General features: G+C 47.7%; 43 protein-coding genes and 1 riboswitch (1 of these 44 cut by a window edge). Of the genes, 16 read left to right on the top strand and 27 right to left on the bottom strand.

From position 1 onward, the window contains the following. Positions 1-7 precede the first annotated feature (7 nt). The gene (gene gldE / locus DXD65_RS08255; RefSeq protein ID WP_005826743.1) at positions 8-1,357 is read left to right on the top strand and encodes a gliding motility-associated protein GldE; all 1,350 of its coding nucleotides are present in this window, start codon (positions 8-10) and stop codon (positions 1,355-1,357) included. A gap of 29 nt (positions 1,358-1,386) precedes the next feature. Beyond that, positions 1,387-2,016 carry a 4'-phosphopantetheinyl transferase family protein gene (locus tag DXD65_RS08260; RefSeq protein WP_005826741.1) on the top strand — a complete coding sequence of 210 codons (630 nt, stop codon included), beginning with the start codon at positions 1,387-1,389 and terminating at the stop codon, positions 2,014-2,016. A gap of 5 nt (positions 2,017-2,021) precedes the next feature. Here the strand turns inward: DXD65_RS08260 and DXD65_RS08265 are convergent, their stop codons facing one another. The 3 genes from DXD65_RS08265 to DXD65_RS08275 all read right to left on the bottom strand — a co-directional run bounded on the left by DXD65_RS08265 (position 2,022) and on the right by DXD65_RS08275 (position 6,654). After that, positions 2,022-3,395 (bottom strand): tryptophanase, encoded by a 1,374-nt coding sequence (locus DXD65_RS08265; protein ID WP_005826739.1) that lies wholly within the window; start codon positions 3,393-3,395, stop codon positions 2,022-2,024. A gap of 272 nt (positions 3,396-3,667) precedes the next feature. Continuing rightward, positions 3,668-3,869, bottom strand: a riboswitch (cobalamin riboswitch). A 327-nt stretch (positions 3,870-4,196) separates the two neighbouring features. Further along, entirely contained in the window at positions 4,197-5,990 is a 1,794-nt protein-coding gene (locus DXD65_RS08270; RefSeq protein ID WP_005826731.1) for an ATP-binding protein, read from the bottom strand. Continuing rightward, the gene (locus DXD65_RS08275; RefSeq protein WP_005826729.1) at positions 5,965-6,654 is read right to left on the bottom strand and encodes a response regulator transcription factor; all 690 of its coding nucleotides are present in this window, start codon (positions 6,652-6,654) and stop codon (positions 5,965-5,967) included. The genes DXD65_RS08270 and DXD65_RS08275 overlap by 26 nt, the downstream gene beginning before the upstream one ends. A gap of 287 nt (positions 6,655-6,941) precedes the next feature. Here DXD65_RS08275 and DXD65_RS08280 point away from each other — a divergent pair, with 287 nt between their 5' ends. The 6 genes from DXD65_RS08280 to DXD65_RS08310 all read left to right on the top strand — a co-directional run bounded on the left by DXD65_RS08280 (position 6,942) and on the right by DXD65_RS08310 (position 18,009). Beyond that, positions 6,942-8,138 (top strand): hypothetical protein, encoded by a 1,197-nt coding sequence (locus DXD65_RS08280; protein ID WP_005826727.1) that lies wholly within the window; start codon positions 6,942-6,944, stop codon positions 8,136-8,138. Between the two features lie 814 nt (positions 8,139-8,952). Continuing rightward, on the top strand, positions 8,953-12,162 hold the full coding sequence (locus DXD65_RS08290; protein ID WP_117887540.1) for a SusC/RagA family TonB-linked outer membrane protein: 3,210 nt from the start codon (positions 8,953-8,955) through the stop codon (positions 12,160-12,162). Between the two features lie 21 nt (positions 12,163-12,183). After that, the gene (locus DXD65_RS08295) at positions 12,184-14,031 is read left to right on the top strand and encodes a SusD/RagB family nutrient-binding outer membrane lipoprotein (RefSeq protein ID WP_005826719.1); all 1,848 of its coding nucleotides are present in this window, start codon (positions 12,184-12,186) and stop codon (positions 14,029-14,031) included. A 331-nt stretch (positions 14,032-14,362) separates the two neighbouring features. After that, positions 14,363-15,169: a DUF3805 domain-containing protein gene (locus tag DXD65_RS08300; RefSeq protein ID WP_005835988.1), complete on the top strand. Its 807-nt coding sequence runs from the start codon at positions 14,363-14,365 to the stop codon at positions 15,167-15,169. Positions 15,170-15,232: 63 nt separating this feature from the next. Next, positions 15,233-17,122, top strand: coding sequence for an ABC-F family ATP-binding cassette domain-containing protein (locus DXD65_RS08305; RefSeq protein WP_005826716.1), 1,890 nt, complete (start codon positions 15,233-15,235; stop codon positions 17,120-17,122). Positions 17,123-17,166: 44 nt separating this feature from the next. After that, positions 17,167-18,009, top strand: coding sequence for a histidinol-phosphatase (locus DXD65_RS08310; protein WP_034525511.1), 843 nt, complete (start codon positions 17,167-17,169; stop codon positions 18,007-18,009). A 73-nt stretch (positions 18,010-18,082) separates the two neighbouring features. On the opposite strand, the gene DXD65_RS08315 is transcribed toward DXD65_RS08310, so the two are convergent. The 5 genes from DXD65_RS08315 to DXD65_RS08335 form a co-directional block, all read right to left on the bottom strand. Further along, a complete protein-coding gene (locus DXD65_RS08315) occupies positions 18,083-18,511 on the bottom strand; it encodes a thioredoxin family protein (RefSeq protein ID WP_005826712.1) in 429 nt (142 codons plus the stop codon). A 9-nt stretch (positions 18,512-18,520) separates the two neighbouring features. Beyond that, on the bottom strand, positions 18,521-18,817 hold the full coding sequence (trxA, locus tag DXD65_RS08320; RefSeq protein WP_005826711.1) for a thioredoxin: 297 nt from the start codon (positions 18,815-18,817) through the stop codon (positions 18,521-18,523). Positions 18,818-18,888: 71 nt separating this feature from the next. Continuing rightward, positions 18,889-21,048, bottom strand: coding sequence for a S46 family peptidase (locus DXD65_RS08325; protein WP_005826710.1), 2,160 nt, complete (start codon positions 21,046-21,048; stop codon positions 18,889-18,891). A gap of 139 nt (positions 21,049-21,187) precedes the next feature. After that, the gene (locus tag DXD65_RS08330) at positions 21,188-23,353 is read right to left on the bottom strand and encodes a S46 family peptidase (protein ID WP_005826709.1); all 2,166 of its coding nucleotides are present in this window, start codon (positions 23,351-23,353) and stop codon (positions 21,188-21,190) included. A gap of 52 nt (positions 23,354-23,405) precedes the next feature. After that, positions 23,406-24,641, bottom strand: coding sequence for an anaerobic sulfatase-maturation protein (locus tag DXD65_RS08335; RefSeq protein ID WP_117680494.1), 1,236 nt, complete (start codon positions 24,639-24,641; stop codon positions 23,406-23,408). Positions 24,642-24,774: 133 nt separating this feature from the next. Here DXD65_RS08335 and DXD65_RS08340 point away from each other — a divergent pair, with 133 nt between their 5' ends. Continuing rightward, complete coding sequence (locus DXD65_RS08340) at positions 24,775-25,524, top strand: DUF4369 domain-containing protein (RefSeq protein ID WP_117887541.1); 750 nt, start codon at positions 24,775-24,777, stop codon at positions 25,522-25,524. A gap of 83 nt (positions 25,525-25,607) precedes the next feature. On the opposite strand, the gene DXD65_RS08345 is transcribed toward DXD65_RS08340, so the two are convergent. The 7 genes from DXD65_RS08345 to DXD65_RS08375 form a co-directional block, all read right to left on the bottom strand. Beyond that, on the bottom strand, positions 25,608-26,366 hold the full coding sequence (locus tag DXD65_RS08345) for a lysophospholipid acyltransferase family protein (RefSeq protein WP_009036804.1): 759 nt from the start codon (positions 26,364-26,366) through the stop codon (positions 25,608-25,610). Between the two features lie 49 nt (positions 26,367-26,415). Next, positions 26,416-27,591 carry a metallophosphoesterase gene (locus DXD65_RS08350; protein WP_117887542.1) on the bottom strand — a complete coding sequence of 392 codons (1,176 nt, stop codon included), beginning with the start codon at positions 27,589-27,591 and terminating at the stop codon, positions 26,416-26,418. Continuing rightward, a complete protein-coding gene (locus DXD65_RS08355) occupies positions 27,579-28,205 on the bottom strand; it encodes a hypothetical protein (RefSeq protein WP_005826703.1) in 627 nt (208 codons plus the stop codon). Before DXD65_RS08355 ends, DXD65_RS08350 begins: the two co-directional genes overlap by 13 nt. Positions 28,206-28,209: 4 nt before the next feature. Further along, entirely contained in the window at positions 28,210-28,695 is a 486-nt protein-coding gene (locus DXD65_RS08360) for an RNA polymerase sigma factor (RefSeq protein ID WP_057088092.1), read from the bottom strand. Between the two features lie 213 nt (positions 28,696-28,908). Beyond that, a complete protein-coding gene (locus DXD65_RS08365; protein ID WP_117887543.1) occupies positions 28,909-29,835 on the bottom strand; it encodes a vitamin B12 dependent-methionine synthase activation domain-containing protein in 927 nt (308 codons plus the stop codon). 33 nt (positions 29,836-29,868) lie between these two features. Further along, complete coding sequence (locus tag DXD65_RS08370; protein WP_117887544.1) at positions 29,869-31,215, bottom strand: dihydroorotase; 1,347 nt, start codon at positions 31,213-31,215, stop codon at positions 29,869-29,871. A 44-nt stretch (positions 31,216-31,259) separates the two neighbouring features. Continuing rightward, positions 31,260-32,015 carry a polyprenol monophosphomannose synthase gene (locus DXD65_RS08375; protein WP_117600756.1) on the bottom strand — a complete coding sequence of 252 codons (756 nt, stop codon included), beginning with the start codon at positions 32,013-32,015 and terminating at the stop codon, positions 31,260-31,262. 653 nt (positions 32,016-32,668) lie between these two features. On the opposite strand from DXD65_RS08375, the gene mfd reads away from it, so the two are divergent. Next, positions 32,669-36,058 carry a transcription-repair coupling factor gene (gene mfd, locus DXD65_RS08380; protein ID WP_117887545.1) on the top strand — a complete coding sequence of 1,130 codons (3,390 nt, stop codon included), beginning with the start codon at positions 32,669-32,671 and terminating at the stop codon, positions 36,056-36,058. An 18-nt stretch (positions 36,059-36,076) separates the two neighbouring features. Here the strand turns inward: mfd and DXD65_RS08385 are convergent, their stop codons facing one another. From DXD65_RS08385 to DXD65_RS08415, 7 genes are all read right to left on the bottom strand, one after another. Further along, positions 36,077-36,718, bottom strand: a complete 642-nt coding sequence (locus tag DXD65_RS08385; RefSeq protein WP_117887546.1) for a hypothetical protein — start codon at positions 36,716-36,718, stop codon at positions 36,077-36,079. A gap of 35 nt (positions 36,719-36,753) precedes the next feature. Then, complete coding sequence (locus DXD65_RS08390; protein WP_117887547.1) at positions 36,754-38,592, bottom strand: YgiQ family radical SAM protein; 1,839 nt, start codon at positions 38,590-38,592, stop codon at positions 36,754-36,756. Beyond that, a complete protein-coding gene (locus DXD65_RS08395) occupies positions 38,589-38,807 on the bottom strand; it encodes a sulfurtransferase TusA family protein (protein WP_005826683.1) in 219 nt (72 codons plus the stop codon). The genes DXD65_RS08390 and DXD65_RS08395 overlap by 4 nt, the downstream gene beginning before the upstream one ends. Further along, positions 38,808-39,122: a hypothetical protein gene (locus DXD65_RS08400; RefSeq protein WP_009036810.1), complete on the bottom strand. Its 315-nt coding sequence runs from the start codon at positions 39,120-39,122 to the stop codon at positions 38,808-38,810. Positions 39,123-39,238: 116 nt separating this feature from the next. Further along, positions 39,239-42,169, bottom strand: coding sequence for a hypothetical protein (locus tag DXD65_RS08405; RefSeq protein ID WP_057256389.1), 2,931 nt, complete (start codon positions 42,167-42,169; stop codon positions 39,239-39,241). 148 nt (positions 42,170-42,317) lie between these two features. Continuing rightward, a complete protein-coding gene (locus tag DXD65_RS08410) occupies positions 42,318-43,196 on the bottom strand; it encodes a DUF4886 domain-containing protein (protein ID WP_057256390.1) in 879 nt (292 codons plus the stop codon). 169 nt (positions 43,197-43,365) lie between these two features. Next, entirely contained in the window at positions 43,366-45,357 is a 1,992-nt protein-coding gene (locus DXD65_RS08415; RefSeq protein ID WP_005826674.1) for a glucosamine-6-phosphate deaminase, read from the bottom strand. A 497-nt stretch (positions 45,358-45,854) separates the two neighbouring features. Here DXD65_RS08415 and DXD65_RS08420 point away from each other — a divergent pair, with 497 nt between their 5' ends. Then, positions 45,855-46,556 (top strand): SIMPL domain-containing protein, encoded by a 702-nt coding sequence (locus DXD65_RS08420; RefSeq protein WP_005826670.1) that lies wholly within the window; start codon positions 45,855-45,857, stop codon positions 46,554-46,556. Here the strand turns inward: DXD65_RS08420 and DXD65_RS08425 are convergent. The 3 genes from DXD65_RS08425 to DXD65_RS08435 are packed head-to-tail and all read right to left on the bottom strand — an operon-like array spanning position 46,528 to position 48,182. Then, positions 46,528-47,334: an amidohydrolase gene (locus tag DXD65_RS08425; protein WP_117887548.1), complete on the bottom strand. Its 807-nt coding sequence runs from the start codon at positions 47,332-47,334 to the stop codon at positions 46,528-46,530. The genes DXD65_RS08420 and DXD65_RS08425 overlap by 29 nt on opposite strands. A 22-nt stretch (positions 47,335-47,356) precedes the next feature. After that, positions 47,357-47,911 carry a 1-acyl-sn-glycerol-3-phosphate acyltransferase gene (locus tag DXD65_RS08430; RefSeq protein WP_005826663.1) on the bottom strand — a complete coding sequence of 185 codons (555 nt, stop codon included), beginning with the start codon at positions 47,909-47,911 and terminating at the stop codon, positions 47,357-47,359. 1 nt (position 47,912) lies between these two features. Then, positions 47,913-48,182 (bottom strand): hypothetical protein, encoded by a 270-nt coding sequence (locus DXD65_RS08435; protein ID WP_005826660.1) that lies wholly within the window; start codon positions 48,180-48,182, stop codon positions 47,913-47,915. 303 nt (positions 48,183-48,485) lie between these two features. Here DXD65_RS08435 and DXD65_RS08440 point away from each other — a divergent pair, with 303 nt between their 5' ends. Genes DXD65_RS08440 through DXD65_RS08450 form a run of 3 tightly spaced genes read left to right on the top strand, consistent with a single transcriptional unit; the run spans position 48,486 to position 54,272 of the window. Continuing rightward, on the top strand, positions 48,486-49,760 hold the full coding sequence (locus tag DXD65_RS08440; protein WP_005826657.1) for an efflux RND transporter periplasmic adaptor subunit: 1,275 nt from the start codon (positions 48,486-48,488) through the stop codon (positions 49,758-49,760). Between the two features lie 7 nt (positions 49,761-49,767). Further along, entirely contained in the window at positions 49,768-52,878 is a 3,111-nt protein-coding gene (locus DXD65_RS08445; protein WP_005826654.1) for an efflux RND transporter permease subunit, read from the top strand. Positions 52,879-52,895: 17 nt separating this feature from the next. Next, positions 52,896-54,272 (top strand): efflux transporter outer membrane subunit, encoded by a 1,377-nt coding sequence (locus DXD65_RS08450; protein ID WP_117887549.1) that lies wholly within the window; start codon positions 52,896-52,898, stop codon positions 54,270-54,272. 90 nt (positions 54,273-54,362) lie between these two features. On the opposite strand, the gene DXD65_RS08455 is transcribed toward DXD65_RS08450, so the two are convergent. Both DXD65_RS08455 and DXD65_RS08460 read right to left on the bottom strand, forming a co-directional pair. Beyond that, positions 54,363-54,860 (bottom strand): cold-shock protein, encoded by a 498-nt coding sequence (locus tag DXD65_RS08455; RefSeq protein ID WP_005826650.1) that lies wholly within the window; start codon positions 54,858-54,860, stop codon positions 54,363-54,365. 79 nt (positions 54,861-54,939) lie between these two features. Beyond that, on the bottom strand, positions 54,940-55,245 hold the full coding sequence (locus DXD65_RS08460) for an RNA recognition motif domain-containing protein (protein WP_005826648.1): 306 nt from the start codon (positions 55,243-55,245) through the stop codon (positions 54,940-54,942). 307 nt (positions 55,246-55,552) lie between these two features. Here DXD65_RS08460 and DXD65_RS08465 point away from each other — a divergent pair, with 307 nt between their 5' ends. After that, positions 55,553-57,199: a diphosphate--fructose-6-phosphate 1-phosphotransferase gene (locus tag DXD65_RS08465; protein ID WP_005826644.1), complete on the top strand. Its 1,647-nt coding sequence runs from the start codon at positions 55,553-55,555 to the stop codon at positions 57,197-57,199. A 69-nt stretch (positions 57,200-57,268) separates the two neighbouring features. Next, on the top strand, positions 57,269-57,671 hold the 5' end (the start) of the coding sequence (locus DXD65_RS08470) for a glycoside hydrolase family 25 protein (protein WP_005836022.1). Its footprint extends 470 nt past the window's final position; only the first 403 of its 873 coding nucleotides appear in the window; the start codon lies at positions 57,269-57,271; its stop codon lies off the right edge, out of view.

Raw genomic sequence — 57,671 nt, forward strand, 5'->3', positions numbered from 1 at the left:
AAAATCTTTGGACCCAGACGCTTATTTATGCCAGTTGGCAGATGTTTTTAACGGTATATCCGTACAGACTCCTTCTATTTCGGCCGTTGTAGCCATTGTGTTGGCAGGTTTGCTTTTGCTTGTTTCCGGTTTTGCATCAGCTTCCGAAATAGCCTTTTTCTCTCTTTCTCCGTCAGACCTGAATGCAATAGCGGAGAGAAAGCATCCTTCGGATGAGAAAATCAGTAATCTGCTGGACAACAGCGAACGTTTGTTGGCAACGATTCTGATTACGAACAACTTCGTGAATGTAACCATAATCATGCTCTGCAACTTCTTCTTTATGAATGTGTTCCAATTTCATTCTCCCATTGCAGAGTTCCTCATTCTGACAGTAGTCCTTACATTTTTGCTGTTGCTTTTCGGTGAAATCATGCCTAAGATATATTCGGCTCAGAAGACGCTGGCTTTCTGCCGTTTTGCCGCTCCCGGCATCACGTTTTGCCGTTCCGTATTCTATCCGATGGCATCTATGCTGGTACGTTCCACCTCTTTCCTGAACAAGCATATGGTCCGCAAGAACCATAACATATCGGTCGATGAACTCTCGCATGCGTTGGAGCTGACCGACAAGGCAGAGCTTTCGGAGGAGAATAATATTCTGGAAGGTATCATCCGCTTTGGCGGGGAAACGGCCAAGGAGGTCATGACCTCTCGCCTTGATGTGGTGGACCTGGATATCCGTACCCCTTTCAAAGATGTGGTGAAGTGCATCGTAGAGAATGTCTACTCCCGTATTCCCATCTATGCGGATAGCCGTGACAATATCAAGGGGGTGCTTTATATCAAGGATTTGCTTCCCCATCTGAACAAAGGGGATAATTTCCGTTGGCAGTCGCTTATCCGGCCCGCCTATTTTGTGCCCGAAACCAAGATGATTGATGATTTGCTGCGCGATTTCCAGGCAAACAAGATTCATATAGCCATTGTGGTCGATGAGTTCGGTGGTACGTCGGGCATTGTCACCATGGAGGACATTATTGAGGAGATTGTGGGCGAAATTCATGACGAATACGATGATGAAGAACGTACATATGCCGTACTGAATGACCACACTTGGGTATTTGAAGCCAAGACCCAGCTGACTGATTTCTATAAAATAACGAAGATAGACGAGGAAACGTTCGATGAGGTGGCAGGGGATGCCGATACGCTTGCCGGACTTCTGCTGGAACTGAAGGGGGAATTTCCTGCTCTCCATGAAAAGGTGACCTACGGCCGTTATGAGTTTGAGGTGTTGGAGATGGACAACCGCCGTATCCTGAAAGTGAAGTTCACAGTAAATGCCCCGGCAGAACCCAACTCTTCTTCCCTTTAATTTTTAATTATTAATTTTTAAATTGTTCCGTGCCCCTCTTCTTGCAACATACCGCTCTTCCCTGTCGATGGGGAATTTGGAAAACGGAGGAATCTCCGGAGGAATTGCTGGCCATGCTTCCTCATCAGGAAGTATACCGGGAAGGTATGCGGCGCTTCACCGCGGCACACCGCCGTTTGGAGTGGCTGGCTGTCCGCGTATTGCTTTATACTCTGTCGGGAGAAGAGAAAGAGATTGCCTATCATCCCAGTGGGAAACCTTATCTGGCGGATGACTCCGCCTCTCTCAGTATTTCGCATACGAAAGGTTATGTGGCTGTTGTCTTGGGATTGCCGGGTCGGGAAGTGGGTGTTGACATCGAGCAGTATGGTGAGCGGGTAAGGAAGGTGGCACATAAATTCATGCGCGAAGATGAACAGCCATCCGTGTTTCGCGGAACCGACACTTGGTCACTGTTGCTGCACTGGTCGGCTAAGGAGACCATGTTCAAATGCCTGAATGCTTCCGAGGTTGATTTTCGCGGGCACATGCGCATTCTGCCTTTTGCTGTAAATGAAAGCGGCGTATTCTCCGCCGAAGAATATCGTACGGTGGAGAAACGCCGGTTCACTATTCATTATTATTTGTTTCCGGATTTTGTCTTGACATTGAGTCTGTAAATCTCTTACAGCCTTTCCAGTTGTACCGTGAAGTGTCTCATCAACGGAGCTTCCCAGGTGATGCGCACTCCGCGGGTAATACTTTCCCGTTTGTCATATACATTTTTCAAAGCGGCTGCCACCACATCCATGTGGTTGTTGGTATACACGCGGCGGGGGATGGCAAGCCGAAGCAAGTCCAGGCCGTTGAAGCGGTTTTCGCGGGTCACCGGGTCGCGGTCTGCCAGCAGATACCCGATTTCGCAGCCGCGTATGCCTGCTTCCAGATAGAGCTCAGCGGTCAGTGTTTGTGCCGGGAATTCTTCTTTGGGCACATGTGTCAGCACTTTGGGGGCATCCACAAATATGGCATGGCCGCCTGCGGGACGTTGGTAGGGTATCCCGTACTCATCCAGTTTCATGGCTAGATAGCCCACCTGGTGAATGCGGGTTTCCAGATTGTCAAATTCAGTATTTTCATCCAGGCCGATGGCAAGGGCGTTCATGTCACGACCGTTCATGCCTCCGTAAGTAAGGTAGCCTTCGAACTGCACGCAGAAGCCTTTGGCACCTTCATACCAGTCTTTCCGGCGGGTGGCTATGAATCCGCCCATGTTGACAATACCGTCTTTTTTGGCACTCATCGTCATACCGTCGGCAAGGTCAAACATCTCGCGGGTAATTTCCTTTATGCTCTTGTTGCGGTAACCTTCTTCTCTCATTTTGATGAAGTAGGCATTTTCCGCAAAGCGTGCCGAGTCAAAGAGAACGGGCTTGCCGTACTTGTCGGCAATGGCGCGGACTTCGCGCAGGTTCTGCATGGAAACCGGCTGGCCGCCTGCAGTGTTGTTGGTTATGGTGACGATGACGAACGGTATCCGTTCGCTATGTTCCTGTAATGCTTTTTCCAGTTTTTTAGGGTCTACATTGCCTTTGAAGGGAATTTCCAGCTGTGTCTGTTTGGCTTCGTCTATGGTGCAGTCCAGAGCCAATGCCCGGCGTCCCTCGATATGTCCTTTGGTGGTGTCGAAATGGGAGTTTCCCGGCACAATGTCGCCCTCGTGCACCAAGTAGGAGAAGAGTACATTTTCGGCAGCGCGTCCCTGGTGGGTGGGGATAATGTATTCAAATCCGGTGAGGCGGGTGATGACTTCTTTCAGTTTGAAGAATGAGGTGGCTCCGGCATAGCTTTCGTCACCCAGCATCATGCCTGCCCATTGGCGGTCGCTCATGGCGCCGGTGCCTGAGTCGGTGATGAGGTCGATATAAACTTGTTCCGATTTGAGTTGGAATACGTTGTAGTGGGCTTCTTTCAGCCATTGTTCGCGTTCCTGGCGGGTACTTTTACGGATAGGTTCCACCATTTTGATTTTCCATGCTTCGGCAAATGGTAATTCCATAGACTCTGTATCTTTAATAATTTGACAATAGGTTAACGGATAAACCGATTATTGCAGTTTAATGTGCCGAATTTAGGCAAAATCTATGTAATAACCAATTTAAATATGACTTTTTGTAATGTAAATGTCCGGACGAAATCACTTCGGCCGGACATCATCAAATAAACTTGGCAGAGTTTATTACCTTCTTTACTTTCTCTGAATTAGGTTTGATGAATGAAATGATGGACGGTTTGTCCGGCTCATTAGACTCAACGCTTTTTCCTCGAAAGCAATGATAAAGTATGCATGGCAGGTCTTCTGACTTGTTTCTGTTGCAGGCGCCTTCCCGGAAGAATATTCCAGTGGCATAGAGTAATTGTCTGCAACGTTGCACGAAACTTACAGCAGCGGGACTGTCCAGGATTTACACCTGATTCCCTTTTAATCGCTTTCCCAGAAGAGGGGGAGCGAACCAATGCATGACAAAGATACGGATTCTTTTTGAGAAAACAATTCTATGGGTGATAAATTTTCTTCCCTGCTCTCTTTCTTTTTGCCGACAAATTGGCAAGGTTTTGCCACCCTCTTGGCAAGACTTTGTCACCGCGTTGGCAAAACTTTGCCATAGGCATGGCAAAAGTTTGCCAAAAGCATGGCAATAGGTTGGCAAAATTACTCTCTGATTGATAGTGACTTAAGGCGATTTAAGCAATCCGTCATGTCGGTAAGGTGAAAAGATACCAATACAAGCCACACTTGCCACAAGAACCTTCTCCGGAGGTATGCAAAGCATTTTGTTTGGTGTGGTAAAACGGGCTGTTATCTCTCTTTTGCCAGTGTGAATACAAACTCCAGTCCTCCGCCTTGGTTGTTTTTGGCAGAGATGGTGCCTCCGTGAATAAGGACTGCATTCTTCACTATGGCGAGCCCCAAGCCGGTGCCGCCCAACTTGCGCGAGCGTCCTTTGTCTACACGGTAGAAGCGTTCGAACAAACGGTTCAGATGTTCGGGAGAAACGCCGATGCCGGTATCGGCAAAACTGAAATAGTAGTAATTCTCGTCTTCGCGGAAACAACTGATGTTGATGTGTATGTTGGTGCCGGCATAAGCGATGGCGTTGTCCATGAGATTGCGGAAGATGGAGTAGAGTAGAGAGTAGTTGCCCCGCAACTGTATCTTCGGTTTTAGGGAATTGACAACGGTGATTTGCTTCTGTTCCAGTTCCAGGGACACTTCGTTGACGATGTTTGAAACCAGCATGCTGATGTCCACCTTTTCCATATCAATCATGTTGGCGGCTTCGTCCATGCGGGTCAGTACGGATATGTCGCGCAGCAGGCGGCTCAGGCGGTTGCTTTGCGCGTAGCAGCGTTCCAGGAAGACCTGCATCTTTTCGGGTGCAATGTTTTCGTTGTTCACGATGGTTTCCAGATAACCTTGTATGCTGCTTACGGGGGTTTTCAGCTCGTGGGCGATGTTCTGGGTCAACTGCCGTTTCAGCCGTACTTGCTCTTCTTCCTGGGTGATGTCGTTGATGGAAATTTCAAAGCTGAGGTCTTGGAAGATGATGCACTCCACGATGAAGGTGCGTCCGTTCTTGTTGATGTGTACGGACATCCTTCGTTCTTCGTTGTAGGAGGGGCGCTTCTGCGCCTTGTTGATGAAATCCGTTATCTTCTGGAATTCGCAGATGGAGAATATCTCTTCGGTAGCCTGCAGGTTGGAGTCTGAAATCAGATTGCCGTATTGGGTGAACAGATTGTTTACCAATATCTCCTTTTTGTCTCTGTTGAATACGCCCAGTCCTTCGCGGGAGGTTTGCAAATGGGTGATAAGCTTTTCGCGCTCAATGTAAAGCGCCTCTTTGGTTTCGCGCAGGCGCTTGTATATCTGTATGATATGCTGCGAAATCTCTCCAAGCTCATTGTGCGGAAAGGCGGCTTGTATGTCCATGTCTATAGGTTCGTTCTTGTCGGCTCTTTTGGCAAACTCGCGCAGGTGGTTGATGGCGCTGCCCAGTTTGGAGGTGAATTTGTAGAAGACGGATATCAGCAGCAGTGATACAATGACCGTGAACCAGATGTAGTGTGGGTCGGCAGCCAGATTGTTCATCAGGTTGACGTTGTAGGGGAGGGCTGAGCGGATGATGCAGCCTTCGTAGGCGGTGGCAGAATAGAAATAGGTCTTGCCGGTGGTTTCGGAGATGCGCCGTAGGTCGTAGCCCTTGCCGTCTTTCAGCGCTTTCTGCACTTCGGGGCGTTTGATGTGGTTGTCCAGTTCATGGCTGTCGTTCTGGGAGCTGTCGAACAATACGTTGCCATGAAGGTCTACCACAGTGACGCGCAATTCCTTGTTCACATGCTTGGAGATGTAGCTGTCCAGCATGGAAGTCCATAGGCTGTCGGGGAGATAACGAAGTTCCTGGTGTAGTCTGTCATTATAGTCTTGCAACTGCGTGTCCAGTAGCTCCACTTTATATTCCTTTTCCCGCTGATACTGGTAGGCGATGAAGCATGCGGCGAATATGAGGAACAGTGAAATGACCGAAAGGAAAAGCTTCCGGCTGAAGGACAGAAAGTGTCTGTCGTTATTCGGCTTCGAAACAATATCCATATCCCAAGCGTGTTACGATGCATTTGCCATAAACTCCGATTTTCTTGCGTAGGCGTGTGATGTTTACGTCGATGGTACGGTCCAGCACATATACTTCATCACTCCAGATGCGGTTCAGTATATCCTCGCGCGAGAATACGCGTCCTTTATTCTGCAAAAGCAGCAATAAGATTTCAAACTCTTTTTTGGTGAGCGGTGCCTCTTCACCGTCAATGCAGACTTTCTTCTTGATGACGTTCAGCACCAGTGTCTTGTAGACAATCTGTTCCGGTGCATGCTCTGTCTCTCCTTGTTGGGTGCGTCTCAGTACGGCTTTGACACGTGCCGCTACTTCGCGCAGCGAGAAGGGTTTGGATATATAGTCGTCCGCTCCCAGGTTGAAGCCAGTCACGGTGTCATTTTCCGTATCTTTGGCGGTAATGAAGATGATGGGTATCTGGGCCGTCTTCTTGTCCTTCTTCAGCATACTTGCCATTTTGAAGCCGGAAATTTCTCCCATCATCACGTCCAGCAGTAGTAGGTTGTAGCTGCCAATGTCCATTCTCAGAGCTTCTTCGGCAGAGTTCGCCGTGTCCACTTCGTAGCCTTCGTTTTCGAGGTTGAACTTCAGAATTTCACATAAGTCTTCTTCATCATCCACTACTAAAATCCGGTAATTGTTCATTGCTTTGTTGTTTATGTATGACAGGAATAAAACAATTTTCTTGTCACAAAGTTAAACTTTATTTCTTTTTATCGGCAAAAATAGTGCAAACCGAATGCAGAATTTTCATGTTTACATGAAAAGTTGTGCCGAGATGCAGGCCATTTCTGCTTTCTGGGTACAAAAGTGAGGCTAATTTGTTACGGAATGATGAAACAAGTGTTACATTTGGGTTACATTAAATTCCCGTTTATCTAAAAGCCCCGTCACATTAAAATATTATCTTTGCTTCGTAAATACTGAATTGTATGAAAGAACTTATGTATATCAGGAGTTTCTCTAAGAGACATTTGTCGGTTATTATGGGAACTCTACTTTTAGTGATAATCGGCTCTGTCTGGCTGAATACGGCTACTTTCCGCTCGGGATTTGAGATTACGGATGAACTGGGCGGTAATATATTCCCTTCCAGTATCCTTTCGGTGGCTACTACCGATGCTCAGGTCATAGTGCCGGTAGACTCCATGTATGTAGGTAATCCGAAGTCCTGCATCGCTGTCCGTGTCCGTTCGAGGAATGCTTATAGCCGGGTGCGGGTAGAGGTTGCAGAGACTCCGTTCTTTTCCCGTTCCGTGTCGGAGTTTGTGCTGGCAAAACCGCGTACGGAGTATATTATCTATCCTGATATCATATGGAATTACGAGGCTCTGAAGAATAACAACCAAGCGGAACCCATCAGTGTGGCCGTTATGGTAGAGATGAACGGCAAGGATTTGGGGCAGAGGGTGCGTACTTTTTCCGTTCGCAGCATTAATGAATGTCTGTTGGGGTATGTCACGAATGGTACAAAATTCCATGATACCGGCATCTTTTTTGCAGCATATGTAAATGAGGAGAATCCTATGATTGACAAGCTGTTGCGTGAAGCGCTGGATACGCGTATCGTCAACCGTTTTTTAGGCTATCAGGGAGGTGCCGAAGTGGTGGACAGGCAGGTTTATGCCTTGTGGAATGTACTGCAGAAGCGTAAGTTCCGTTATAGCTCGGTCTCCAATACGAGCCTTTCCAGCAATGTGGTCTTTTCACAGCGTGTGCGCACGTTCGATGACGCCTTGGAGTCCTCGCAAATCAACTGTGTGGATGGAAGTGTGCTTTTTGCTTCTCTGCTCCGTGCCATCAACATAGAACCTATATTGGTGCGCACCCCGGGGCATATGTTTGTAGGATACTACACGGATTCCAGTCATAAAGACATGAATTTCCTTGAAACGACCATGATTGGTGATGTGGATTTGGATGATTTCTTTCCGGACGAACAGTTGGATTCGACGATGGTGGGAAAGTCGCAGAACCAGATGTCGCGCATCACCTTTGACAAGTCCAAGGAGTATGCCAATAAGAAGTATGCCCAGAATAAGGAAGGTATTCATTCCGGCAAACTGAACTATATGTTTCTGGAAATATCCAAAGAGGTGAGAAGGAGAATACAGCCGATAGGGAAATGAGGCGTAGAATGCAAACAGCCGATTTTCACGAACCGGCCGTTCCAATCATCATCTATGAATGAAGACCGTTGAGAGGCTTCAATGAATTAAAACTGAACACTAGTGATTTCTATTATAAAATTTATCAGCGCTGAAAGTATATGTAGCAGGTGTATATGTCTCTTTACCCTCAGTGTCTTTTCCATTAACAATTGCCCTTTTGATTGTTGGATTTTCACGGTTTGCATTTCTCACACTCATGCTACGTGCTGTCATGAAATAATCTGTACCATTATATATGTCACCACTGATATGGAAATTCCACAACATGGAAAGAGACCAGTTTTTATAAGTGAAACTTGTATATATTAGTATTATGCTGAAAAATAAAATGTTAATGTAGATTATATGTGGAATTTATTATTGTTAATAGTCTAACACTATTTTTTGATGAACTTATGAATCATTTTAACTAATTTGCTTTTTAGAATCCTTATCCATACTAATATCCCCACGTAATCAAGTTCTTTTTATATAAAAAGATTTATGAATATGCTTTAATGCGTAAATCAAATAGTTCAAAACATTGCTATATATAAATGATAAATGTGATGTGTTTTTCGTTTTTTCGCATCATTGAGATATATTATATACAAGTACGGCATTAATATGATTAAGAGTTAATGCTTTGAATAATTACTAAATAGATATTTAAAACTTTGCAAAAATATAAATGCAAATGTTTTAATATTTATTTAGTAATTTTTAATTCGATTGATGATAGAATTTCTAAATTAATTCATATGTTTGCAAACAAATCCAAATAATAGAGCTTATGAAAAGAAATTATTGCTTATCATTAGTGTTGCTTGCATTGTTTGGGGTGTCTGCACCTTTTGCTGCTAATGCAGCTGTTGAAAGTGTGCTAAGTTCCCAAAGTACTCAGCAAGCCAAGAAAATCACAGGTAAAGTTTTAGATGCGGCAGGCGAACCCATCATCGGCGCCAGCGTGTTAGTAAAAGGTTCTGGTACCGGCGCTGTGACGGATATTGATGGAAATTTTTCTGTAGAGGCGCCGGTGGGTAGCACATTGGAGGTATCTTTCATTGGCTACAAAACAGTGACATTGAAGGTGACGAACGCCACTACTTATACTGTGAGTTTGCAAGATGACTCGCAAGCGCTGGACGAAGTGGTTGTGACGGCAATGGGTATCAAGAAAGAGCGCAAGGCTTTGGGATATTCAATGGAGGATGTGAAGTCGGATGAATTGATGAAGATGAAAACTGCCAATCCTATTTCATCCCTTTCGGGGAAAGTGGCCGGTGTGAATGTTACTCAGTCATCCGGTGCCGCTGGTGCGGGCGCTCAGATTATATTGCGTGGAGGAACGTCGGGTGCTGAAGGCAAAGACAATCAGCCGCTCTTTGTGGTGGATGGTGTTATTTTTGATAACTCTTCATCAGTGGTGGGCAATTCGGCTTTCGATGGTTCCATGCGTTCTGCCTCTACTACTTCCAATCGTTTGATGGATATAAATCCCGAAGATATAGAAAGTATGTCGGTGCTCAAAGGCCCTGCAGCTGCCGCTTTATACGGTTCACGTGCAGCCAACGGAGTTATTCTTATCACTACCAAGAAAGGTAAAGAGGGCGTGGTTGAAGTGAATATCAATTCTAAGTTTACTGCTTCATGGGTAAAGAGCCTGCCGCAAACGCAACGCCAATATGCCCGTGGATATATGGAAGACCAATATGATTCAAAGAAGAACTATACTGGTACTGTGTTTAATGACTTTGCTTATACTTCGTGGGGAGAGAAGTCGAACGCAGCTACTTATGATAACATAGGTGATTTCTTTCAAGGCGGAAACATTTTCGATGAAAGTGCCAGCGTAGCCGGGGGTACCAAGAATAGTAAATTCTATCTTTCAGGGTCTTACTATGATCAGGTAGGTGTTGTGCCCGAGACCGGATACAAGAAATATGCTTTCCGTTTCAATGGTGAGCAGAAGGTGGGGATTTTTACCTTTAACGCCAGTGCCGCATATAGCGATGCTCATACGGACCGTACTTTGACGGGTGCCGGGCTTTATAATTCGAGTGGTAATGGTGCTCTTTATGGTGTGTACAACTGGTCTCCTTTCGACCGAATGACCCACTATCAGAACGAGGATGGTACCCGTTATCGTTTGTTTGGCGATCGTCTTGATCCATGGGACGAACGCGACAACCCCTATTGGATTGTCAATCGTAACCACATGTATGACGACATCGACCGTTTCAATGGGATGCTCAGTATAAAAGCCGATATTGCCAAATGGTGGTTTGTTTCTTATAAAATAGGTATTGACCGTTATACCCAAACTGCTTCCAACCGTTTGGCTGCCAATGGCGTGCTTAAACAAGTGTGGCAAAAAGGTATGATGAGTGACAACACCCAGCAGTTCCGCTATATGAGCCATGACTTTATGTCGAACATGAGCCATAAGTTCGGTGATTTCGATTTGAATCTTTTGTTGGGTGCCACAATGGACGAAACCAAGACAGACCGTAGCTCGATGATGGCTTGGAACTTTTCCGTTCCTGATTTCTTCTCATACGCCAATGCCAGTAAAGACAATAAGCAATTCACACATGCAGCTACTAAGAAACGTTTGGTAGGAGCTTTTGGAGAATTCCGTGCATCATGGAAAAATATGCTCTATCTCACTGTGAGCGGTCGTAATGACTGGACTTCTACTCTTCCTCTTGAAAACCGTTCGTACTTCTATCCTTCGGTAAGCGGTTCATTCGTATTTACTGAAGCCTTGCAGCGACTCGGTTGGCTGGATGACAGTGTGCTCAACTTTGGTAAATTGCGTGCATCGTGGGCCAAGGTAGGTAAAGATACCGGTGTGTACGAATTGGAAACTGCCTTATGGCCTACGGGTACCTATCTTGACGGTACGGTAGGTGTGGGAAATACTTGGACACGCGGTAATGACAAACTGAAACCGGAAATGACCAAGTCTACCGAAATAGGCGTGGAATTGAGTTTCTTCAAAAACCGCCTGCACATAGACTATGCTTACTATACCAACGATTCATATAATCAGATTCTTGCTCCTCGCGGTCCGCAATCTACCGGTTACATCTTTTGGAGTATCAATGCGGGCAATGTGTATAACAAAGGTATGGAACTCTCTATTTCGGGAACTCCCATACAGACTAAGGACTGGACATGGGACATTGGCTTGAACATGGCAGGTAATCGTGGTACTTTGGACGGGCTTCCCGAAGGTATGGGCGTGATGTATGTTACCGATGTGCAATATGCCGGTATGCAGGCAGCCTCGTTCAGCGGTGGAGATTTTATGGGTATTGCCGGTACCAAATGGAAACGTAATGACGCCGGTGAGGTGATACTCGACAAAAACGGTATGCCTACTTATGACAAAACCCTTGTAGCAGTAGGTAATCGTGAGTCATCGTTTACCGGTGGATTGAACAACACCCTTACTTGGAAGAATTTTACTTTCAATATGCTATGGGAATTCCGTGTAGGTGGCGATGTGGTCAACGGTACTCAATATGCTATGGATAACAGCGGTGTGAGCCAGTTCTCTGCCAATGTACGCAATCGTTCTCTCACTGTAACGGGTGTCAATGCCAATGGTGACCCAGTGACCAATACTTGGGAGGCCGATAAAACCTATACTTTTAATGGAGTACAAATGAGTGGTTACAACATCATTAAGGATTACTATCAGAACTATTATTCTAAGGAGTCAGCCAACTATATTACCGATGTCAACTCTTTGCGTTTGCGTTCTGTTTCATTGAGCTATGAGTTTCCTAAAACGTGGCTTTCCAAGATTGGATTTGTAAAGCGTGCTTCGGTATCGGTAGCTGCTACCAATCTATTGCTCATCACCAATTACGACGGTGATCCTGAAGTGGCTGCCGCTGGTGCGGGTGTAGGTGGCTCATCATCAGTAGGATTTGACTACTGCGGTGTACCTGCCACTTCTACCATGTCATTTGGCTTGAATCTTACTTTCTAACTCTTAAAAAACAGAAGCAATATGAAATTATTCAAATCTATGATATTATGTAGTGTGGGTGCCCTTATGACTTTGTTCTCGGGGTGTAGTGACTGGCTCGATGTAAATGTCGATCCCGAAAATCCCACAGCTGGAAATGCGACCTATGATTCACGATTGGCACATATTGAATTTTATACCAACAGTGCCACTCAGTTTGCTGCTTGGCGTTCCAGTATGTCTATGGGCGATTGGACACGCTATTATGACGGCGGTACTTATTGGAGCATGTCTTATTGGAGTCCTCAGACCGGTGCCGTTACCACTCCCTACCAATGGTGGTTCTGTGGAGCTGCTGTAAATATTCCATTTTTGATTGACAAGGCTACGGCAGCCGAGGCTTGGCATTATGTGGGTGCAGCTCGCGTAATTCGTGCCTATGGTTTTATGCTTATGACAGACCTTTATGGAGAAATGCCTTACAAGTCGAGTGAGGCTGAAGCCGGTGTTACTCCTACCTATAATGACGGAAAAACAATCTATTTGGGCTGTTTGGCCGATCTTGACACCGCTATCGAGATGTTCCAAAAAGAGCAAGGGTCTGCGACAGCTTCGTTGGCTGTAGGCGATATTTGGAACGGTGGTAGTGTAGACAAGTGGCTTAAATTGGCATACTTACTTAAAGCACGTTACATTAACAAGCTTATTAAAAAGGGTGAAGGCAGTTATCTTGAAGGGAAATACGATGCCGCAGAAATCTTGGCTTGTCTTGACAAGGCTCAGCAAAGCAATGCCGACAATACCGTATTCAATCATATTGATGCCAATAATTCGCATGATGTATTGGGATGGGATGAACCGGTTGATTATTCACCGCTCTTTTCTGTATGTGGCATGAATGCCGGCTATATGCCTACCAAGATGCTTTACGATAATCTGACAAATTTTGCCGGAAGTGGAATAGAAGATCCGCGTGCCGATAAGATTTTACCTTGGGCATATTCGAAGCAATCAAGTAATTCACCCGCAGAGGTGAAGTTCAAAAACGGTTGGCGTCGTTCTATGGGTGTAGATATGATTGGCAATGATAGTCCCAGCCTTACCGGCGGACCGTTGCGCTCGAACTTCTCGGCAGCCAAAGGTTGGTGGATTGACAGTGAATCTTCTACCCGTAAGGGGGACACTATTTATGTAGAGTGTACCAGTCAGTGCAAAGCTTATCAAGGACGTCCTGATTTACTTTATCGTCGCGATGGCACTGATGCCTCTCGCGAATCGGGAACTTTCTATACTCGCGTGTCTTCTCCCACCTATATTGGAACCTATGCCGAAGCTTGTTTCATACGTGCTGAAGTACTCTTTAACCAAGGTAATAAAGGAGCGGCTTTTAATGCTTATAAGAAAGGTATTGCAGCCAGTATCGACGGTATGAACGATAAGTTGAAAGTGTGGTGCCGTGAAGATGCCAATTTGGAAGCATGCCCCTCGTTCTCTCCTATGACGCAAACCGACATTGACAACTATTTGAACAATGGTATCGGCACTGAAGAGAATATTACTTTGGGCAAGATTCTTACTCAAAAGCGTTTGGCATTGCATTTTTCCATGGAAATTTGGAACGATATGCGTCGCTACGATTTTAATCCGGAGCTTTTCTTAGGCTGGGGTATTCCTGCACGCTATGGCGTTGATGCTACTGCCCAAAAGAATATTCCGCAAGGTAAACAGTTCCGTCGTTGGCAGCAATGCAGTCATGAACTCAACTACAATACGGCCAATCTGCAAGCTATCGGTGCCACTGTTCCGGGAGCTGATACTTCAATTGCACTTTGGAATGCTGCCGAGGACGTATGGACTTTACCCGTATGGTGGGACAGTGCCCAAAACTAATTTTTCATTGCATTTTATTTTGTGATACAAATTCATTATCTTTACGCCCAAAATGTGGATTTTAAGATATAGTTAAGATATTGAAGGCTCTAATGGTCTTCATTCATAGATGATGATTGGAACAGCCGGTTCGTGAGAATCGGCTGTTTTTTTGTTTCGTTTGTTTGCATATCAACGGCGGTAATATGTTACTTTTGCCCTAAAACCGAAGATAGGCTGCACCTCAGCATAAAAAATGGACAAGTTCATTTTATTTTGCATTCGGTTTGTACTATCTTTGCGAGAAATAGCTGAGATGGTAGGAACTGTCTTTGCAAAGATTAGTCTATATATGGAACAAAGCAAGAAATTTATCTCTCCGGGGGCATGGTTCTCCATGACTTATCCGGCAGACTGGAATGAATTCGAGGACGGGGAAGGCTCTTTCCTTTTTTATAACCCCAATGAGTGGACCGGTAATTTTCGCATTTCGGCTTTCAAAGGGAATGCTACATATGGCAAGGACTCCGTGAAGCAAGAGTTACGGGAAAACTCCTCTGCCATTCCGGTTAGGATAGGCCGGATGGAATGTGCATATAGTAAGGAGATGTTCGAGGAAGAAGGTGCGTACTATACTTCCCATTTATGGATAACGGGCGCGGATGAAGTTGCCTTTGAATGTTCGTTTACGGTGAAGAAAGGAGAGCCGGTTGCAGAAGCGGAGAAGATTATCGCTTCGCTGGAAACGCGGAAGGATGGAGTGAAGTATCCAGCGGAGATAATTCCGGTGCGCCTTTCGGAAATCTACCAGATTAATGAAGCATACGAGTGGGTGGATACTACTATAAAGGAATTGTTGAAGAAGGATTTCCAGGGAGCCGAGGAAGACATTGCCAAGATGCAGCAGATGATGGAAGAAAGCAACATCGGTCCTAAGAAGAAGGATGCATGGCTGGCTTTTGGCATCGCGCTTTGTGTTATTTTCGCCAATGAAGTGGACGGTATGGAATGGCGTACCTTGGTGGACGGAAACCGGGAAGCGCCCATATTGCTGAACACGTCTACCGGTGAATGGATAGACCCCATGAAGCTGGTTTGGAGCAAAGTAAAGGCAGGAGGTAAAGTGAATCTGCCGGAGATATACAGCTCCTTGTTCTAAGGTCCGGTCATCTCGGTACTGTGATTTTCAACTTTCAATTTTCATTTTTCAACTATTAAAGCATTGGCAGCAGTAAATTCAATTCTTCAGGTGGAAAACTTGACCAAGTCGTTCGGTGACTTGGTACTATTCGAAAATATTTCTTTGGGCTTGTCCGAGGGACAGCGTGTCGGGTTGATAGCCAAGAACGGCAGTGGCAAGACGACATTGCTCAATATCCTTTCCGGCAAGGAAGGGTATGACAATGGCACCATTTCCTTCCGTCGTGATTTGCGTGTGGGTTATCTGGAACAAGACCCGCAATATCCCGAAGAGCTGACCGTGCTCGAAGCGTGCTTCCATCATGGCAACAGTACTGTCGAGTTAATCAAGGAATATGAACGTTGCATGGAAACGGAGGGGCATCCCGGCTTGGACGAAATTCTGGTGCGTATGGACCATGAAAAAGCTTGGGAGTACGAGCAGAAGGCGAAACAGATTCTGTCTCAACTTAAAATACGTGATTTCAGTCAGCACGTAAAACATCTGTCCGGCGGGCAGTTGAAGCGTGTGGCACTTGCCAATACCCTTATCACTGAACCCGATTTGCTGATACTGGACGAGCCTACCAACCACCTCGACCTCGATATGACGGAGTGGCTGGAGGAATATCTCCGCCGGAATAACCTCAGCTTGTTGATGGTGACACACGACCGTTATTTCCTCGACCGTGTATGCTCCGAAATCGTAGAGATAGACAACCGGCAGATTTATCAGTATAAAGGCAATTACAGTTATTATCTGGAGAAGCGCCAAGAGCGTATCGAGGCCAAGACTGTGGAGATAGAACGTGCCAATAACCTCTACCGCACAGAGCTGGAATGGATGCGCCGCATGCCGCAAGCCCGCGGGCACAAGGCACGCTATCGGGAGGATGCCTTTTACGAGTTGGAGAAGGTGGCAAAGCAGCGTTTCAACAACGACAATGTAAAGCTGGACGTTAAGGCTTCTTATATAGGCAGTAAGATATTCGAGGCAGACCATCTGTACAAATCCTTTGGTGACTTGAAGATTCTGGATGATTTCTCTTACATCTTCTCCCGTTACGAAAAGATGGGTATCGTAGGGAATAACGGTACGGGCAAGTCGACCTTCATCAAGATACTGATGGGGTTGGAGCAGGCAGACAGCGGTACGCTGGACATTGGCGAGACGGTCCGCTTCGGTTACTACTCGCAGGACGGCTTGCAGTTTGACGAGCAGATGAAAGTGATTGATGTAGTGCAGGACATTGCCGAAGTCATAGAACTGGGCAACGGCAAGAAGCTGACGGCATCGCAATTCCTGCAACATTTCCTGTTTACTCCCGAGACACAGCACAGCTATGTCTACAAGCTGAGTGGGGGAGAACGCCGCCGCCTCTATCTGTGTACGGTCCTGATGCGCAATCCCAACTTCCTGGTGCTGGATGAGCCGACCAATGACCTCGATATTGTGACGCTGAATGTGCTGGAAGAGTATTTGCAGAATTTCAAAGGATGCGTGATTGTGGTGAGCCACGACCGTTATTTCATGGACAAAGTGGTAGACCATCTGTTAGTGTTCAACGGACAAGGGGACATCCGCGACTTTCCCGGCAACTATACACAATATCGCGACTGGAAAGATGCGAAAGTCCATCAGGAAAAGGAGAAAGAGAAAGAAGCCGCCAAGGCTCAGGAGGACAAGACGGCGAAGGTGCGTCTGAACGAAAAGCGGCGCATGTCTTTTAAGGAAAAACGCGAGTTTGAACAATTGGAGCAGGAGATAGCTGACCTGGAAACCGAAAAGAATGCAATTGAAGAGGCTTTGTGCAGCGGTACTTTGTCTGTGGACGAACTGACGGAGAAGTCGAAACGTTTGCCGGAATTGTCGGACTTGATTGACGAAAAAACATTGCGCTGGCTGGAGCTGAGTGAGATAGAATCGAACTGAAGTTCGAAATTGAAAATTAAGAATTAAAAATTAGAACTGAGAAAGTGGGAAATCTGACGAATTATCATAGCCATAGCCTTTATTGTGACGGGCGTGCCGGCATGGAGGACTTTGTGCGTTTTGCATTGAGTGAAGGTTTTACATCTTATGGCTTTTCATCGCATGCTCCATTGCCTTTTTCTACGGCATGGACTATGGAGTGGGATATCATGGACGACTATCTATCTGAATTCCATCGTCTGAAGGAGAAGTATGCCGGACGTATCGAACTGTATATCGGTCTGGAGATTGATTATCTGAATGAAGCGAGTAATCCGTCCATCGCCCGTTTCAGGGAGTTGCCGTTGGACTACCGTATTGGTTCTGTACATCTTCTCTACAATGACAAAGGGGAAGTGGTGGATGTAGATGTACCTGCGGATACCTTTAAGACCATTGTAGACGGACATTTCTGCGGTGACTTGGAGCATGTGGTCCGTCTCTATTATGGTAGGTTGACGAGGATGCTCGAGCTGGGTGGTTTTGATATTGTGGGCCATGCCGATAAGATGCACTACAATGCAGCATGCTATCGCCCGGGATTGCTGGACGAGCCTTGGTATGATGAGCTGGTTAGGGCGTATTTCGCAGATATTGCCCGTCGCGGCTATCAGGTAGAGGTCAATACCAAAGCCTATCATGACCTGGGTACTTTTTACCCCAATGAGCGGTATTTCTCCTACCTGCATGATTTGGGTGTACGTGTGCAGGTAAACAGTGATTCACACTATCCGGAACGGATAAGCAACGGACGTCCCGAAGCTTTGTGTGCCTTGAGGAAAGCTGGATATGAATCGGTGATGGAACTACACGGAGGAGAATGGAAAGAGATGCCTATCGTGTTTTGAGTGAATAGGATACAAAAACTCCTGACTTGCCTTTTTGTAAAGGTAGTCAGGAGTTTTTTCTTTCTATTATGAACTATTCTGTTTTCAGTAAAAAGTCGTCAATCGCCTTTTTGTAGGTAGCCTTATCGGCTGCTCCGCGGAAGAGCTGAGGCTCTCCATTCATAGGGATGAATACAAAAAGAGGGATGCTTGTTGCATTGAACAACGCTGCCAGTTCCTTTTCCTTATCCACATTGACTTTGTAGACAACGATTTTATCGGCATACTCTTTGGCCAGTTCCTTCATAATGGGAGCCACCATGCGGCAAGGTCCGCACCAGTCGGCATATAAGTCTATGATGGCAGGCTTGTTTCCCTTGTATTTCCAGTCCTGGGATTTCTCATAGTCGAACACATCCTTGATGAACATGGCTTTGTTCATGACGATAACTTCTCCGTTTGTTTGAGCATAGGCCAGCATGCAGGAAAACACGAGGGCAACCATTGCTATAATCTTCTTCATTTCTTCTTGTTAAGAGTTTTGTTCTATAACGGCTTTCAAATCCTTACCGCTGATGACACCCGAGTGGCGCCATACGGCTTCGCCTTTCTTAAATACGATAAATGTCGGTACTGCTTGTATACGGTAGCGGGCAGCAAGTTCTTCGTGCTGGTCTACATCTATTTTGGCGATACGGGCAGCATCTCCTATTTCGTTTTTGAGTTCTTCCAGTACCGGATGCATCGCCTTGCACGGGCCACACCAGGTTGCAAAGAAATCAACTAAAACGGGCTTTTCTGATTGTATCAATTCTTCAAACTTTTCCATAATTTTTTCCTTTCTGTTTTTATTTATTTGTAATGATAACAAAATAGGAGGAGGATTTGTTCGCTAAATCATTATTTAATCGTCATCTCTTCAATGAGATGCGAAGCTCCCGCGTATTTGTCGATGATGAACAAGGTGTAGCGGATGTCTACACATGCTGCTCGTTGGGAGGACGGACGGAAGGCAATGTCGCCAGTCAGACCTTCGTAATTGCGGTCAAAGCCGGTACCTATCAGTTCTCCTTTGGCATTGAACACTGGGCTGCCGGAGTTTCCACCGGTATTGTCTGTGTTGACAATGAAGCAGATGGGCATTTCGCCGTTCGGCATGGCATAACGTCCGAAATCCTTTGCCTGATACAGCTGTTTCAGTTTGGTGGGGACTACAAACTCCCAATTGTCGGGATCTTCCTTTTCCATAGCTCCTTTCAGAGTGGTGTAGTAATCATATTTCACACCGTCTGCCGGAGCGTAGGGGAGTACTTGACCGTAGGTCAGGCGCAAGGTGGAGTTGGCATCCGGATAGATGGGCTGACCATTGGCAAGTTTCATGTCCATCATGCCCTTTACCCATACCTTGTGGGCGGCATTGTAGTTTTTATTGGCATCCATCATGGCAATGGAGGTCTGAAGCAGGCCGTCCGTGATGGAATATTTCAGCAAGACCATCCAGTCTGTATTAATCTTGTAGAGGCTGGGCTTGCGGATGAACTTGGCAAAGTTCTCCTTGTTGCCGAAGATGGAATGTTCAAAGCAGGCGTCGATGAAAGCGTCGCTGTTGCCCTTGAAACGCTTGTCTATGATTTGGAAAATACCGATGCGTTGTTCGGCAGGGATATACTTCATGTAGATTTTCAGCATTTCCTTGCCAACAATACGTTCCACTTCGGGGAAGGGGACAGAGGCAAAGTAGCGGTCGGCTGCCTTCTGAAGGCTGTCTTTAGCTGCTGCAATCTGTTTTTTGTCCTTGTTCTTCAAGGCAGATACCAGTCCTGCGGTGCTGGGGATACGCATGAAATCGAGTCCCGTCACCAGTGCTTCCTGAATGGCTTGCTGGTGGTAGAGGGCTGGACGGCGTTGCTTTACGATGGCGCGTATCTGGTCGAATGCTTGCTGATAGCTATTGTCGTTCAGCGAGCGTCCGCGTGCCAGGAGTGCCTCTTGCTGTGCACGTTTAGTGTCCAATACTTTCAGACGGACGAGACCTTCGTTCATACCGATGGCATTTTTCCAGTAGTTGGCAGAAGATGCATACTTGCTGGCATAGTGGATGCGTACGGCATCGTCTTGCAACATTTGTTTCATCAGAGCTTTCTGGCGGACATCGCGCACGTGGTGGCGCATGAAGTTGGTGGTTTGCATACGCTCTTCCACCTCGTCGGAAATCATGTAGCGCCAGTTGCGTCCGGGGAATCCCATGACGAAGGTAAAGTCGCCCTTGCGATAGCCGTCAAGGCTGATGGTGAGATGTTTCTTCACTTTTAGGGGAACGTTGTCTTTGCTGTAAGCGGCGGGTTTCCCGTCTTTGTCGGCATAAATGCGGAACATGGAGAAATCTCCCGTGTGGCGGGGCCACATCCAGTTGTCGGTGTCTGCACCGAACTTGCCGATGGAGGAGGGGGGAGCGCCTACCATGCGGATGTCGCTATAGGTGGTCTTTACGAACAGATAGTATCTGTTTCCACCGTAGAAGGCTTTCAGTTCCAGTTTGCGGCCGGGTGTCAGGGCGATGCCTTCGGACTTGGCGAAGCGGTCGGCTACTGTTTTCAGGTATTTGGGAGACAGATAATTGGTGCCGTTCGGGTCGTCGTCGGTTTTCAGTTGTTCGTTTACGTAGTCTGTCACGTCCAGTATCCGGTCGATGTAGGTGACGGTGAGTCCCTTGCAGGGAAGCTCCTCTTCGCGGGACATAGCCCAGAAACCGTCGGTCAGGTAGTCGTGTTCCACCGAGCTGTGTTGTTGTATGGCGCCATAGCCGCAGTGGTGGTTGGTCAGTACCAGGCCTTCGGCAGAGATGACTTCGCCGGTACAGCCACCGCCGAAATGCACCACGGCATCCTTCAGGGCAATGCCGTCGGGATTGTAGATTTGGTTGGTGGGGATGAGCAGTCCGAGTTCCGTCATGGCTACTTCGTTCTGCTTTTGCAGGTCGGTGAGCATCCACATACCTTCGTCGGCGTGTGCGGCAAGGACAGAAGATGTAATGAATAATGATAATAGGATTCTTTTCATGGTGATGTGCGTTAGAAGAGCATCTGAGAGGGGGGCTATTCAGTATACGACTGAATAGGGTTAAGTATACGACTGAATGGCATTCACTATACGACTGAATGCCATTCAGTATGGGAGGTAATCTCTCAGAGGCTTTAATTTATTCTATAATGTTCATTTCTTTTATCAGATGACTGCAATTGCCCAGTTTGTCGAGGATGAAGAGCACGTAGCGTATATCCAGTGCAATGCAACGCTGCAGGTCATTGTTGAAGTTGATGTCACCGCTCAGAGATTCCCAGTTGCCGTCGAAAGCAGTACCGATGAGCTGTCCTTCGCCATTGATGACGGGGCTGCCGGAGTTACCGCCGGTGATGTCGTTCGTCGTGAGGAAGCAAACCGGCATGGTGCCGTCTGCCATGGCGTAGCGTCCGAAGTCTTTCTTTTGAATCAGTTCTTTCAGCTTGGCGGGTACCACGAATTCACGGTCTTCGGGATTCTCTTTTTCAAGGATACCGTCGGTAGTGGTATAGTAGTCGTAGTGTACGGCATCGCGTGGGCTGTATGATTTTACATTACCATAGGTCAGACGCATGGTGAAGTTGGCATCCGGATAGGAGGGGACGGGCTGTTTCATTTCACCCAAGCCACGGATGTAGGCCTTGTGGAGCAGTTCCATTCCGCTTTCCAGTTCCATGTATTGCTTTCCGAGTTCCTGCAGCTTTTCGTTCTTGGAGCGCGAGTAAGCCGTAGCAGGGTCTTTCTCGATGGCTTTCACGGTGGGCTTTGCCAGGAATTTATCCAGGTTCTTGCGGTTGGAGAGGATGGAGTTGTCGTAAATGTTGTCTACGTATGTGTTGTAGTCGCCCTTGAACTCTCCGTTGATGGTTTGGTAGAAGGAGGGCAGCTCGTCGGCGTTCAGTGCCTTGGCAAGGGCGGGCAGGATGGCTTTGGCTACGGCGCGGTCCACTTCGTGGTCGTAGTCTTTATTGTGGATACCATCGTATGCATTTTCCAACTGCTTCTTCGAAGCTTGCAGCAATGAGTCGTTCTTCTCTTCGAGCGCTTTCTTTATGTTATCCATGATAAGGTAGGTACTGCCGAATTCGATAGCACCGCGCAATGCTTCGTTGGTATAGTAGAGCTGGCGCAGCGTGGGGGTGCTTTTCTCGATGATGGCATCAATTTTCTCTACCACACCCTCGTATTCGGGTTTTCCTTGGGCAAAGGCGGCATACTTTTTCTCGATTTCGGCTTTGGCGCCCAACACGTCATTGTCGATGATTGCCTTGTTCATACCGATGGAGTTCTTCCAGTAGTTACTGCTTCCGGCAAACTTGCTGGCATACTGGATGCGGGTCTTGTCACTGGCATCCATATACTTGCGCAGCACTTCGAGGCGTACGCCGCGCATATCAATCATTGCCTGATTCACGGCGTTCATGCGTTGTTTCACTTCGCTCTGGGTGAGGTAACGTTCTGTGCTGCCGGGGAAGCCCATAATCATGGCGTAGTCACCTTCGTTCAGACCTTTGATGGAGATGGGCAGGAACTTCGGGGTTTTCAGGGGTACGTTGCTTTCACTGTATTCAGCCGGCTCTCCGTTGGCATCGGCATAGATACGGAACATGGAGAAGTCGCCCGTGTGGCGCGGCCACATCCAGTTGTCGGTCTCACCGCCAAACTTACCTACCGAGGAGGGAGGAGCGGCAACCATACGCACGTCGCTGTATACCTTATAATAGAACATATAGAATTTGTTTCCTGCATAGAAAGGGAGTGCGCGCACTTCAATGCCCGGTTTACCCTTCAAATCGCTCTTCTCCAGTTCCTCTTTTGCCAGTTTGTTGAGGAACGGGGAAGTCAGTGCATCGATTTCCGTCACTTCGCCTGCCTTTATTTTAGCGTTGACAAGGTCGGTGATGTCTACAATGCGGTGCACGAAACGGAATTTCAATCCCGGGGTGGGCAGTTCTTCACTGCGGTTCATGGCCCAGAAACCATCTGTCAGATAATCGTGTTCCACGCTGCTGTGCTGCTGTATGGCACCGTATCCGCAATGGTGATTGGTCAGAATCAGTCCTTCCGGAGAGATGATTTCGCCGGTACAGCCACCGCCAAAGATACCTACAGCATCTTTCAGTGACACGCCGTTGGGATTGTAAAGGTCGTCAGCCTCCAGCTTCAGTCCTTGCTTTTTCATCATGTCGATGGAGTTCTGCTGCTTCATCAGTTGCAACAACCACATTCCTTCGTCTGCACGCGCAGAGCAGACTGTCAGTGCGGCAATGGCCGCAAGCAAACCTTTCTTAAATGTAATCTTCATATAATCAATTATTAAGTAATGTCTTTGAATTTCATTGTCATCGCTTGTGGGCTTATGGCTTTATGGCATTGTTTCTTATTGCTTCCATAATGTTTGCAGGCGGACGCCGGTTCATCAGTTCGTTCTTCATAAAGTCCATGTATGGGGCTGCGTGACTGAAGAACTTATGATATCCTGCACAAAGGTAATTCAGTCCCGGCTCTCCGTCGGCTGTACGTGCAAAACGGTTCTTTGGACATTCGCCGTTGCAGGCAAACAGCCATTCGCACTCCCTGCATTGGGTGGGGAGAGATTGTTGCTTCATCAGTCCGAAGGCTTGTTGCCGTTCTCCGTACATCATCTCCACCAGTGTATTCTGATGGATGTTGCCCAGTTTATATTCGGGGAAAACAAAATGGTCGCACGCATATACGTCTCCGTTGAACTCCATGACGCCTGCATGGCCGCAAGTCTTTGCCATGGAACATACACCCGGTTGTTCGCCTATCCAGTTGGCAAGGGTAGAGTCGAATAACTGTATGTAGTAAGTACCCACGTCCTGCTTTACCCATTCGTCGAACAAGGCGCATAGGAAGTCTCCCCATTGTTCCGGCGTGACGGAAAAGTCTGCCAGCTGCGTGCTCTTTTCCTTGTCTGCCAGGGAGGCAAGATGGCGTCCGTCCCCATGAGGGGCAATGCGCTCCACGATGGGGGCAAACTGGATGTAATGGCATCCTATCTCCTTGAAGAAATTATAGAAGTCCAGCGGATAGTCGGCGTTGTAGTCATTGACCACTGCCATTCCGTTCCATTCCACACCGTGCTTTTTCAGCAGGTTGATGCCCTGCATCACCTTGACAAAAGAGGGCTTGCCCTGCTTGTTCTTCCGGTATTCGTCATGGAACTCCTGAGGCCCGTCTATGGAGACACCCACCAGCCAGTTGTTCTCCTTGAAGAACCGGCACCATTCATCGGTCAGCAACGTGCCGTTGGTCTGTATGCAGTTGTCTATGGTGCGTCCGTTGGCATATTTCCTTTGCAGCTCCATGGCACGTTTGTAGAAAGAGAGCGGACGCATCAGCGTCTCTCCGCCATGCCAGGTGAACAGAACCTGGGGCATGGTCTGCGAGTTGATGTACTCCTCGATAAACTTTTCCAGAAGTTCCTCGCTCATCACATGCTTGGGGTTGTCTCTATATAGTTTGGATTTCTCCAGATAATAGCAATAATCGCATGCCAGATTGCATACCGCACCTACCGGTTTCAGCATTACATAGAGCGGTTTGGCAAAAGGTGCATAGGTTGACATGTATATTTTCTCTATTTTTATGATTTATAATTGTGCAAAAATACGTAAACCGAATGAAAAATCCTTTCTTTCTATTCGGTTTATAAGGAATATTAATACCTTTGCTGGGTGTAATTCAAAAATCGTTTCTTGCATGATTAGAATGAGTGTGAACCGCATTTTACCCTTTTTGCTCCTGCTTGTGCTCTTTACTTCTTGCAACCGCAAGTATAAGATAGAGGGCAGTTCCTCGGTAACCAGCCTTGACGGAAAGATGTTGTTCCTCAAGACGCTTCGGGACGGGCAATGGGTGAATGTTGACTCGGCAGAGGTTATCCATGGGCATTTCAAGATGAAAGGCCGGGCCGATTCCGTGATGATGGTGACTCTTTATATGGATCAAGAGGGTATTATGCCTTTGGTGCTGGAAGATGGCAAAATCGTAGTTTCCATCTCCAATACCCAGTTGATTGCCAAAGGAACCTTTTTGAATGACAAACTGTACGAGTTCATAGACAAGCGCAATTCCCTGGAAGTGAAGATAGAGGAGCTGGAACGGAAAGAGGCGCGTATGGTGCTGGACGGTGCCAATCTGGATGACGTGCATGGGCAGTTGGCAAAGGAAGGCGAAGCACTTGTGAAGGAGATGAACGACTACGTCCGGCAGTTCATTGTAGATAACTTTGAGAATGTGCTGGGCCCCAGTGTATTCATGATGATGTGCAGCACACTGCCCTATCCGGTGATGACTCCGCAGATTGAGGACATCATGAGAACTGCTCCCTTGTCTTTTAAAGAGAATACTTTGGTGAAGGATTTCCTTACAAAGGCGAAGGAGAACATGCAGCTGATTGAAGAGCAGAAACGCATGAAGCAAAATGCTTCTGTAGGAGGACAGAAATAAACAGGAATGAGTTGATAATGACAAACGGGAATGCCTGAATATCCTATCAAGATATTCAGGCATTCCCGTTTGTCATTATGTCTTTATCTGTCCTGGTCTTCGTTCTTCACCATCCCTTTATACTTTTCCGGCAATGCACTCTCCACTGCCGCATAAGCCTCGTTCATGCTTGCCTTGATGTTTTCTGCCCCTTTCCCTTTGGGAGGAATAGGTTCATGGATGGTCAGTATCATCCGGTGGCGGTGTATCCACTTTCCGGTGCGTGGAAGAATCTCGAACGAGCCGTCTATAGTGACGGGCACCACTTCCAGTTGCAGTTCATCCGCCAGCTGGAAGGCTCCTCTCTTGAAGTAGCCCATGTGTCCCGTGAAGGTACGTGCCCCTTCGGGAAATACTACCAGTGATACGCCGTCTTTCAAAGATGATTCTGCCTGCCGCATGGTGGCAAGCACTTTCTTGGGGCTGGAACGGTCGACGAAGATATGTCCTGCGCTTTCGCATGCCTTACCGACAAACGGGATTTTGCGCAGGCTCTTCTTCATCATCCATTTGAAGTTCCGTCCCAGGAATCCGTATATCAGGAATATGTCGAAGGCACCTTGGTGATTGGGCACAAACACGTAGGAAGTACGTTTGTGTATTTTCTCCCTTCCATGTACCTCCACCGGAATAAGCAGTATATAGCAGATGAGCTGTGACCAGATTTTACCGGGATAGTACCCCCAGGTATGCGCCCCCCCTATCAGCGAACCGATAATGGTGACCAATGCTGTAAGGATAGTCAGTACCAATAAAATAGGCAACGCAAAGCAAACCTGATAAGTGATATAAAGTATCTTCATAGGTGTCGGATTTTTTATTGCTACAAAGATATACCTTTTTCTTATTTCGTCACTCTTTCTCTCTTACTAATTTTAGTACTGTAATTTCCGGCCATGCCCCGAACCGGAACGGCAGTCCCACATAGCCGATGCCAATATTTACGTACAAAGCCCTTTTGCCTTCGTAGTACATTCCTCTCCATTCCGGATAGATAAGTTCGGCAAGGGAGTGTCCGAACAAGATGCCTTGCATGGCGTGGGTATGTCCTGCAAGCATCAGTGAAATATCCGATTGGGGCAGTACCTCGCGCCTCCAGTGGGTAGGGTTATGGCTGAGCAATATTTGGAACATCCCTTCCGTACCCTGCATGGCTTGCGGTAAGTCTGCAAATTGGGAGAAAGGAGGCTCGCCATCGTTTTCCACACCGATGAGGGCTATGCTGTCACCTTTGTGATAAAGGATGTCATGCTCATTGTTCAGCAGTTTCCATCCCATTGCTTTCTGCTGCCGGATTAAATAGTCCAGATTGGCGATTTCTGCTTTCGGGCTTTGCCAGTGATAGTATGAGCCATAGTCATGGTTACCGAGGATGGAGTATACTCCGTCCGGTGCGTACAGTTGGGAGAGTATTTCTTGGAAACCATCCAGTTCGTGGCTCTGCTGGTTCACGAGGTCACCGGTGAAGACAATCAGGTCCGGCTTCTGTCCGTTGACTAAATCGACCAACTGTTTGATGGGTTCCGGATTGCCTTGCCAACTGCCGATGTGTATGTCCGATATTTGCACGATGCGGTAGCCGTCGAAACCTTCCGGAATATTGGCAGAACGGTATTCCACTTCTTTTGTATCGAAACGGGTGATGCCTGCCAGGGTACCGTAAAGGATATTGAAGAAGCTGACGACAGCCAAAACCAGTCCTATAGCGGTGAACGGGCTGCGGGGACAACGACGGATGATGAAGTGTGCCAGTACTCCCACCAGCGAGCAAAGCATGAATATGGTTTTTGGAAAGACAAACAGCATGATGGTAATTGCCAGTCTGCCTATGGCCTGCGTATGGTTTGACATCGCATTGTCGCCCGTAAGGAATATGAAGTAAACATAGCCTGCCGCTAATAGCAAGGTGGGAAGCCAATAAAGGCAGTGAAGAACTGCCTTTCTGGTTTTTCTTACTACATAAACCAAGTAAATGTAAAGGTCGGGGATGAGAAGGAAAAGGATGAAAACAAGAGTTACTCGGTGCATATATCTTTCAATTCTTCAATGTTCTTTTTAATATTGTCCAGATGTTTGTAAATCACTTTTTTGTAGAGAATATAGATAATTAGCGCGTCAAATACTACGAAAAGGGTAATCAGTAGGGCTTGTACGCTGGCTGGTGCCAGATGATATTCCATCACCCAATAGTTGAGGATATTGAAAAGGATAATCCAAATGGAGATGCCCATCACTTCATATCTGGTCCATTGGCGGAAGGTGGTCATACGGCGACTGACTTCGGCAACCCCCATTTCATCAATACGCGTGTCCTTGTTCCAGCGGTATGTTTTCCAGTCCCACCACATGCCTATGAGGATGCTTATAGCGATGAATCCCAGTAAAGCGACAATCTTGCCTTGCAGCTGCTCATTGAAGCCGAAGGTGGGCAGCAACAGCCATATAAGCAGAAGGGCTGCCAGACCTACCGCTCCCATTCCGATAGAGAAACGCTGTATGACTACGAGTCGTCCCAGACTTTTGCGGGTATTGGCCTTGTAGCCGGCAATCAGTTCGGTAATCTGCTGTTCGTCAGCAATCGGTTCTTTCTGCAACTGTTCATTCAGTGCGTTCCATGATTTCTTCAGTTCATCCAGTTCCATATATCTATTCCTCCTTATTCATTCTTTTCAATTTGTCTTTGATGCGGCTGAGCTTGGTGGCAACGTTTGTCAAAGTCAGCCCGGTGATTTCGGCAATTTCTTCGTAGCTTTTCTCTTCCAGATAGAGCAGGATGATGGATTTTTCCAATTGTCCCAGCCGGTTTATCATCCGGTAGAGTTGCCGTAGCATGGCTTGTGTCTCGTCGGTTTCTTCAGTCCGGTCGGCTTCTTGGTTGAGGGTAACGATTTCGGGGATGTTCTTTTCTTTGCGGATAAAGCTGATGCACGTGTTCAGTGCGATGCGGTAAATCCATGTTGAAATCTTGCACTCCCGCCGGAACTTGGGAAATGCTTTCCATAAGTTGAGTACCACTTCCTGATATAAGTCGTTGAGGGTAGCGTTGGGCGTGGTGTACAGATAGCACACCTTATATATCACGCGCTCATACTCTCGTACCACGGATACAAACTCTTGTTCTGCATTTTCCATCTTTTTGCTTCTTTCGAGTTGCTTTGCACTGTTAGTCGCGGAAAGGGGCGATAAATCACAGTTCAAAAGGATTATTTTTTATGGCACATAGGTGACACAGATTAAACAGATGACCACAGATGAGAAATTCATGATGAACAAAATTATCAGTGAAAATCTGTTTAATCTGTGTCGTCTGTGTAACTCCTTTTTTAATGTACCGAATTATCAGCATTATGATACGCTTTCTATATTTCCTGCCAGAAACTTCCGCATATTCCCTATTGGCATTCCCCGGCGGCGGGCGTAGTCTTCCAGCTGGTCCTCTCCAATCTTGCCCACTGCAAAGTATCGGGATGCGGGATGTGCCAGCATCATGCCGCAGACGGAGGAGTGAGGGTGCATGGCTCCATGTTCAGTCAGCGTGATGCCTATCTGTTTCATGCCGAGCAGTTCGTCCAGCAAGAAATTCACGGATTGGTCGGGTAGGGAGGGGTATCCCACAGCGGGGCGGATGCCTTGGTACTTCTCGACCAGCAAATCCGGAATGGACAAGGATTCGTCGGGGGCATAGCCCCAAGCCTCCTTGCGGACATATTCGTGCATCTTTTCTGTGGCGGCTTCGGCGAGGCGGTCGTTCAAGGTTTGTACAAGGAGATGTTTGTAAGGGTCGTTCTTGTAAGTCTCTTCGGCCTCTTCACTGATGGTAGAGGCGAAAAGCCCTACGATGTCGGGTGTGTCCGAAGAGAGGGGACGTACAAAATCACTCAGACAGAGAAATGGACCGCCATCGGGTTGTGGTGTCTGCTGTCGGAGCAGAGGGAAGGTTGTTCCTTCTATCAAGAGGTTATCTCCATCTGCATTTGCCTGGCAAAGCCTGAAGATGCAATGGATGGAGATTGTTTCGTCCAGTCGGTCGAGCATTCTATTGGCTTCCTTGAAGAGCTGCATGGCTTCGGAAGCTTTGGTACGTTCCTCCTCGGGAAAGGTCGTCAGCCAAAGTGCACGGCAGGAATCGCAGCCATGGATGTTGGCAATAGCCGCAAAGCGAGGCTGGAAGCCCCAGGCATGGAAGAAATAAATCCAGTTGATGTAAGGGGTTACTTCATGAATCCGATACGAAAGCAATTCATGCCCCGGTGCCAGTATTGTCCTTTTCATCCCATTTAATCCCTAATCCTTAATTCCTAGCCTTCACTCCCCAAATCTCAGTTCCTCGCCACGATAAGCGTCGTCCACCATACCGTCAGTATAAACGGGATGTCCGTTGGCAAAAGTCCTTTCCACTTTCCAGTTGAAGGTATGTCCTTCCAATGGGCTCCAGCCGCATTTGCTCAAAACTTTGTCGGCTGTCACTTCCCACGGGGTATCGGGGCGTACCAGCACAAGGTCTGCCCGGTAACCTTCACGGATATAGCCGCGCTCGTTGATGTGGTAGATTTGTGCGGGAGCATGGCACATTTTTTCAACGATGGTCTCGAGAGTGAATATTCCCTCATCTACCAGTTGCAGCATGCTGACAAGCGAAAACTGTATCATCGGCATGCCGGACATGGCTTTCAAAGCACCCCCTTCTTTCTCGGCGAGCAGATGGGGGGCATGGTCGGTGGCTATTACGTCTATCAGGCCGGAGTTGACGGCTGCACGCAGGGCATCGCGGTCGGCTTGCTTCTTAATGGCAGGATTACACTTGATACGTGTACCCAACGTGCGATAGTCACTGAGCGTGAAGAGGAGATGGGCAACGCATGCTTCGGCGGTGATATGCTTCTCGGAAAGTGAATAGTCATTGAATAATTGCAGTTCCTTAGCTGTGGACACATGCAGGATATGCAACCGTGCTCCGGCAATTCTTGCCAGCCGTACTGCCAGTTCAGAGGATGCATAGCATGCTGCCGAAGAGCGGATGTAGGGATGCTTGCCTATGGGAATATCATTCTCTCCGGCAAACATTTCCTTATACTTGGCAATATTGTTCTTGATGGTTTCCTGGTCTTCGCAGTGGGCGGCAATCAGCATGTCTGTACCATTGAAAATATTTAGCAGGCTGTTCATCTTGTCTACCAGCATGTTTCCGGTACTGGAACCCATGAATAGCTTGATACCGCAGACACGGTGCTTGTCCAGCTTGCCGAATTCGCTGTAGTTGTTGTTTGTTGCACCGAAGTAGCAGGAATGGTTTACGATACACTTTTCGTTCAGTAAATCGAGCTTGGCGTTCAAAGCATCCAGTGTAGTGGTCACTGGATTTGTATTGGGCATATCCATGATGGAGGTCACACCACCTGCGGCAGCCGCACGGCTTTCGGTGAGGATGTCCGCTTTGTGGGTTAGCCCGGGATCGCGAAAATGTACATGGTCATCGATGATGCCCGGCAACAGATAGCATCCGGTGGCATCTATGGTTTCATCACAAGGGGCAGAGAGAGGTTTCCAGTTGGTCAGTACCTCTGCAATGCGCCCGTCTTCTATCACTACGGAACCTTTCACGGATTGTCCTTCGTTGACAATCGTAGCGTTATGTATCAATGTTCTTTTCATATCTTCCTAATATTTATAGTAAACCCCTATCACTCTATCACCCATCACTTCATCTCCTTATCTACAGTAGGATATTTATGAAACCAACTGTTCCATTTCAACCGAATCACTCCGAATACGGCTTCACCAAAAATACTGCTGTTCATTTTGGAAGTGCCCAGTTCGCGATTGATGAAGATGACAGGCACTTCCTTTACCTTGAAGCCGCATTTGTAGGCGGTGAATTTCATTTCTATCTGGAAGGCGTATCCTTTGAAGCGGATACCGTCCAGATTGATAGTCTCCAATACCCGGCGGCGGTAACATACAAATCCGGCTGTAGTATCGTGGATGGGCAGCCCCGTGATGAAGCGTACATATTTGGAGGCAAAATAAGACATCAGTACACGTCCCATGGGCCAGTTCACTACGTTCACACCACTCACATAACGTGAACCGATGGCTACATCGGCACCCTCTTCGGAGCAGGCCCGGTAGAGACGGGGCAGGTCTTGGGGATTGTGGCTGAAGTCGGCATCCATTTCGAATACATACTCATAGTCTCGTTGCAATGCCCACTTAAAGCCGGCTATATAGGCTGTTCCCAATCCCAGCTTTCCTTTGCGCTCCACCATGAAGAGGCGTTTGGGGAACTCTTTCTGTAAGGTTCTGACGATATCTGCCGTTCCGTCGGGCGAACCGTCTTCAATGACAAGGATGTGAAAACCATGTTCCAGAGCAAAAACGGCACGGATGATATTTTCTATATTCTCCCGTTCATTGTAGGTGGGGATGATGACAATGCTGTCTGATATTTGCATACTTATAGGTAATGGGGGTTATAACTGGGAACAAATGTAATACATTTCTTTTTTATCTGGCAGCATTTTCACACAAATCTTGATTTTGCAAAGTTCTGGCGCCACGACTCTTTCATTTATGTAGCTCCTTCTAACTCCTGACTATGAGGAATGCAGGTTAAATCAAAGAACCGTATGCTTGACTTTGAACTTTAGCCTCAATCTTTAGCTATTCCCGTTTCAATCATTAACAGAAAACATTCATACTATTAAAGAAAAACTTTCGAAGTATAAAGGATAAAGTGGGTAGATATAGGGAGAAAAAGTGCTCTTCAGTCTTGGTCTGTCTATCCCAAGCCTTGGGATAGACAGACCAACCCCTGGGATACATGTCCGCAGGCTGGGGATAAACTTTGTGTAACATAACTCCTGAATAGGGATTGTGCAGGCTGTGTTATTCATAATTGGAGGAAAAGAAGTTTCATTGCCTTCCCCGATAAATAGGGCGATACAGAAAAAAGGTGAAGGATGTGCAGGCTGACAGCAGAAAGATTATTTCAGAGAACATAGTTGCCGACAGGTCAAAGCTAAAGATTATTTGTGTATTTTTGCACCGAATTTATTTCGGTAGGATACCTTATGAGAGGCAATACCGGGGGAAAAAGCGCAAAGCAATGAATATAACTGAACTGCAACAATCTTATGCTTCCCATCCCAATGTAGAGGGGGTGTGCAGGCTTCTGAAAGATAACTCTGTCCGTCACCTATATTGCGGAGGTTTATATGCCTCTGCCGCTTCTTTGTTTTCGTCTGTATTGGTTCAGCGGGCTACTTGTCCGCTCGTTTTCATTCTGGGCGATATGGAGGAAGCCGGTTATTTCTATCATGATTTGACGCAGATATTGGGGACGGAGCAGGTATTGTTTTTTCCTTCTTCGTTCCGTCGCGCCATCAAGTACGGGCAGAAGGATGCGGCAAACGAAATTCTCCGTACAGAAGTGCTGAGTCGCCTGCAAAAAGGAGAAGAGGGGCTTTGCGTGGTGACCTATCCGGATGCGCTGGCCGAAAAGGTGGTCTCTCGTAAGGAACTGGGGGAGAATACACTGAAACTGCATGCAGGCGAGAGGGGGGATATGGACTTTGTGACGGACGTATTGCGCAGCTACGGTTTCGAATATGTGGATTACGTTTACGAGCCGGGGCAGTATGCCGTTCGTGGCAGTATTATCGACGTCTTTTCCTTCTCTTCCGAATATCCCTTCCGTATAGACTTCTTCGGCGATGAGGTGGAAAGCATCCGTACCTTCGAGGTGGAAACACAGCTCTCGAAGGAGAGGAAAGAAAGCATCGTGATAGTTCCCGACTTGAGCCATAGCCTGGAAAAAAGGGGAAGCGGCGGCATGGTGTCGTTCCTCGATTTCCTTCCGTCGGACAGCTTGCTTGCCATGCGCGATTTCCTCTGGCTACGCGAACGCATCCAGACCGTGCACGACGAATCGCTCACCCCACAGGCCATCGCTGCCCGTGAGTCGGAGGAGAATGGAGCCATCACGCTGGAAGGCAAGCTGATTGATGGTGGCGAGTTCACCCTGCGCGCCCTCGATTTCCGCCGGATGGAGTTTGGCAACAAGCCCACCGGAACACCGGATGCCACCGTCTCGTTCCATACTACGGTACAGCCTATCTTCCATAAAAACTTCGACATGGTGGCGGAGAGTTTCCGCGAATACCTCTCCCGTCACTACACCATCTACATATGCAGCGACAGCCTGAAACAGACCGACCGCATCCGTGCCATCTTTGAGGACCGTGGAGACAACATATCCTTTACCGCCGTAGAACGGACACTGCACGAAGGCTTTGCCGACGACACTTTACGTATCTGTATCTTTACCGATCATCAGCTGTTCGACCGCTTTCACAAGTATAACTTGAAGAGCGACAAGGCGCGCAGCGGCAAGGTGGCCTTGAGCCTGAAGGAGCTGAACCAATTCACCCCCGGCGACTATGTGGTGCATACCGACCACGGTGTGGGGCGTTTTGCCGGACTGGTACGTATCCCCAACGGTGACACCACGCAGGAGGTGATGAAGATTGTCTATCAGAACGAAGATGTGGTGTTTGTCTCCATCCACTCTCTGCACAAGGTTTCCAAGTACAAGGGAAAGGAGGGTGAAGCGCCCCACCTCAACAAGCTCGGCACCGGAGCCTGGGAGAAGCTGAAAGACCGCACCAAGACGAAGATAAAGGATATTGCCCGCGACTTGATAAAACTCTACTCGCAACGCCGCGAGGAGAAGGGTTTCCAATACAGTCCCGACAGCTTCCTGCAACGGGAGTTAGAAGCCTCCTTCATCTATGAGGATACCCCCGACCAAAGCAAGGCTACTTCCGACGTGAAGGCTGACATGGAGAGTGCCCGCCCGATGGACCGCCTTGTGTGCGGTGACGTGGGTTTCGGCAAGACGGAGGTGGCTGTTCGTGCCGCTTTCAAGGCTGTGGCGGACAATAAGCAAGTGGCTGTACTAGTGCCCACTACCGTACTTGCCTATCAGCATTTCCAGACCTTCAAGGAGCGATTGAAAGGCTTGCCTTGCCGGGTGGAGTATCTGAGTCGTGCCCGCACCGCTGCTCAGGCAAAGGCTGTAGTGAAAGGGCTTGCCGAAGGGGAAGTGAATATTCTTATCGGTACCCACCGTATCCTGGGAAAAGACGTTAAGTTCAAAGACCTTGGTTTGTTGATTATTGATGAGGAGCAGAAGTTCGGCGTCTCCGTCAAGGAGAAACTTCGCCAATTGAAGGTGAATGTGGATACGCTGACCATGACGGCTACACCCATTCCCCGTACCTTGCAGTTTTCGCTGATGGGTGCGCGCGACTTGAGCGTCATCCAGACACCGCCACCCAACCGTTATCCCATCCAGACGGAAGTGCACACCTTCAACGAGGAAATCATTGCCGACGCCGTCAATTTCGAGATGAGCCGTAACGGGCAGGTATTCTTCGTGAATAACCGTATTTCCAATCTGTTTGAGTTGAAGGCCATGATAGAGCGGCACATTCCCGATTGCCGTGTCTGTATCGGACACGGACAGATGGAGCCTGCCGAACTGGAGAAGATAATCTTTGATTTCGTCAATTACGATTACGATGTGCTGCTTGCCACTACCATCATCGAAAGTGGCATCGACATACCCAATGCCAATACCATTATCATCAACCAGGCGCAGAACTTCGGCCTCAGTGATTTGCACCAGATGCGCGGACGTGTGGGGCGGAGCAATAAAAAAGCTTTCTGTTACCTGCTGGCACCACCTTTGTCCTCCCTTACTCCCGAAGCAAAGCGGCGTCTGCAAGCCATCGAAAACTTCTCCGACCTGGGCAGTGGCATCCACATTGCTATGCAAGACCTTGACATCCGTGGTGCAGGCAATATGCTCGGTGCCGAACAGAGCGGTTTCATTGCTGACTTGGGCTACGAGACTTATCAAAAGATTCTCTCCGAAGCTGTGCATGAACTGAAGACCGACGAGTTTGCCGACCTTTATGCCGAAGAACTGAAAGCAGACGGAGGCGTCATCAGTGGAGAACAGTTTGTCGACGAATGCCAGGTGGAAAGCGACCTTGAACTTCTGTTGCCTGCCGATTACGTGACTGGCAGCAGCGAGCGTATGTTGCTCTACCGAGAGTTGGACGGATTGACACTCGACAAGGATGTGGATGCTTTCCGTTCCCGCCTCGAAGACCGCTTCGGCCCGATTCCTCCCGAAACGGAAGAACTGCTGCGCATCGTTCCCTTGCGACGCCTGGCTGCCCGCCTCGGCGTGGAGAAAGTCTTTCTGAAAGGTGGGCGCATGTCCCTGTTCTTCGTCTCCAATCCGGACAGCCCGTACTATCAGAGCCAGGCTTTCGGTAAGGTCATTGCCTACATGATGAAATATACCCGTCGTTGCGACCTGCGCGAGCAGAACAACAAACGGAGTATGCTGGTGAAGGATGTCAGGACGGTGGAAGAAGCTGTCTGTGTGTTGCAGGAGGTAGTGGCAATGCAGGTGGAGGAGTAACTGTTGCCACTCCTGCCACTAACGTCCGAACTGCAAGGAGAATCCCAAATTGAAGAAAGTGATGTTGTTTTTGAACCAGCTATGATCTACTCCGTCATCATAGCCGTCCGTGTTGTAAAGTCGTGCATCGGGGTTGGCAAACCAGTCTGCTGTTAGGAAATCACAGCGAATCATACCCGAGAGTTTACAGCTGATGCGGAACTCATAGCCTGCAGCGAAAGTTATTCCACAATATCCTTTATGGAAAAGGTGTCCGTTCCGTTCACCGCGTTTATATGTCCGTTCTTGATAGTTCATATACCCGATGCCGAATGATAGGAACAGTCCTTGATTACCGTTGCTCCACAAGGGACGGTATGTGATGTTGGGGCGTATGCAGTGCAGATGTGCCTTATCCGACAGGCGGGCCATGCGCAGATAGTCATATTGAAGTCCCATGGCAAATAGGGGCGTGATGTAGTAGCGGCCTTCTGTCATGAGGTCATATCCCACCCGGTTGCCGTTCTTGCTGAAGAAGTCGTTGCGGTTTCCTTCTACATGGGGCAAGGAAACACCGCCACCAAGGATGATGCTGTAATTTTGCGGTAGGCATTCGCTTTGTGCCAGCATCCCTGTCACTCCGATGGAGAGTAGGGATAGACAGAGGAGGAATCGTTTCATGCAGTTGCTGTGAGTTTCTTGGAAATATCGTATTTTTATCGTTTCCCGTATAGCTTGTCTATCAAATCCGTCCGTCCTATCCGCCGCAGTTCGTTTATGATGTTCCTGCGCTCTTCGGGTTTGTACCAGAAGAAGAATTGGCGTTGAGCCAGTTTCTCGCGCTGCGTTTTGGCACTGAATACCGGTTCCAGCGTATAAGGATGGAAGCCCGTGTACCATGCTTCGGTGGCAACGGTCATGGGAGTAGGGGTAAAGTCTTGCACTTGCTCCAGATGGAAGTCCAGTCGCTTGGTGATGACGGCAAGCTCCGCCATATCCTCTTCCTTGCATCCGGGATGACTGCTGATGAAATAAGGGATGAGTTGTTGGCGCAGTCCTTCTTCACGGTTAATTCTGTCGAATATCTTCTTGAACTCACCGAACTGGCTGAACGGAGGCTTGCGCATGATGTTGAGCACGCGGTCTGACGTATGCTCCGGTGCTACCTTCAGGCGACCGCTGACATGGCGGGCAATGAGCTCGCGGGTATATTCCTGCGTACTTTTGTTAGTGTTCGGGTCCTTGCTCTGGTGCAGCAGCAGGTCATAGCGTACACCGCTGCCGATGAACGACTTCTTGATGCCGGGCAGGGCATCTACGGCATGATAGATGTCAAGCAGCGGACGGTGGTCTGTATTCAGATTGGGGCATACCTTGGGGTAGATGCACGACGGACGCTTACATTTCCTGCAGACGGCCTCATCCCGTCCCTTCATGCGGTACATATTGGCCGACGGGCCTCCCAAATCGCTCAAATAACCCTTGAAGTCTGGCAGCTCCGTGATGGCTTTCACCTCTTTCAGAATGCTCTCCTTGCTGCGGCTTACGATGAATTTGCCCTGGTGTGCGGAGATGGTGCAGAAGGCACATCCTCCGAAACATCCGCGATGCAGGTTGACGGAGAACTTTATCATGTCGTATGCCGGAATACGTTTTCCCTTGTATTTGGGATGGGGCAGGCGCGTGTATGGCAAGTCGAAAGAACGGTCGAGTTCAGCTTCCGTCAAAGGGGGATAGGGAGGATTGACTACTACCGTCAGCTTGCCGCTCTTTTGCAAGATGCGGGATGCTGTATATTTGTTGCTTTCCTCCTCGATATGACGGAAGTTGGCAGCTTCTTTCTTTTTATCTTTCAGACATTCTTCATGGGAAAAGAGGGTGATATCCCCTTCTTGTACCACTACTTCCTTGTCAAGGTAAACCATTTGGGGAATATCGGCGATGAGCTTTTTGAAGCTTGGGGCGTCCATCTGTGTCTGTTGGCGTTTCAGCCTTTCCGCAAGTTCCACCACCGGTTTCTCTCCCATGCCGTAGATGAGTGAGTCGGCTCCGCTGTCGAGGAGGATGCTGGGGCGTACACGGTCCTGCCAATAGTCATAGTGCGTCAGGCGGCGCATGCTTGCCTCGATGCCGCCCAGTACGACGGGGACATCGGGGAATAGCTTCTTTAATATCTGGGTATATACAATGGAAGGGTACTCCGGACGCATATCCGGACGTGCATCCGGGGTATAGGCGTCATCACTGCGCAAGCGTTTGTTGGCAGTATATTTGTTGACCATCGAATCCATACAGCCGGGACTGATGCCGAAGAACAGACGGGGACGTCCCAGTTTTTTGAAGTCGCGCAAGTCGTCGCGCCAGTTGGGTTGGGGGATGATGGCTACGCGCAATCCTTCTGCTTCGAGGATGCGGCCTATGACGGCGGCTCCAAAAGAAGGGTGATCCACGTAGGCGTCACCGCTGAAAAGTATTACATCCAATTCGTCCCAACCACGCAGTTCCACTTCTTTCTTGGTAGTAGGAAGCCAGTCTGTAAGGCGATATTCTTTCATTTGCACATTAAAAACTGTAATGTCATCCGTTCTCCGTCGTAAATCTCACGGAAGCCTATCTGCTGCTCGGAAAGATACTCTTTCATGTCATTGAAGGCAGCAGCGTCGTCCATGATGATTTCCAGCTTCTCGCCTTTTCCGGCCTCGCACATGGCTTTGATGGCAGGGATTAAAGGGCTGTAATGCTGTTGTCCGCAGGTGTCGATGGTTTTCATTTATTCTTCTTCTATGGTGTCTTGTTGGGAAAGCCATTGCAGATAGAGCTTGATGAGCTGTTGTAGTCCGAAGGCCTTCATGTTGTTGTGATAGATAACGTCGATACAGAGGTCGAGCAGGTCTTTGCTGTCTTCCTCTTGCGAGGCGATGAGGGAGCGGATGTTCAGTTTCAACTTGTCGAGCACGGTTTCGTCCACAATACCGTTGCTGTCGATGAGATGGCGGAAGAGGCCGTATTTCTCGATGGTGGCAAGATTCTCTTCAGAAACTTCTAAACTACGGGTTCCGCTGGGGTTGGCTTGTATAGTGTACATGATGTTTAATGTTTAGTGGTTAATGTTTAATGATTAATGGAAGCAAAGATAGTTTTTTCACTACAGATTACACAGATTTTCACAGATTATTTATAGGGATTGCTATTTTGTCTGTGTTAATCTGTGTAATCTGTGGTGAGAAAGCGGAGTATGGATGCCATAATTACATTTCTGGATGTTTCTTCCCGGATGCTTTCAAAAGGGAATCCCATGACAAAAGTGCGATAATCACTGCCTTGATAGGCTACGGCGGCGGGTGTGTTGCCGATGGCATAGGTCATGACTGGAAAAGCGGGAGACATGGGCAGGATGCAATCAGGGGAAGTGACCGGATAGCTTTGCTCATTCGGCAGGCGGGGAAGGGTGAAGGTATGCCCCAGTCCCCGGACAGCGATTTTGTCCCCGTCTGTTTTCAGAGAGTTGCCATGCCGGTACTTCAAGATATTCTGAATAAATTCTTTATTGCCCTGCGAGCTGTCCATATCGCTGCCTACGTAGGCACCGCTGACCAGGAGATGACCTCCCGACTGGCAATAGGAAGTCAGTATGCGCTGCATGGGCGAGGAGAATGTTTTGTAGTAGGTATTGCGTGCCGGATTGCTGGAATTGTCTTCTTTCTCAAGTCCGAGGATATAGTCCACTATCGGATAATCCTCTAATGAGAGGATGCCCTTTTCCACAGCCTCGTCGCTGCATGAGACGAAGCTGTAATTTCCGGCTGCCTGGATGGCTTTGCCATGTACGAAGGGGTAATCGAAAGTGTTTCCGATGATTTTCATGCCTTCGTATTCGTCACTGCTCTCTCCCAGACGTCGTCCTGCTTCCTTCCGGCTAAAATTCTGCTGGGCGCCGCAGAGGGAGATGTCATAGAGATAGGGTACGCCGGGATCTTGTGACAAGTCGAAGCCTGCCGCATCGGGGGTGTCTATAACGGCAGGCCCGCTGATGCGGTCGAATCCGTTGACGATAAGTATCTGTCCTTTTTCACGCTTTGCCTTGTAGGCGGCAAGAATTTCCGAAGGGAAGCTTTCGCCACCCCGGTTTACGGCGGTTACTTTAAAGGAATAGACGATGCCCGGTTCTATTTTTACGGTGTGGGATGGGGAGCTGACGCGTACGCCATTGTCAAATCCTCCACGACCGATACGTGTATATACAATGTATTCACGTGGTTTGGCAGTCGGCTCCAACGGGTCTTCCTCTCCTTGCCAGGAAAGCTCTAAAGTATTCTTCTTTTGACCGAAGCGGATGGCAAAGTGGCTGACGGGAAGGGGTTGGACAACGTAGTCTCTGCCGTGCTGGCTGCATATGTATTGCAGAATAGCTTTATAGAGCGCACGCCCGACGGTGAACTTGAAGTTAGGGTCATGTCCCAAGCGCATATCTGCGAAGTTCTGGTGCGACAACAGTTCTACGATGGTGGAAGGGACGGCGGGCAGGCGTGTTTCACTGTAGTTGCGGTTCCATAGGCTGCGGCGTGTCCAGTCTACGTTGAAGGTAGAGCGGATATCACGCTGCAACTGCGTTAGCAGAATGTCCGAAAGGTCACGGGAGGCATGGCGGTCTGTACCGGCATGCAGCCGGCCGTTGTTGAAGTTGGTGGTATAAATGCCGAGAGTGCCTATAATCTCATCTTCCTTACTGAAACCGGCATCGCTATGCAGGGCCATACTCATTTCAAAGGGGATGCCCAAACCTTCTTCCGTCGGGTTGAATAGTGATTTTCCTGCAAGGTAATTCACTGTACGGGAACGTACGTTGATGTCGTCGTTCATATCATTCTTTCCCTCATAGCCTCCATAGACGGGATAGGGCATGCCTGCCCATTGGGCAAAGTAGCGTGCGCCTTCCAGGTATCTGGGCAAGCCGCTGGTTTGTCCCCCGCGGGCAATGTTGCCCATGCCCCCTCCAAAGCGGACGGCATCGGCACAGACCACGCCTTTCTCTTTGCTTTCGTTGCTCAATACCACCATGCCGTAGTCGTTCCGGCCTTTGTCAAAAGTGAATGTGCCGAGGTACACCCATGTGCCGCCTCCTATTTGCTGGTTCACCTTGAACTCCGTGACGCCTCCATTGTGAAATACAAGATATTTGGCATCGCTTACGCTGCCCGGCAGTGTTTGGTAAGATACGTATACAGCATATTCTCCCGTTTCCGGAATATCGGGTACCCATTCGGCAAAAGCCTTGTCTTTCTTCTTTTCAGTTTTGGTAAAGCGTGCCGTGCCGGAGAGGAAAGGGTTTTCATTGTCCTGATAGATTCGTTTCCGTTGGGCAAATCCGGGTCGGGAGGTCTGTTCCCAACGTGCTTTCCGGCTTTTCACGTCCAGATAAAGGGAACCTTGTCCTCCATGTCCGCTCAGGCTACCGTCATTGTCTACGATGACTTCCTGCTTCTGCGTGTCCCTTTCGCGGGGAGTGAATACATTGGCTCCTGCATTCTCTAGCATGGGCAGGAGGTAGGGCAGGATGAAGGATTGGGTGAACTGGTCTTCTGTAGTGCAGAACAGCCTCGGGCGTTGCCATCCCCATTTGTCCTTGTCATTGATATAATATTTCCCGTGGCTTTGCCAAAGGGCGATGTGGCGTCCTTCCAGTCCGCGGGTGATGTCGTAGGGGCGCGAGGTACGGGTTACCCAGGGGGTACCTTTGTATTCCAGGTGGCTGAACAGACGTGCCTTGTCTTTCTTCCCTTTCCGGTAGAGGTTGGGGATAAGCTCTTCGATGCTCTTCCCGTCAGCAAAGACGGTGAGGTCGAAATAGTTCACCGGTCCTGGCAGGATTTGTCCCAGATGGCGGTAAATGGCATCAACGGTTTCAGGCCGTAGAGGCTGGTAGGCAAAGCGCTCGTTTGTATAGACAAGCAATTTCTTCTTCCGGAAGTCAATGCGGAAACTATCCAGCTTGCAGGTACCGATGTTGGCCGTATGGGTGGTGTATTCCCTAAAGAATGTCTGGAGGCGTTCTTCCACATTCTGCTCTAGTTCTTGTGCCGGAAGGAGGAATCCACACAAGAGCCATATGCCGGTTAGGATAAGTTTTTTCATACTGATGAAATATTGAAGTTGCCAATATCTGCTTTTACCAGACGGTGGTGCGTGCAAAAGTACATAAAAGAAAGCTTCACTGATGAGCGGGTTACTTTCTTTTTATTATTTTGCAGACATATAAGTAAGTCTTAAGAATTAAAAAGCATTAATCGGCAATCTTTTTCAGTTCTGTCAGTTCCGTAACTTTGTCCGGATAGAGGATGGCGTTGTGCGCAGCCATTTGAGCTGCTTTCTTATGGATTGGGTCCATTCCTTCGGGAGAATATGGGTTTTCTGTTACATTCTGATGGGTCAATGCCTCAAACCATGTGCAGGCAGCTGTATATCTGCCTATGGTTAAGTCAAGGTGGTATCCGTCCCTATTCATATGGTCGCCGATAAAGGAGGTACGTGCATTTTGTATGGCGGTTCCCGAAGGGATAATTTTCTTGATACCCACCAGGTTGGCGGCTTTCTTTACTGCATCCACAATGCTGGTGTACATTTTCATTTGGTTCTGGTCATAGTTTTTGAATCCGGTGTGGTTGGCATTGGTAGCATAAGCCCATGTCTGGTGCATCATTAATACGGTTTCCTTTCCAATTCGTTCCCTGATATAGTTAACCAATTCAGGTAGGGAAGCTTTGTAGCTGTCATAGATACCAGACAAAGGGCTGGCCTGCTGAACACTGATATAGTCCCATTTCTCATCGGCCAGTGCTTTCTCAATAGTCATTGACCGGGTTTCTGTTTTTTCCCCGTCTTTCTCTACTTTGCGATAGGCATAGGCCGGAGCGTTGTTGCGTATGTTTTGTACGTGCCGTTCCAGTGAACATCCTCCGATAAACATATTGCCGATAATCATGGTGATACCTTCAGCTTCTCCCAGTTCGTGCAAATATTGCTCTACTGCATCTTGTGAAAAGCTGTTGCCTATTGCCAATACTTTGATGGTGTCGTTATTGGCATGGCATCCATTTGCAAACAATGTAAATGGCGTGAGTAGGAATAAAATGACAAGGATGTTGATAGCATACTTTTTCATAATGGTGTTTGTTTTTAAGTTTTGTCGTTTCGATAAATAAGTAACAAAATTATTTGATTGTTTTTATATCTGCAAATATTCCTTGGGAATATAAGAAGGCTGAGACATGAAAAAATGAGATGCATTGCCGGAGCAATACATCTCATCCTATTGTTAATATTTTATTCGTTTATAGCGGAATGTATTCCACAAAGGCTTCCATCGCCTCATAGGAAGCAAGTCCGAGGCTGTCATACAAGGCAGCTGTTCCGCGGTTACGGTCCTCGCTGCGTTGCCAGAACAGACGTTCGTCATTGCCCAGGAACGGTGCACTTTCCATCTGCGATTGATGCTTCAGGATAGAGTTACGCTTGGCACGCAGTTCTTCCGGGCTGATGGGCACAGCCATCTCGATGTTTTCGATTTCCCATTCGGCCCATGCACCGCGGTACATCCAGATGCGGCATTCCTTCAACCATTTGGCACCTTCTTCTTTTTCCAAGTCAATGGCGGCAAATACGGCGTCCGTACAAACACGGTGTGTGCCGTGCGGGTCGGCCAGGTCGCCGGCAACGAAAATCTGATGGGGTTTCACTTCACGCAATAGGTTGCGTACAATTTCCACGTCTGCTTCGCTGATAGGATTCTTCTGTATCTTGCCCGTTTCGTAGAATGGCAGGTCAAGGAAATGACAGTGATCCAGAGGGATATTATTGTATGTACATGCAGTGCGTGCCTCGCCACGGCGAATCAGTCCCTTGATGGTCAAGATGTCGCGTGTATCCATGTCACCGTCTTTCTTCTCCTTCAAGTATTTACGGATTTCAGTATATTTGTCATTGATGACCTGGTCTTCGCTGTTGTTGAAGATTTGGTTGAACCCGTTGATGAAGTGCAGGAAGCGGATAACTTCTTCATCGCCTACGGCAATGTTACCGGAAGTTTCGTAAGCCACATGCACGTCATGTTTCTGCTCTACCAGACGACGGATGGTGCCTCCCATGGAGATAACGTCATCATCGGGATGCGGAGAAAATACGACCACACGTTTTGGATAGGGCTTTGCACGCTCAGGACGATAGGTGTCGTCAGCATTCGGCTTGCCGCCCGGCCATCCGGTGATGGTATGTTGCAGGTCATTGAATATCTTGATGTTCACGTTATAGGCTGAGCCGAACAATGCCAGCAGTTCGCTCAGACCGTTTTCGTTGTAGTCCTTGTTGGTCAGTTTCAGAATGGGTTTTCCGGTGAGTTGGCACAACCAGACGATGGCACTGCGGATGAGCTTGTCGTTCCATTCGCAGGAGGTTACCAGCCAGGGGCGTTGGATACGCGTCAAATTGGCGGCGGCAGACAAGTCGATAGCTACATGTGCATTGTTGTGAGTCTGCAGATAAGATGCAGGGATAGTATCTGTTACCGGACCTTCAACGCATTCTTTCACCTTTTGCGCTTTCTCCTCACCCCATGCCAGCAGATATATTTTCTTTGCCGAGAGGATGGTGGCTACTCCCATGGTGATGGAGCTGATGGGGGTATTTTCAATGCTACCGAACATCTTGGAAGCTTCATTGCGGGAGTCGTTGTCCAGCAATATCAGACGAGTGGTAGAGTTCAGGCGTGAACCCGGTTCATTGAAACCTATATTACCTACACGGCCAATGCCCAGCAAAGCGATGTCTAAGCCACCGAAACTTTCAATGCGCTGCTCGTAAAGACGGCAATATTCAAAGATGGCGTCTTTGGCGATGGTGCTGTCGGGGGTGAAAACATTCTGTTTGTCAATGTCCACATGGTCTATCAGCATTTCCTTCAATGCGTTGAAGTTGCTGTTGATGGCATTGGGAGCTAATGGATAATATTCGTAGAGGTTGAATATGACTACGTTGCGGAAACTTAATCCCTCTTCCTGGTGCATACGTACCAAGTCTGCATATACATTGCGCGGAGAGTTACCGCCTGCCAGTGCCAAGACACAGAAACGTCCCGCCTTTTGCTTGTCACGGATTAACTGTGCAATGTCAAGGGCAATCTGGTTGGCGCCTTCTTCTGCAGACTCATAAATATCAGTCGGGATTTTTTCCAGTCGGGTCAATACCGACCGTTCAAATGCATTCTCAGGTCTATAGTACCTGGGGGAGACTCTGTTGAGAGTGATTTGAGAGCTTAGATTGGTTTTCATAAAATTTATTATTAATAAATGATTAAGTATTGAACTGTTCTTTCAATCAACAAATATACAAAAAACAATGTTCATCCGCATATTGCTGAAGATTAATTAAGAAATACTGGTCGTCCCATATCTCATATGGGTTTTGACGGTTGTACGGAAAGTGTCTTCGGTCATTCCATAAAGTCACGGCCAACCGCCACCGTGAGTATGGATTTTACGTTGGGTCAACATAGGATTTAGGGGTTAGAATTATTAAATTAATCATGTTGTCGCTTTGACATTGTTTCGAAGGACAAAAATAGGTACTTTTTGGAGAAGATGTACTCCTTCTTTTGGGTATTTTCATTAAATACTCTAAAAAAGAGGATTTGGTGCATTTTGTATAATGTCTCGTTCGTTTGGGGTATAAGTGAGGATAATCATATAAAAATAGACCATTCATCGCACTTTTTGTCGTTTGGGTTTGTTATATTTGTGTGTGTTTATAAACTCTAAAATATCAATGTATGAAAAGCTGGAAAGTAGAAGCAGCCATCATAGCCGTGGGGCTGCTTTTGTTGGGAATCATGGTAAAAGGCGGTATCAACAATTTTGTGAATAAGGACCGTGTGGTCAGTGTGAAAGGGCTGGCCGAAATGGAAGTGCCTGCCGACAAGGTAGTCTGGCCTCTTGTCTACAAAGACATAGGTAATGACCCTGCACTGCTTTATGCCAATATGGAGAAGAAAAACGCTGCCGTCGTGAGTTTCCTTGAAAACAACGGTATTGAGAAGGAGGAAATCAGTATTGCACCGCCCGAAGTGATTGATATGCAGGCCGAACGTTACGTTGACCGCAACGTGGCCTATCGTTATAATGCCACGTCTGTCATCACTGTCACTTCCAAGAATGTGGATAGGGTGCGTAAGCTCATGTCGGGGCAGGCTGAACTCTTGAAGCAGGGTATTGCCATCACGGGAGGGGATTATAAATATAATGTGTCTTATGAATTCACCGGTCTCAACGAAGTGAAGCCCAGAATGATAGAGGAGGCCACGAAGAACGCTCGTGCTGCAGCCGAGAAGTTTGCCAAGGATTCGGACAGTGAACTGGGGAAAATCCGCAATGCCTCGCAAGGGCAGTTCTCCATAAGTGACCGCGATGCCTATACTCCTTATATAAAAAGCGTACGTGTAGTGACTACTGTGAACTATTATTTGAAGAAATAACGAACTCGTCCGCATCTTTCCAAGCGGGAAACTTTAGCCTGAACTCCTGCAGGGAGGAAAGGTTGAGGGAGGCGGTGGCAATCGCCTCTTCGTTGTTGGGCACAGTGGCAAGCACTTCCCCCTTCGGAGAGTAGACCACACTGCCTCCGCTGTGTGGAATGTCTCTGCCGTCCTTGCCGATACGGTTGACACCGCAGACATAACTGATGTTTTCCAGCGCGCGCGCTTGCAGCAGGATGTCCCAGACTTTCCGGCGGGGAATGGGCCAGTTGGCGACGTAAATCAGGAGGTCGTATTCATTGCTCGTATTGCGGCTCCAGACCGGGAAACGAAGGTCATAGCATACAAGCAGCAGTATGTTCCAGCCGCGATATCGGATGATGGGACGCCGGTTGCCGGGGGTGAAATGTTCTGTCTCGTGCCCCATCCGGAAGAGGTGGCGTTTGTCGTAATAGTAAGCATTGCCTTCGGGCGTAAGGAAGAATGCGCGGTTGTAGTAGGATGGCTTTCCGCCTTCCGAGGCTGTTTCGCAGGCAATATAGCTGCCGGCAAGAGCAAGCCGGTACTCTTCGGACCATTGGCGCAGTGTTGCGATGGTTTCTCCCGTTGTGGGTTCGGCCAAGCTGGCGGTGTTCATACTAAAGCCGGTGGAGAATGTTTCCGGTAAAACAACAATCTCCGTTGTTCCACGAAGAGTTTCTAACTTCTCGCGGAGACGACGGAGATTTTCTTGTTTATTTTCCCAGACAATGTCTGTTTGCAAGATGCTTATTCGCATGGCATTAATGCTTAATACCTGATTAGATATTTCCTAAATCAAAATTTTCGGGATTTTTTCCTTTAAAGTTCTTGAAGTACAGTTTTATCTCGCGCATATCCTTTTCGATGTCTCCGGTAGGCATGACAGCCTTGGTAGAGGAGATGGTCTTGGAAGGATAATCAATCCCGATAAGCATGATGGGCACTTGTGCTTTAAGTGCTATGTAATAAAAACCTTTCTTCCAGTTGGGATTGGCTTTACGGGTTCCTTCCGGTGTAATAGCCAGGTGGAAATGCTTGCTGTTTGCAAACTTTTCGGTCATTTGGTCCACTAAGGAAGATTTACGTCCCCGGTTCACCGGAATGCCGCCAACGGCTTTGAATATCAGTCCCAGAGGAAAAAAGAACCATTCCTTTTTCATCATGAAACTGGTCTTGCGGCCGATGGCACCATAAAACAATTTACCGATAAATAAGTCCCAATTGGAAGTATGGGGTGCCGCACAAATTACACATTTGTCGTAGTCAGGCACCGTCACGTTTGTCTTCCAGCCCAGCAGGCGATAATAAATGAAGCTATAAAAGGCTTTCTTCATCTTATTTCAGTTTGCCCATTGCGTCAATAATTTCGTCTACTTTTGCATTGAAGTCAGCACGAAGTTTTTTGTAGAAACCTTTTACATTTCCTGGCTCGGTGTGGCTGATGCGGCTTATGAATTCATCTTGCATTTTCAGAATTTCAGCCATCAGTTCATCGGCTTTTTGTTTGTCTGTTCCAGGCACATATAAGCTGTTTACAAGACACTCTGTGAACAATTCACCTGCAATATAGTTTATATTCTTCTTTAGTTCTTTTCTACTTGCCATAATCTTTACGTTTAAAATGAATAATCTGAATTATTTTCGGTAAAGATAATGTTTTTCTTTGTTAGTGTAGAGCAAAAAAGGGTTTTTATGTGTTTTTAATTTAGTAGTTTTGTGGAATTATTCCACAAACTGTGGACACATTCCACAGGGAAAAATGGAGGATGCCACCATGAATAAAGAACTGCCGTCTGCTTTTCTGCTTGATATATAGTTTGTTAGACGTAATGGATGAGATGGTGATAGATTGGCATCGGATTTGCTTTAATAGAAAGAAACAGGGTTAAATTTAATATACAAACAAGCATGAGACAGTTTTTTACGAAAAAAGAATTGAAACTAAAGAAGAAGAGGTTGCTGATGATGGTTGCCTGCATGGCGGTATTGTTGGCAGGTTACGTTATTCTGACTTGGCCTAAGAAGGTGGAATCGGAAGCTCCTACCGTGATTGTGGAATCTGCGGAAAAAGGAGATGTGGAGATATATGGCGAGTACGTGGGACGTATTCGCGCTCAGCAGTTTGTAGAGGTACGTGCGCGTGTGGAAGGGTATTTGGAGAATATGCTTTTCGCAGAAGGAACATATGTCACCAAGAACCAGGTACTTTTTGTGATAAACCAGGACCAGTATAGGGCAAAGGCTGACAAAGCTCGTGCACAGTTAAAGAAGGATGAAGCGCAGGCATTGAAGGCAAAGCGCGATTTGGAGCGTATCCGCCCCCTCTATGCGCAGAACGCTGCCAGCCAGCTGGATTTGGACAATGCCCAGGCTGCTTACGAGACTGCAGAAGCCTCAGTAGCGATGAGCCAGGCCGATTTGGACCAGGCTGAATTGGAATTGGGATATACGTTGGTCCGTTCTCCGCTATCGGGACATATCAGTGAAAGAAATGTGGATTTGGGAACATTGGTCGGACCGGGAGGCAAGTCCTTGCTGGCTACGGTTGTGAAAAGTGATACGGTTCTGGTAGATTTCAGCATGACGGCATTGGATTACCTGAAAAGCAAGGAACGGAATATCGATATAGGGCGTCAGGACTCTACACGTTCCTGGCAGCCGAACATTACGATTACTTTGGCGGATAATACCGTCTATCCTTATAAGGGCTATGTGGATTTTGCCGAACCTCAGGTGGACCCTCAGACCGGAACATTCTCCGTGCGTGCCGAAATGCCGAACCCTAACAAAGTGTTGTTACCGGGGCAGTTTACAAAGGTTAAGCTATTGCTGGATGTACGTGAGGGTGCTGTCGCCGTTCCTCAAAAGGCGGTTACCATTGAGAAAGGTGGTGCATATATTTTTGTGATGCGCCGGGACTCTACGGTTGAAAAGCGTTTCATTGAACTGGGACCTGAATTTGGCAACAATTGGGTGGTTGAGCGTGGTCTGGTTGCCGGAGAACAAATTGTGACTGAAGGTTTCCACAAGCTGACTCCGGGTATGAAAGTACGTGCCCAGGCTGCCGTTCCTAAAAAGGAGGAAGAGCAGACGAGTGATTCTCTGAACAAGCAGGTTGTTTCCGAAACGAAGCAGACTACTCCGGCTGAGAATAAATCAAAGGACAACAACCCTTCAAAGTAATGATGTTATGAAAGTAAGTTTCTTTATAGACCGCCCGGTATTCTCGGCGGTGATATCGATTGTGATTGTAATTGTCGGTATCATTGGCCTGACCATGCTGCCGGTAGACCAATATCCGCAGATAACGCCTCCCGTAGTGAAAATCAGTGCTTCCTATCCGGGAGCCAGTGCATTGACTGTTTCGCAGGCGGTGGCAACCCCTATCGAGCAAGAGATAAACGGTACTCCCGGTATGCTGTACATGGAGTCCAACAGTTCTAATTCCGGAGGATTTTCAGCTACGGTCACTTTCGACGTGTCTGCCGACCCGGATTTGGCTGCCGTAGAAATACAGAACCGTGTGAAACTGGCGGAGAGCCGTTTGCCAGCCGAAGTGATTCAGAACGGTATTTCTGTGGAAAAGCAGGCTCCCAGCCAATTGATGACTATCTGTCTGACTTCCAGTGACCCGAAGTTCGACGAAATTTATTTGAGTAACTTTGCTACTATCAATGTACTCGACTTGTTGCGCCGTATCCCCGGTGTGGGACGTGTTTCCAACATCGGTAGCCGCTACTATGCCATGCAGATATGGGCGTTGCCCGACAAACTTGCCAACTTCGGACTGACGGTGCAGGATTTGCAGAATGCCCTGAAGGACCAGAACCGTGAGTCTGCTGCGGGTGTTTTGGGACAACAGCCGGTGAAGGGACTCGACATTACTATCCCTATCACTACCCAGGGACGCTTAAGTTCGGCAAAGCAGTTTGAGGACATTGTGGTCCGTGCCAATGCCAACGGTTCCATTATCCGTCTGCGCGATGTGGCGCGTGTTTCATTGGAAGCATCTTCATATAGCACGGAGAGTGGCATCAACGGTGAGAATGCTGCCGTTCTCGGTATCTATATGCTTCCCGGGGCCAATGCAATGGAAGTTGCAAAGAGCGTAAAGGCTGCTATGGAGGAAATCAGTGCAAATTTCCCTGAGGGGATGAGTTATGAGATTCCCTTCGACATGACGACTTATATTTCCGAATCCATTCACGAAGTGTACAAGACGTTGTTCGAAGCGCTGATTCTGGTGGTGCTGGTTGTATTTCTATCCTTGCAAAGTTGGCGTGCGACGGTGATACCGATTGTTGCGGTACCTATTTCCCTGATTGGTACCTTCGGTTTCATGCTTATTTTCGGTTTCTCTCTGAACATACTGACTTTGCTTGGATTGATTCTCGCCATCGGTATTGTGGTGGATGATGCCATTGTGGTGGTGGAGAATGTAGAACATCTTATGGAGACGGAGAAATTGAGCCCGTATGAAGCTACCAAAAAGGCGATGAACGGATTGGCAAGTGCCTTGATTGCCACATCGTTGGTGCTCTGTGCCGTGTTTGTGCCGGTAAGTTTCTTGAGCGGAATCACCGGACAGTTATACCGTCAGTTTACCATTACTATCGCCGTTTCCGTATTGCTTTCTACGGTAGTGGCCCTGACGCTTAGTCCCGTCATGTGTTCGCTCATATTGAAGCCCGACAGTGGAAAGAAAAAGAACATAGTTTTCCGCAAAATCAATGAATGGCTGAACTTGGGCAATCACAAATACGTGGCTGTCATTAACCGGGTCATCAGGAATCCCCGCCGCTTGATGAGTGCGTTCGGCCTGGTACTGGTTGCCATTTTCATTATCCACCGGTTGGTGCCTACCAGCTTCCTGCCGGTAGAAGACCAGGGCTATTTTAAGATAGAGTTGGAGTTGCCGGAAGGTGCTACTTTGGAGCGAACCCGTGTGGTGACCGACCGTGCCGTGCAATACTTGGAGAAGAATCCCTATGTGGCCTATGTGCAGAACGTGACGGGTAGCAGCCCCCGTGTGGGTAGCAACCAGGCACGCAGTGAGCTGACGGTTATTCTGAAACCGTGGGAAGAGCGTAAGGGGATTTCCATCGATAAGATAATGGAGAATGTGGAGAAGGATTTGAAGGAATATCCCGAATGCAAGGTCTATCTTTCCACGCCTCCGGTCATTCCGGGATTGGGTACCTCGGGAGGTTTCGAAATGCAGCTTGAGGCGCGTGGAGAGGCGACGTTTGACAACTTGGTGCAGGCGGCAGATACGCTGATGTATTATGCCCAGAAGCATAAGGAGCTGACGGGGCTTTCATCATCCTTGCAGTCTGAAATACCGCAACTTTATTTTGATGTGGACCGTGATAAGGTGAAAATGCTGGGTGTGCCCCTGGCGGATGTATTCTCTACCATGAAGGCCTATACCGGTTCAGTATATGTGAATGACTTCAATATGTTCAACCGTATATATAAGGTGTATATCCAGGCCGAGGCTCCTTATCGTGAGCATAAGGACAATATCAACTTGTTCTTTGTAAAGGCAAAGGACGGAGTGATGGTGCCGCTTACTTCCTTGGGAAATGCCTCTTATACCACCGGTCCGGGCAGTATCAAGCGTTTCAATATGTTTACCACTGCCGTCATCCGCGGTTCTGCGGCACAAGGCTACAGTTCCGGCCAGGCAATGGAGATTATGGAGCAGATTGCACGTAACCACTTGCCGGACAATATCGGTCTGGAGTGGAGTGGCCTTTCCTATCAGGAAAAGAAGGCGGGAGGACAGACGGGTCTTGTGCTTACGCTGGTATTCCTTTTCGTATTCCTCTTTTTGGCTGCGCAATATGAAAGTTGGACGGTGCCTATCGCTGTATTGCTTTCACTGCCGGTTGCCGCTTTGGGTGCCTATCTGGGCGTTGTGATATGCGGATTGGAGAATGATATTTATTTCCAGATCGGCTTGGTGATGCTGGTGGGGCTTGCGGCAAAGAATGCCATTTTGATTGTGGAGTTTGCCAAGGTGCAGGTTGACAAGGGAGGAGACTTGATACAGTCTGCCATCCATGCTGCCCAACTCCGTTTCCGGCCTATCCTGATGACTTCCCTCGCCTTTGTATTGGGAATGCTTCCTATGGTGTTGGCAAGCGGACCGGGCTCGGCGAGCCGTCAGGCCATCGGTACGGGTGTTTTCTTCGGAATGATATTTGCCATTGTATTCGGTATTGTGCTTGTACCGTTCTTCTTTGTCCTGGTATACAAGACAAAAGCCAAAGTGCAGCATAAGATTAAGAAAGACTGATTTTAAAGACAACGTTTATGAAAAGAAAGAACATATATATTATTTTGTTGCTGAGTATGTTTGCCCTTACCTCATGCAAGGTGGGCAAGAGCTATGTGCGTCCGGAGATGGCATTGCCGGATAGCCTGGCACAGCAGCAGGATAGCATGAGCATAGCCGATGAACAGTGGCAGGCGGTTTATACGGACAGCACGCTGCGTGCTTTGATAGACCGTGCTCTGGAATATAACAAAGACATGCTGATTGCAGCTTCCCGTGTCAAGGAGATGGCTGCCCAAAAACGTATCAGTGTTGCCAACCTTCTGCCGCAGCTCACCGGAAAGGTGGAGGCTGAGCGCGAGGTGGAGAATTACGGTGGTCATAGCCGTGATGTAGGCAATACTTACGAAGCCAAGGCGTTGCTCTCTTGGGAACTGGACCTTTGGGGAAACTTGAGATGGAAGAAAGTGGCTGCTGTGGCCGAATATTTGCAAAGTGTGGAGGCGCAGCGTGCGTTGCGCATGACCATCGTTGCCGAAGTGGCGCAGGCTTATTATGAGCTGGTAGCCCTTGATACGGAACTGGAGATTGTGCGCCAGACACAAAAGGCGCGTGAAGAGGGAGTGCGCTTGGCGCGTATCCGTTTTGAAGGAGGGCTGACCTCGGAGACCTCTTATCAACAGGCTCAAGTGGAGTTGGCTCGTACGGCTACTCTTGTTCCGGATTTGGAACGCCGTATCTCTCTGAAAGAAAATGATATATCCTTCCTTGTGGGGGAATTCCCTACCCGTATCAAGCGTGTCAATTTTCTGCAGGAACTGGATGTGCCGGAGTCCTTACCGGTAGGTCTGCCTTCCGATTTGTTGGAACGTCGCCCCGATGTCCGTGTGGCGGAGCAGCAGTTGAGGGCTGAACATGCCAGAGTGAAAGTTGCTTATACCAATATGTTCCCCCGTTTGGCCCTGACCGGACAATTTGGATTGGAAAGTGATGTGTTATCCAATTTCCTGGAATCTCCCTATTCCTTATTGAATGGGGCAGTCTTGGCACCACTTTTCGGTTGGGGAAAGAACCGTGCTGCATTGAATGCACAGAAGGCTTCTTTTGAAGCCGAAGTGCATAGCTATGAAAAGACAGTGCTGAATGCTTTTAAGGAAGCGCAGAATGCCATTGTGGATTTCAATAAGATAAAGGAGGTCTACCAACTGCGTGCCAAACTTGAACGTTCTGCCAAGGGATATGTGGATTTGGCACAGTTGCAATACATCAACGGCGTCATCAATTATATGGATGTGCTCGATGCCCAGCGTGGTTATTTCGATGCCCAAATAGGGGTGAGCAATGCCATCCGCGACGAACTTATTGCCATGGTAAATGTCTATAAGGCATTGGGGGGTGGCTGGCAAACCGAATGACGTGTGATTAAAGAAAACAGCAAGGGCGTGTATGTACCGAAATATTTGATGGTATATACACGCCCTTGTTCTATAATTGGCTTATTTCATCTAGGATTCTGTATTTAGAGTCTCCTTGTTTTCTTTCTTTTCCTTTGCCTTTTCTACTTCAAGAGCTACGTTTACGGCATTCATGCCTTTAAGGCCACGTTCGAGGTCGAACGTCACAATATTGTTTTCTGCTATATCTGTCAGCACATTGTTAATGTGGAAAAAGTATTTTTCGACCCCGGATAAGTCCTTGATGAAGCCGAAGCCTTTCGATTCATTGAAAAACTCGATACGTCCTCTGCGGATGACCGGTTCTTCCTTGTCTTTTTTGGGAGTTGATATGACGATTTCTTCCAGCTTTATTTCTTCTTTGGGAGTGTTTTCTGCCGGAGGAGTAGAGGTTATCATGCCGTTTTCGTCAACATAGGCAATCATATCTTCAAAGCTATTGGCTTTGTTGGATAGTTTTTTTTCTTCTTTCTTTTTTTGTTTTTCAGCTCGTCGGGCGAGTCTTTTCTTTTCATTTTCACGCTTGTCTGCGGAGATGGATTTGGCCATGTATTTTTATTTATTGAGTTATAAAAAAAGCAGGGGGTATTGCTACAACACCTCCTGCTTTTGTCAGTAGTTAAGAATATTAATATCTTCTAGAGTTGTAACCGCCTCTTCTGTCGCGATTGCCGCCATTGGAAGGTCTTTCTTCGCGGGGGCGTGCCACGTTTACCGAGATTTGTTTGTGGTCAAATTCAGCACCGTTCAATTCGTCAATGGCTTTTTGGCCTGCTGCATCGTCCGGCATTTCTACGAAACCGAAACCTCTGGATCTTCTTGTTTCTCTGTCTGTAATGATTCTTGCAGAAGAAACTTCTCCGTACTCTGAAAATAAATCGTTTAAGTCAGCGTCTGTTGTGCTGAAATTTAAACCTGAAATGTAAATGTTCATTTGAAATTTTAATTAATTGTAATTATTAAATTGGAGTATGGAGAATAATTATGGAAGAGACCGCCTAATAATAGTTGTATATTAAAAGAAGAACAATGCGATAACGACTCGTAACTCAAACTTTGCGGCAAAGATAACACAATAAATCAGTTAATTGCTTTCTTCTCCTTTTTATTTTAGGATAAAAAACGATAAATGTCATTTTATACATTATTTCGGCCTCTCGTTTGCATATCTTACGAAAAAAAGCGAAATTTGCGACGCTTTTAAACGGAACTTTACTAACACCTTTAAATAATTAAGAGAAATGACTAAAAGTGCATTGCAAATTGCAAGGGCTGCCTATCAGCCCAAACTTCCGAAAGCGCTGAAAGGAACTGTTAAGGCTGCAGAAGGCGCAGCTACTCAGTCTGTTGCTGACCAGGAAGAAATCAAGAAATTGTTCCCCAATACGTACGGAATGCCTTTGATTAAGTTTGAAACTACCGATGAGGTGGTTAACTTCCCCGCAATGAACGTGGGTGTTATCCTTTCCGGTGGACAGGCTCCTGGCGGTCACAATGTGATTTCCGGTATTTTCGACGGTATCAAGAAGCTGAACAAAGACAGCAAATTGTATGGCTTTATTCTGGGTCCTGGCGGCTTGGTTGACCATAATTATATGGAACTGACTGCTGACATCATTGATGAATACCGCAATACGGGTGGTTTTGACATCATCGGTTCGGGCCGTACCAAGCTGGAAAAGGAAGAACAGTTTGAGAAAGGTTATGAAATCCTGAAAGAACTCGGCATCAAGGCATTGGTTATCATCGGTGGCGATGACTCCAACACTAATGCTTGCGTACTGGCTGAATACTATGCTGCCAAGAATTATGGCGTGCAGGTAATAGGTTGCCCCAAGACCATCGACGGTGACTTGAAGAATGATATGATTGAAACTTCTTTCGGTTTCGATACTGCTTGCAAGACTTACTCTGAAGTAATCGGCAACATCCAACGTGACTGTAACTCTGCTCGTAAATACTGGCACTTCATCAAGTTGATGGGACGTTCCGCTTCTCATATCGCTTTGGAATGTGCATTGCAGGTTCAACCCAATATGTGTATCATCTCTGAAGAGGTTGAAGCTAAGGATATGTCTTTGGACGACATCGTGACCAGCATTGCCAAGGTCGTTGCTGAACGTGCAGCCCAGGGTAACAACTTCGGTACGGTTCTTATCCCCGAAGGATTGGTTGAATTCATCCCGGCCATGAAGCGTCTGATTGCTGAGTTGAACGACTTCCTTGCTGCCAATGCAGAAGAGTTTGCTCAAATTAAGAAATCTCACCAACGCGATTATATCATCCGTAAACTCTCTCCGGAGAATGCGGCCATCTACGCAAGCTTGCCCGAAGGCGTGGCTCGCCAGTTGTCTCTGGACCGCGACCCGCACGGAAACGTACAGGTATCTCTGATTGAAACAGAAAAGTTGCTGTCCGAAATGGTTGGCACTAAGCTGGCTCAGTGGAAAGAAGAGGGCAAGTTCGTAGGCAAGTTTGCTGCACAGCACCACTTCTTCGGTTACGAAGGACGTTGCGCTGCTCCGTCTAACTTCGACGCTGACTACTGCTACTCTTTGGGTTATGCAGCATCTGCATTGATTGCTAACGGAAAGACCGGTTACATGTCTTCTGTACGCAACACTACTGCTCCTGCCGAAGAATGGATTGCAGGCGGTGTGCCCATCACTATGATGATGAACATGGAACGTCGCCACGGTGAAATGAAGCCAGTTATCCAGAAGGCTCTGGTGAAGCTGGACGGTGCTCCGTTCAAGGCATTCGCTGCTCAGCGTGACCGTTGGGCTATGGAAACAGACTACGTTTATCCAGGCCCTATCCAGTACTTCGGTCCGACAGAAGTTTGCGACCAGGCTACGAAGACTTTGCAGCTGGAGCAGGCTAAATAAGTTGATGCATCAACAAGTTGACAATAAAACGGAGGGGCGGTTCATTCCGCCCTTTCTTTTCCTTTGCTCATGGCAACCAAGACCTCCACAAATATCCGGCGTAAAACTACTGCCGCCCGTCGTTCTTCCTCTCCGCGGAGCAAGAAGAAAATGCAGCCACGTACCATGCCCGTATGGTTGCGCAATCTTTTGGCGGTCTGTATCATTCTTGTTTTTTCTACCGGCTTTTACTGGTTTTTCATTCGTCCTTATGCTTATCGCTGGAAGCCTTGTTATGGTCAGAAAGGTTACGGTGTATGTATGCCTTGCAACTATGAGGTGCATGGCATAGACATATCCCACTATCAGGGAAAGATAGATTGGGAACTCCTGACACATAATAGAGAAGCCCAATTTCCCATTCACTTTATTTTTCTGAAAGCTACCGAAGGCGGCGATCATGGTGACGATACGTTTACGCAGAACTTCGGCC

The sequence above is a fragment of the Bacteroides sp. 4_1_36 genome, from assembly GCF_003466325.1.
In the GTDB taxonomy this organism is placed as follows: domain Bacteria; phylum Bacteroidota; class Bacteroidia; order Bacteroidales; family Bacteroidaceae; genus Bacteroides; species Bacteroides uniformis.

What these genes read in the sequence shown, in the direction of transcription:
- DXD65_RS08400 (WP_009036810.1), bottom strand. Translation starts at nt 39,122, where the DNA reads ATGTACACTATACAAGCCAACCCCAGCGGAACCCGTAGTTTAGAAGTT.
- DXD65_RS08290 (WP_117887540.1), top strand. Translation starts at nt 8,953, where the DNA reads ATGAAAAGAAATTATTGCTTATCATTAGTGTTGCTTGCATTGTTTGGG.
- DXD65_RS08445 (WP_005826654.1), top strand. Translation starts at nt 49,768, where the DNA reads ATGAAAGTAAGTTTCTTTATAGACCGCCCGGTATTCTCGGCGGTGATA.
- DXD65_RS08435 (WP_005826660.1), bottom strand. Translation starts at nt 48,182, where the DNA reads ATGGCAAGTAGAAAAGAACTAAAGAAGAATATAAACTATATTGCAGGT.
- DXD65_RS08430 (WP_005826663.1), bottom strand. Translation starts at nt 47,911, where the DNA reads ATGAAGAAAGCCTTTTATAGCTTCATTTATTATCGCCTGCTGGGCTGG.
- DXD65_RS08270 (WP_005826731.1), bottom strand. Translation starts at nt 5,990, where the DNA reads ATGGATATTGTTTCGAAGCCGAATAACGACAGACACTTTCTGTCCTTC.
- DXD65_RS08295 (WP_005826719.1), top strand. Translation starts at nt 12,184, where the DNA reads ATGAAATTATTCAAATCTATGATATTATGTAGTGTGGGTGCCCTTATG.
- DXD65_RS08330 (WP_005826709.1), bottom strand. Translation starts at nt 23,353, where the DNA reads ATGAAGATTACATTTAAGAAAGGTTTGCTTGCGGCCATTGCCGCACTG.
- DXD65_RS08440 (WP_005826657.1), top strand. Translation starts at nt 48,486, where the DNA reads ATGAGACAGTTTTTTACGAAAAAAGAATTGAAACTAAAGAAGAAGAGG.
- DXD65_RS08460 (WP_005826648.1), bottom strand. Translation starts at nt 55,245, where the DNA reads ATGAACATTTACATTTCAGGTTTAAATTTCAGCACAACAGACGCTGAC.
- DXD65_RS08265 (WP_005826739.1), bottom strand. Translation starts at nt 3,395, where the DNA reads ATGGAATTACCATTTGCCGAAGCATGGAAAATCAAAATGGTGGAACCT.
- DXD65_RS08325 (WP_005826710.1), bottom strand. Translation starts at nt 21,048, where the DNA reads ATGAAAAGAATCCTATTATCATTATTCATTACATCTTCTGTCCTTGCC.
- DXD65_RS08405 (WP_057256389.1), bottom strand. Translation starts at nt 42,169, where the DNA reads ATGAAAAAACTTATCCTAACCGGCATATGGCTCTTGTGTGGATTCCTC.
- mfd (WP_117887545.1), top strand. Translation starts at nt 32,669, where the DNA reads ATGAATATAACTGAACTGCAACAATCTTATGCTTCCCATCCCAATGTA.
- trxA (WP_005826711.1), bottom strand. Translation starts at nt 18,817, where the DNA reads ATGGAAAAGTTTGAAGAATTGATACAATCAGAAAAGCCCGTTTTAGTT.
- DXD65_RS08350 (WP_117887542.1), bottom strand. Translation starts at nt 27,591, where the DNA reads ATGCACCGAGTAACTCTTGTTTTCATCCTTTTCCTTCTCATCCCCGAC.
- DXD65_RS08340 (WP_117887541.1), top strand. Translation starts at nt 24,775, where the DNA reads ATGATTAGAATGAGTGTGAACCGCATTTTACCCTTTTTGCTCCTGCTT.
- DXD65_RS08375 (WP_117600756.1), bottom strand. Translation starts at nt 32,015, where the DNA reads ATGCAAATATCAGACAGCATTGTCATCATCCCCACCTACAATGAACGG.
- DXD65_RS08410 (WP_057256390.1), bottom strand. Translation starts at nt 43,196, where the DNA reads ATGAAAAAGTATGCTATCAACATCCTTGTCATTTTATTCCTACTCACG.
- DXD65_RS08455 (WP_005826650.1), bottom strand. Translation starts at nt 54,860, where the DNA reads ATGGCCAAATCCATCTCCGCAGACAAGCGTGAAAATGAAAAGAAAAGA.
- DXD65_RS08300 (WP_005835988.1), top strand. Translation starts at nt 14,363, where the DNA reads ATGGAACAAAGCAAGAAATTTATCTCTCCGGGGGCATGGTTCTCCATG.
- DXD65_RS08390 (WP_117887547.1), bottom strand. Translation starts at nt 38,592, where the DNA reads ATGAAAGAATATCGCCTTACAGACTGGCTTCCTACTACCAAGAAAGAA.
- DXD65_RS08420 (WP_005826670.1), top strand. Translation starts at nt 45,855, where the DNA reads ATGAAAAGCTGGAAAGTAGAAGCAGCCATCATAGCCGTGGGGCTGCTT.
- DXD65_RS08370 (WP_117887544.1), bottom strand. Translation starts at nt 31,215, where the DNA reads ATGAAAAGAACATTGATACATAACGCTACGATTGTCAACGAAGGACAA.
- DXD65_RS08465 (WP_005826644.1), top strand. Translation starts at nt 55,553, where the DNA reads ATGACTAAAAGTGCATTGCAAATTGCAAGGGCTGCCTATCAGCCCAAA.
- DXD65_RS08280 (WP_005826727.1), top strand. Translation starts at nt 6,942, where the DNA reads ATGAAAGAACTTATGTATATCAGGAGTTTCTCTAAGAGACATTTGTCG.
- DXD65_RS08450 (WP_117887549.1), top strand. Translation starts at nt 52,896, where the DNA reads ATGAAAAGAAAGAACATATATATTATTTTGTTGCTGAGTATGTTTGCC.
- DXD65_RS08385 (WP_117887546.1), bottom strand. Translation starts at nt 36,718, where the DNA reads ATGAAACGATTCCTCCTCTGTCTATCCCTACTCTCCATCGGAGTGACA.
- DXD65_RS08345 (WP_009036804.1), bottom strand. Translation starts at nt 26,366, where the DNA reads ATGAAGATACTTTATATCACTTATCAGGTTTGCTTTGCGTTGCCTATT.
- DXD65_RS08360 (WP_057088092.1), bottom strand. Translation starts at nt 28,695, where the DNA reads ATGGAAAATGCAGAACAAGAGTTTGTATCCGTGGTACGAGAGTATGAG.
- DXD65_RS08365 (WP_117887543.1), bottom strand. Translation starts at nt 29,835, where the DNA reads ATGAAAAGGACAATACTGGCACCGGGGCATGAATTGCTTTCGTATCGG.
- DXD65_RS08315 (WP_005826712.1), bottom strand. Translation starts at nt 18,511, where the DNA reads ATGAAGAAGATTATAGCAATGGTTGCCCTCGTGTTTTCCTGCATGCTG.
- DXD65_RS08395 (WP_005826683.1), bottom strand. Translation starts at nt 38,807, where the DNA reads ATGAAAACCATCGACACCTGCGGACAACAGCATTACAGCCCTTTAATC.
- DXD65_RS08425 (WP_117887548.1), bottom strand. Translation starts at nt 47,334, where the DNA reads ATGCGAATAAGCATCTTGCAAACAGACATTGTCTGGGAAAATAAACAA.
- DXD65_RS08275 (WP_005826729.1), bottom strand. Translation starts at nt 6,654, where the DNA reads ATGAACAATTACCGGATTTTAGTAGTGGATGATGAAGAAGACTTATGT.
- DXD65_RS08415 (WP_005826674.1), bottom strand. Translation starts at nt 45,357, where the DNA reads ATGAAAACCAATCTAAGCTCTCAAATCACTCTCAACAGAGTCTCCCCC.
- DXD65_RS08335 (WP_117680494.1), bottom strand. Translation starts at nt 24,641, where the DNA reads ATGTCAACCTATGCACCTTTTGCCAAACCGCTCTATGTAATGCTGAAA.
- DXD65_RS08355 (WP_005826703.1), bottom strand. Translation starts at nt 28,205, where the DNA reads ATGGAACTGGATGAACTGAAGAAATCATGGAACGCACTGAATGAACAG.